The 57,671-nt window shown below is 45.4% G+C and carries 43 protein-coding genes and 2 pseudogenes; 24 read left to right on the top strand and 21 right to left on the bottom strand.

Going from position 1 to position 57,671, the window contains the following annotated elements:
• Positions 1-45 precede the first annotated feature (45 nt).
• On the top strand, positions 46-258 hold the full coding sequence (locus QT984_RS12560; protein ID WP_333044298.1) for a helix-turn-helix transcriptional regulator: 213 nt from the start codon (positions 46-48) through the stop codon (positions 256-258).
• Entirely contained in the window at positions 251-799 is a 549-nt protein-coding gene (locus QT984_RS12555; RefSeq protein ID WP_333374107.1) for a hypothetical protein, read from the top strand. Before QT984_RS12560 ends, QT984_RS12555 begins: the two co-directional genes overlap by 8 nt.
• On the opposite strand, the gene QT984_RS12550 is transcribed toward QT984_RS12555, so the two are convergent.
• Together QT984_RS12550 and QT984_RS12545 are read right to left on the bottom strand one after the other, a co-directional pair.
• Positions 762-1,703, bottom strand: a complete 942-nt coding sequence (locus QT984_RS12550) for a site-specific DNA-methyltransferase (RefSeq protein ID WP_333044300.1) — start codon at positions 1,701-1,703, stop codon at positions 762-764. The genes QT984_RS12555 and QT984_RS12550 overlap by 38 nt on opposite strands.
• Positions 1,704-1,956: 253 nt before the next feature.
• Positions 1,957-4,650, bottom strand: a complete 2,694-nt coding sequence (locus tag QT984_RS12545; protein WP_333374116.1) for an endonuclease MutS2 — start codon at positions 4,648-4,650, stop codon at positions 1,957-1,959.
• 615 nt (positions 4,651-5,265) lie between these two features.
• Between QT984_RS12545 and QT984_RS12540 the strand changes: the two genes are divergently transcribed.
• Entirely contained in the window at positions 5,266-6,513 is a 1,248-nt protein-coding gene (locus tag QT984_RS12540) for a response regulator (RefSeq protein WP_333055705.1), read from the top strand.
• Positions 6,514-6,934: 421 nt separating this feature from the next.
• Here the strand turns inward: QT984_RS12540 and QT984_RS12535 are convergent, their stop codons facing one another.
• From QT984_RS12535 to QT984_RS12520, 4 genes are all read right to left on the bottom strand, one after another.
• The gene (locus QT984_RS12535) at positions 6,935-8,170 is read right to left on the bottom strand and encodes a homoserine kinase (RefSeq protein ID WP_333055704.1); all 1,236 of its coding nucleotides are present in this window, start codon (positions 8,168-8,170) and stop codon (positions 6,935-6,937) included.
• Between the two features lie 90 nt (positions 8,171-8,260).
• Positions 8,261-8,755 carry a tetratricopeptide repeat protein gene (locus QT984_RS12530; protein ID WP_333055703.1) on the bottom strand — a complete coding sequence of 165 codons (495 nt, stop codon included), beginning with the start codon at positions 8,753-8,755 and terminating at the stop codon, positions 8,261-8,263.
• A gap of 3 nt (positions 8,756-8,758) precedes the next feature.
• Entirely contained in the window at positions 8,759-9,325 is a 567-nt protein-coding gene (locus QT984_RS12525) for a Uma2 family endonuclease (protein WP_333055702.1), read from the bottom strand.
• 222 nt (positions 9,326-9,547) lie between these two features.
• Positions 9,548-10,783: a VWA domain-containing protein gene (locus tag QT984_RS12520; protein ID WP_333207677.1), complete on the bottom strand. Its 1,236-nt coding sequence runs from the start codon at positions 10,781-10,783 to the stop codon at positions 9,548-9,550.
• 405 nt (positions 10,784-11,188) lie between these two features.
• Between QT984_RS12520 and QT984_RS12515 the strand changes: the two genes are divergently transcribed.
• The 3 genes from QT984_RS12515 to QT984_RS12505 all read left to right on the top strand — a co-directional run bounded on the left by QT984_RS12515 (position 11,189) and on the right by QT984_RS12505 (position 13,361).
• Complete coding sequence (locus QT984_RS12515) at positions 11,189-11,848, top strand: ATP-dependent Clp protease proteolytic subunit (RefSeq protein ID WP_333055700.1); 660 nt, start codon at positions 11,189-11,191, stop codon at positions 11,846-11,848.
• 161 nt (positions 11,849-12,009) lie between these two features.
• The gene (locus tag QT984_RS12510) at positions 12,010-12,603 is read left to right on the top strand and encodes an ATP-dependent Clp protease proteolytic subunit (protein WP_333055699.1); all 594 of its coding nucleotides are present in this window, start codon (positions 12,010-12,012) and stop codon (positions 12,601-12,603) included.
• 131 nt (positions 12,604-12,734) lie between these two features.
• Entirely contained in the window at positions 12,735-13,361 is a 627-nt protein-coding gene (locus QT984_RS12505; RefSeq protein ID WP_333055698.1) for a DnaJ domain-containing protein, read from the top strand.
• Here QT984_RS12505 and QT984_RS12500 read toward each other — a convergent pair.
• The 4 genes from QT984_RS12500 to QT984_RS12485 all read right to left on the bottom strand — a co-directional run bounded on the left by QT984_RS12500 (position 13,355) and on the right by QT984_RS12485 (position 17,361).
• Positions 13,355-14,284, bottom strand: a complete 930-nt coding sequence (locus tag QT984_RS12500; RefSeq protein ID WP_333055697.1) for a serine/threonine-protein kinase — start codon at positions 14,282-14,284, stop codon at positions 13,355-13,357. The genes QT984_RS12505 and QT984_RS12500 overlap by 7 nt on opposite strands.
• A gap of 115 nt (positions 14,285-14,399) precedes the next feature.
• On the bottom strand, positions 14,400-14,720 hold the full coding sequence (locus tag QT984_RS12495; protein ID WP_333055696.1) for a DUF7873 family protein: 321 nt from the start codon (positions 14,718-14,720) through the stop codon (positions 14,400-14,402).
• 171 nt (positions 14,721-14,891) lie between these two features.
• Positions 14,892-15,845, bottom strand: a complete 954-nt coding sequence (locus tag QT984_RS12490; protein WP_333055695.1) for a hypothetical protein — start codon at positions 15,843-15,845, stop codon at positions 14,892-14,894.
• Between the two features lie 10 nt (positions 15,846-15,855).
• On the bottom strand, positions 15,856-17,361 hold the full coding sequence (locus QT984_RS12485) for an MBOAT family O-acyltransferase (RefSeq protein ID WP_333055694.1): 1,506 nt from the start codon (positions 17,359-17,361) through the stop codon (positions 15,856-15,858).
• A 5-nt stretch (positions 17,362-17,366) separates the two neighbouring features.
• Here QT984_RS12485 and QT984_RS12480 point away from each other — a divergent pair, with 5 nt between their 5' ends.
• Positions 17,367-17,519, top strand: coding sequence for a hypothetical protein (locus QT984_RS12480; RefSeq protein ID WP_333207676.1), 153 nt, complete (start codon positions 17,367-17,369; stop codon positions 17,517-17,519).
• 149 nt (positions 17,520-17,668) lie between these two features.
• Complete coding sequence (locus QT984_RS12475; protein ID WP_333055693.1) at positions 17,669-17,923, top strand: hypothetical protein; 255 nt, start codon at positions 17,669-17,671, stop codon at positions 17,921-17,923.
• A gap of 3 nt (positions 17,924-17,926) precedes the next feature.
• On the opposite strand, the gene QT984_RS12470 is transcribed toward QT984_RS12475, so the two are convergent.
• Positions 17,927-18,820: an EI24 domain-containing protein gene (locus QT984_RS12470; RefSeq protein ID WP_333260707.1), complete on the bottom strand. Its 894-nt coding sequence runs from the start codon at positions 18,818-18,820 to the stop codon at positions 17,927-17,929.
• Between the two features lie 89 nt (positions 18,821-18,909).
• On the opposite strand from QT984_RS12470, the gene QT984_RS12465 reads away from it, so the two are divergent.
• Positions 18,910-19,701, top strand: a complete 792-nt coding sequence (locus tag QT984_RS12465) for a 2-phosphosulfolactate phosphatase family protein (protein ID WP_333055691.1) — start codon at positions 18,910-18,912, stop codon at positions 19,699-19,701.
• 460 nt (positions 19,702-20,161) lie between these two features.
• Here QT984_RS12465 and QT984_RS12460 read toward each other — a convergent pair whose 3' ends face one another.
• Positions 20,162-21,547 carry a lipid-A-disaccharide synthase-related protein gene (locus QT984_RS12460; protein ID WP_333207674.1) on the bottom strand — a complete coding sequence of 462 codons (1,386 nt, stop codon included), beginning with the start codon at positions 21,545-21,547 and terminating at the stop codon, positions 20,162-20,164.
• 163 nt (positions 21,548-21,710) lie between these two features.
• Between QT984_RS12460 and QT984_RS12455 the strand changes: the two are divergent.
• A pseudogene (locus QT984_RS12455) lies at positions 21,711-21,953 on the top strand (Uma2 family endonuclease); the annotation flags it as partial.
• Between the two features lie 169 nt (positions 21,954-22,122).
• A pseudogene (locus tag QT984_RS12450) lies at positions 22,123-22,446 on the top strand (Uma2 family endonuclease); the annotation flags it as partial.
• Between the two features lie 222 nt (positions 22,447-22,668).
• On the opposite strand, the gene QT984_RS12445 reads toward QT984_RS12450, so the two are convergent.
• The 3 genes from QT984_RS12445 to QT984_RS12435 all read right to left on the bottom strand — a co-directional run bounded on the left by QT984_RS12445 (position 22,669) and on the right by QT984_RS12435 (position 32,074).
• A complete protein-coding gene (locus tag QT984_RS12445) occupies positions 22,669-27,864 on the bottom strand; it encodes a PAS domain S-box protein (RefSeq protein ID WP_333233798.1) in 5,196 nt (1,731 codons plus the stop codon).
• Between the two features lie 417 nt (positions 27,865-28,281).
• Positions 28,282-29,574 (bottom strand): ATP-binding protein, encoded by a 1,293-nt coding sequence (locus QT984_RS12440; RefSeq protein ID WP_333055688.1) that lies wholly within the window; start codon positions 29,572-29,574, stop codon positions 28,282-28,284.
• Between the two features lie 181 nt (positions 29,575-29,755).
• A complete protein-coding gene (locus QT984_RS12435; RefSeq protein ID WP_333374103.1) occupies positions 29,756-32,074 on the bottom strand; it encodes a tetratricopeptide repeat protein in 2,319 nt (772 codons plus the stop codon).
• A gap of 160 nt (positions 32,075-32,234) precedes the next feature.
• Here QT984_RS12435 and QT984_RS12430 point away from each other — a divergent pair, with 160 nt between their 5' ends.
• The 3 genes from QT984_RS12430 to QT984_RS12420 all read left to right on the top strand — a co-directional run bounded on the left by QT984_RS12430 (position 32,235) and on the right by QT984_RS12420 (position 39,823).
• A complete protein-coding gene (locus tag QT984_RS12430) occupies positions 32,235-34,778 on the top strand; it encodes a glycosyltransferase (protein WP_333313793.1) in 2,544 nt (847 codons plus the stop codon).
• A gap of 136 nt (positions 34,779-34,914) precedes the next feature.
• Positions 34,915-38,421, top strand: coding sequence for a glycosyltransferase (locus tag QT984_RS12425; RefSeq protein WP_333055685.1), 3,507 nt, complete (start codon positions 34,915-34,917; stop codon positions 38,419-38,421).
• Positions 38,422-38,494: 73 nt separating this feature from the next.
• Entirely contained in the window at positions 38,495-39,823 is a 1,329-nt protein-coding gene (locus tag QT984_RS12420; RefSeq protein ID WP_333055684.1) for a GH39 family glycosyl hydrolase, read from the top strand.
• A gap of 334 nt (positions 39,824-40,157) precedes the next feature.
• On the opposite strand, the gene QT984_RS12415 is transcribed toward QT984_RS12420, so the two are convergent.
• On the bottom strand, positions 40,158-40,457 hold the full coding sequence (locus tag QT984_RS12415) for a contact-dependent growth inhibition system immunity protein (RefSeq protein WP_333055683.1): 300 nt from the start codon (positions 40,455-40,457) through the stop codon (positions 40,158-40,160).
• Positions 40,454-40,993 carry an RNase A-like domain-containing protein gene (locus QT984_RS12410; RefSeq protein WP_333055682.1) on the bottom strand — a complete coding sequence of 180 codons (540 nt, stop codon included), beginning with the start codon at positions 40,991-40,993 and terminating at the stop codon, positions 40,454-40,456. The genes QT984_RS12415 and QT984_RS12410 overlap by 4 nt, the downstream gene beginning before the upstream one ends.
• A gap of 358 nt (positions 40,994-41,351) precedes the next feature.
• Between QT984_RS12410 and rfbF the strand changes: the two genes are divergently transcribed.
• The 5 genes from rfbF (at position 41,352) to QT984_RS12385 (ending at position 46,284) form a co-directional block, all read left to right on the top strand.
• Positions 41,352-42,128, top strand: coding sequence for a glucose-1-phosphate cytidylyltransferase (gene rfbF, locus QT984_RS12405; RefSeq protein WP_333055681.1), 777 nt, complete (start codon positions 41,352-41,354; stop codon positions 42,126-42,128).
• Positions 42,129-42,331: 203 nt separating this feature from the next.
• The gene (locus QT984_RS12400; protein ID WP_333374101.1) at positions 42,332-43,396 is read left to right on the top strand and encodes an acyl-CoA dehydrogenase family protein; all 1,065 of its coding nucleotides are present in this window, start codon (positions 42,332-42,334) and stop codon (positions 43,394-43,396) included.
• A gap of 132 nt (positions 43,397-43,528) precedes the next feature.
• Positions 43,529-44,260: a cyclase family protein gene (locus QT984_RS12395; RefSeq protein WP_333055679.1), complete on the top strand. Its 732-nt coding sequence runs from the start codon at positions 43,529-43,531 to the stop codon at positions 44,258-44,260.
• A 177-nt stretch (positions 44,261-44,437) separates the two neighbouring features.
• On the top strand, positions 44,438-45,184 hold the full coding sequence (locus QT984_RS12390; protein ID WP_333055678.1) for a DUF1995 family protein: 747 nt from the start codon (positions 44,438-44,440) through the stop codon (positions 45,182-45,184).
• Positions 45,185-45,513: 329 nt separating this feature from the next.
• Entirely contained in the window at positions 45,514-46,284 is a 771-nt protein-coding gene (locus tag QT984_RS12385) for a metallophosphoesterase family protein (protein ID WP_333055677.1), read from the top strand.
• A gap of 316 nt (positions 46,285-46,600) precedes the next feature.
• Here QT984_RS12385 and QT984_RS12380 read toward each other — a convergent pair whose 3' ends face one another.
• Positions 46,601-47,452 (bottom strand): M48 family metallopeptidase, encoded by an 852-nt coding sequence (locus QT984_RS12380; RefSeq protein ID WP_333055676.1) that lies wholly within the window; start codon positions 47,450-47,452, stop codon positions 46,601-46,603.
• A gap of 372 nt (positions 47,453-47,824) precedes the next feature.
• On the opposite strand from QT984_RS12380, the gene QT984_RS12375 reads away from it, so the two are divergent.
• Positions 47,825-48,349 carry a DUF4330 domain-containing protein gene (locus tag QT984_RS12375; RefSeq protein WP_333055675.1) on the top strand — a complete coding sequence of 175 codons (525 nt, stop codon included), beginning with the start codon at positions 47,825-47,827 and terminating at the stop codon, positions 48,347-48,349.
• A 320-nt stretch (positions 48,350-48,669) separates the two neighbouring features.
• Here the strand turns inward: QT984_RS12375 and QT984_RS12370 are convergent, their stop codons facing one another.
• The gene (locus QT984_RS12370; RefSeq protein ID WP_333233804.1) at positions 48,670-49,575 is read right to left on the bottom strand and encodes an alpha/beta hydrolase; all 906 of its coding nucleotides are present in this window, start codon (positions 49,573-49,575) and stop codon (positions 48,670-48,672) included.
• Positions 49,576-50,104: 529 nt separating this feature from the next.
• Here QT984_RS12370 and QT984_RS12365 point away from each other — a divergent pair.
• Positions 50,105-50,719, top strand: a complete 615-nt coding sequence (locus QT984_RS12365) for a hypothetical protein (RefSeq protein ID WP_333055673.1) — start codon at positions 50,105-50,107, stop codon at positions 50,717-50,719.
• Between the two features lie 47 nt (positions 50,720-50,766).
• On the opposite strand, the gene QT984_RS12360 is transcribed toward QT984_RS12365, so the two are convergent.
• Together QT984_RS12360 and QT984_RS12355 are read right to left on the bottom strand one after the other, a co-directional pair.
• Positions 50,767-51,933: an RNA-guided endonuclease TnpB family protein gene (locus QT984_RS12360; protein WP_333313803.1), complete on the bottom strand. Its 1,167-nt coding sequence runs from the start codon at positions 51,931-51,933 to the stop codon at positions 50,767-50,769.
• Between the two features lie 47 nt (positions 51,934-51,980).
• Positions 51,981-52,979 carry a hypothetical protein gene (locus QT984_RS12355; RefSeq protein ID WP_333207666.1) on the bottom strand — a complete coding sequence of 333 codons (999 nt, stop codon included), beginning with the start codon at positions 52,977-52,979 and terminating at the stop codon, positions 51,981-51,983.
• 1,106 nt (positions 52,980-54,085) lie between these two features.
• Here QT984_RS12355 and QT984_RS12350 point away from each other — a divergent pair.
• The 3 genes from QT984_RS12350 (at position 54,086) to QT984_RS12340 (ending at position 57,519) form a co-directional block, all read left to right on the top strand.
• On the top strand, positions 54,086-54,988 hold the full coding sequence (locus tag QT984_RS12350; protein ID WP_333057201.1) for an MBL fold metallo-hydrolase: 903 nt from the start codon (positions 54,086-54,088) through the stop codon (positions 54,986-54,988).
• Between the two features lie 229 nt (positions 54,989-55,217).
• On the top strand, positions 55,218-56,432 hold the full coding sequence (locus QT984_RS12345; protein ID WP_333057200.1) for a bifunctional riboflavin kinase/FAD synthetase: 1,215 nt from the start codon (positions 55,218-55,220) through the stop codon (positions 56,430-56,432).
• Positions 56,433-56,610: 178 nt separating this feature from the next.
• On the top strand, positions 56,611-57,519 hold the full coding sequence (locus QT984_RS12340) for a MoxR family ATPase (RefSeq protein WP_333057199.1): 909 nt from the start codon (positions 56,611-56,613) through the stop codon (positions 57,517-57,519).
• Positions 57,520-57,671 lie beyond the last annotated feature (152 nt).

Genomic DNA, 57,671 nt, shown 5'->3' with positions numbered 1-57,671 from the left:
TAGTCTGTCAGATTATAGTTGTCATGGCTTCATCTGGCGCCATCTATGGATATTACGGAGCAATTTGGTAAAAAAGTTAGACATTTCCGAAAGCTCAGAAATCTTTCCCAAGATCAGCTTGCAGAACTATCTGAATTACATCGCACCTATATTGGTTCAGTTGAACGAGGGGAACGGAATATAACGCTGCTTAATGCCAGCAAAATAGCCAAGGCATTATCCGTTAGTCTAGCTGAACTGGTAACTGCTGATGACTGAAAGAAGACTAGAGCAAATTTTAGCAAGATACCAAAAATCATTTACCGAAAAAATTTATGCAGAAGAGAATGAAGAACACGATATTTTAATGGATGTGTTTGGTATTTCTCCAATAATAAAAAAAGAAAATAGGCAATATTGGGGGCGTGAGTTAGGTATGTGTTGGCAATCGTTAGTTACTGAAACGTGTAAAACATATTGCAGTAGCTTTAAGCCAGCATTGAAAGTTGAAAGCGATGAGCCGTGCGATCTGATTGTTGATGGGTACGCAATAGATACAAAATATCGTATTGGCTCAGGAGATTCTGGAACACTGAAAAAGTTCAAATCTTATGGCGAACTACTTCGTAATCTTAATTACGAGCCCGTCTTTTTAATACTTAGACAAGATAATTTGCCCGCAGCTATTACAGCGTGCCAAGTAGGGACTTGGAAAGTTTACACAGGGGACGATTCGTTTGAGTTCATAAAAACAATCAGCGGGTTTGATTTAAAGTCATTTCTTATTGAAAAAGTGGGAGAATTCCCTGTATACCGCTGAAACTATCAAGGCGCTTGTTGATAATCTCTATGTAGTCAGGTACAATTTCAATGCCCACATACCTAATGCCAAATTCTTGCGCCGCCAGCAAAGTAGTTCCAGATCCTGCGAAAGGATCGATTAGAATAGAATTTTCCAAACGCGGTACAAATATTTCGACCAGCTTTCTCATTAGAGCGATTGGTTTAACGGTGCAATGGACGTTAAACTCCTCGGTTTTCTCACGCTGTATACCTTCTAAAATATTTGACTGAAAACCACCGAACTGATCTTTAGTATAAAATAGACCAGTACCATACTCCTGTAGAGTTTCCAAGTAATTATTGACCAGTGGTTTTTGAAGTACGCAGATTGCTTCCCATTCGTTCCTCAGACAACTGTGCCAACCATCCCATTTTTCAGAATTTTCATATCCTTTCTTCTCTAACTGTTGTTTGATATTGACACCCTTAGGGATACCGCTCGATCTTTTATAAACAAGAATATCTCTCGCATAGAAACCAGCACTTTCAAGTGCTACTTGTACGTGAGCAACAGTCCGCGTGCTGTTGAAAACTAAAACTGTCGCACCCGGTTTGCAGATCCGAAAAAGCTGCTCACCCCACTCAAAGCACCACTTTTCATAATCCAGAGTGTTGTTACGATTCCTTTGATACCATTTTTCATTTCTGACTCCACCTGCTAAACCACTGCCATAGGGAATGTTTTTGACAAGGGTTTTATTTCCCTTGCCATTGACTCTTTCAATACGCCTTTGAATTTCTGAGTCATCCCATTTATGACCAATAAATTCATAATTATAAGGTGGGTCAGTGATACAGGCAGAAATATAATTTTCTGGCAAGGTCTTCATCACTTCACGACAGTCGCCCACCAAAACTTCATTTGAGGGAGTTTTTTTCATGAGTCAGGCAGTTACTAAAGTGGGAAAGCAACTCTTAATTATGCCACATTTGCAGTAGATAGTGAATCTAAATGAGTCGTGAAACACTCTTCTCTTTCCAAACTTCGCGTTCTTTGCGTCTTCGCGGTTCGTAAAAAAAAATCACAACTCATTTACACTCCCTATAGGCAGTCTAAATCATAGATTCATTCCAGCTTGTTTTGCTGCATCCAAACATATAATTAGTAATCCACCAGAAATCCCTCAATCCTGACTACTTCAAATAAACCACCGTCACACCTGCACCTCCTTCTTTTTGACTGGCAAGTTCAAAGCGGGAAACCTGCGGGTGATTCGCGAGGAACTCGTGAACGCCGCGCCGCAACTGTCCCGTACCTTTGCCGTGAATTATCCATAGAACTCCGTATTCCACGGCTTTGGAAAGAGCTCTGTCTATTTCGATTTCTGCGTCTGAGACTCTCGCACCCCGTAGGTCGATCGAATTATTAGCAGTGCGAATGGCAATTTCGGGATTGGGTTTTGCAGGTTCCGCCGCTGCTTGCTTGGCTTTAGCCGTAGCGAGTGCTTGGGCTTGGGCTGCAACCTTGGCTAATTGAGCTTTAGTTTCCGGTTTTTGACCGTCGAGGGATTCAATTTCTCCTAGTTTGACAGTCATTTTCATAATCCCAAACCGAACGCTCAACTCTTCGTTAGCATCGGGGCCGCTGAGGACTTCGGCAGTTTGGCCCAAGCTGGGAATGCGGATGCGATCGCCCACTTTCGGCATAAAACTCGGTTTGGGTTTAGCCGGTTGCTGGCGAGAGGGCAGGTGTTTTTCAGAAATTTGATTTAAGGTTTCTGTCGCTTGTTGGGCATTTTGAGCCGTCTGGTTGCCCGACTGCAAGCGACGAATGATTTGAGCAATTTCTGATTTTGCCGACCCTATCGCCTCATTTACTGCAACTTCCTGAGCTATTTTTAGTTCTCGCTCCCGCTCTTGCAAAGCGGCTGCTTTTTGAGAAACTTCTCTGTGCAGTTTTTCGGTTTGATGTAGCAGTTGAGTTGCTTCTCTGGCCTTGGTTTCCTGTTTCCGGCGCTGTGCTTCGAGTCCAGCAATCACTTGATTGACATCTTGAGAGGCTCCCCCGACATAGGTTTGAGCTTCTTCGACTATGGATGCTAGCAAACCGAGTCTTTTGGCAATGGTGAGGGCGTTGGAACGTCCGGGAATTCCCCACAGCAAGCGATAGGTTGGCTGCATGGAATTGTCGTCAAATTCTACTGAGGCATTTTCAAAGCGGGAGTCTTGATATTTGAGGGCTTTGAGTTCGCCAAAGTGGGTAGTTGCAACTGTTAATAGGGAATGTTGGGCGAGGTATTGCAACAGGGCGATCGCCAATGCACTGCCTTCTGAGGGGTCTGTCCCCGCTCCTACTTCGTCTAACAAAACTAAAGATTTGGGAATTGCTAATTGGGAATTAGTATTTGGGATTTGGGGTTGGGGAATTTGTAATTTAGGTTTGAGAATTGGGAGAGCAGAAACAGTGTTCTGTGTATCTGCGACTTCTTCGTCTTGCTGTTGGGAATTAGTAATTGTCAGGTTTGAATTTTCTTCCCCTTCAGCCTGCGATTTATTTTGTAAAACTTCTAAAATGCGGCTGATGCGGCGGATATGGCCAGAGAAAGTAGACAAACTTTGCTGCAAAGATTGTTCGTCACCAATATCGGCCAAAATATTGTCGAACCAAGGCAATTCTACGGGTTCGCGGGCGGCAACAAACATTCCTGCTTTCGCCATTAAAGCTGCCAATCCCAAGGTTTTGAGGGTGACAGTTTTGCCGCCAGTGTTGGGGCCAGTAATGGCGACGACGCGGATGTGCGGCCCGATCGTTAAATCGACCGGCACGACTGGAAACCCTTGCTCGTGCTGTTGCTGCCAAACTAATAACGGATGGCGCAACTGGCGCAGGGTAATTTGCGATCGCAGGTTGCGAATTAATAATTGACTGTTTTCTTCTTTTTCCTCATCTTCTTTTTCCTCATCTTCTTTTTCGGGATTTTTTGGTGCTAATTCTGGCTCTCCCAATTCGATAAATTTCGGCGGATTTGCTTGCAGCCAAAAACTATAACGCGCTTTAGCGACCGCTAAATCTAAAGTTGTAACTACAACCACCAATCTGTCTAAATCGGGTTTTACTGCTGCGACTTGCTCGGTGAGGGCGCGGCGGACTGCTTCTTCTTCGGCTTGTTCTTGCCTGAGAAACTGCCGCATTTGGTTGTTAAGATTGACTGTATTGTGGGGTTCTACGTAGAGTGTCGCGCCACTGGCCGAGGAGTCGTGAACGATGCCCGGTATGGCATCTTTTTGGGGAGCTTTGACGGGAATGACAAAGCGTCCGCTTCTTTGGGTAATTAGCTGTTCTTGTACGGCGTTGGATTGGCGCTGCAAAATCCCCTGCAATATTTGATAAATGCGATCGCGCAACTGTCGCATTTGAACTCTAATTCCTGCTAATTTAGGAGTTGCTCTGTCTGCTACTTGAGCGCGATCGTCTATACAGCGATGGATTTCTTGCTCTAGTTCGGGATAAGTCCGCAATTGGGCTGCTAGTTCTTTGAGCGTCGGCACATCTGCCTGAGAGTCAATTATCCGGCGCAATTGCCTTGCTCCGGCGAGGGTAGTAGCAATTGCCAGCAATTCTTCGCCGCTGAGCAAACCTTGGAGTTCGGCTCGTTGCAGGGAAGTGCCGATGTCTTGGATTCCTTCAAAACTCAAAGCACCGCCAGCGCGGCTCTCTAACTGATAAGCTTCCTGAGTTTGGGCGAGGAGTTCGGCTGTTTGAGCTTGAGTTGCCGGGATTGCGAGGTCAAGGGCGGCGGCGACGCCGAGTTTGGTGGCCGCGAAGGTAGCCAAGTGCTGACACAGGCGCGGCCATTCTAATAGTTCTAGTGTTTCGGCTTGAATCAAAGTTGAGGTGGTGTTGGTAATTGGCATTCTCAGGCGCTGACCGAGAAGGTGAATTTAACGATACTATTAATTAATTTTAAAGTTTTTTATTGTTTCCTGGCGCAATTTGAGAAAGTATCTGCGATCGCCCTCAGCAGTCTTTCGGCCGACAGCTCTGATGTAACATTAATTACGAAGGAGAAAATTTGCATTTTTGCATTACCCGTCTAAAATTATACCTTCTCGTGATACCATTCCCCAAAAAATCTACAACTTTAGGCAAGCTCCCAACTATTATACAGTAAGTCAATCGATTTTAGATTTTAGATTTTAGATTTTAGATTTTAGAATTGAAGCATTGACTTGCGCGAGATAAATACGTTCGGCAAGTTTCTAGGATACAGGTTTTTAATTTCTCCACGGATGAATCACGTGGCGGGTATCCTGGATGTTTTCGGTCATTACCAATTTTTTACTCTAAAATATAAAATCTAAAATGGTATGGGCTATTTTGGGTTTTGAGGGAGCGGGTATGGGCTGTTTTTTGATGTAATTGAACTATTTTGGAATTTTAAATCTGTCAGCGCAATTCTGGCGGTTGTATCCTAAAAAGTAATTTGTGGAGATGATAGAAGTATGGCAAAGATTCTGGCGATCGTCGCGGATACTGTGACTTTTCAAGTTGTGAAAGAGTTACTCAGCCAAGAGGGACATCAGGTGAGAGTCGTTTCCGACGACAAGGAGGGTTTAGACTTGGCGAAGGAATTGTCCCCCGATGCGATAATTTGCGACGGGACTTCGCGTCAAATCAACTTCTTGGAGGTGTGCCGGCTGGTGAAAGCCGAGCGAGAATTGGCGGCAGCCTATTTTATTCTGCTGACAACACCGGAGCAATTTGATGAAGTTCAAGCATTGGATGCGGCCTTTGACGATTTTCTGTTTAAACCGATAGTTAAGCAGGAATTATTGGCGCGGGTGCGCGCGTCTAAGCGATCGCACGAGTTGAGGGCGCGGTTGGAGTTAACCCAGCAAGAATTGGATCTGTCGCGCGATCGAATGCTGCAAAATGAAAAAATGTCTAGTTTGGGCGAATTGGTGTCTGGGATAGCCCACGAAATTAACAACCCCATTACTTTTATTTACAGCAATCTAACTCACGTCCAAAGCTACGCAGCCGATTTAATTGAACTGCTGCGATTGTATCAAAAAGAGCTAGTCAATCCCGGAGCGGAAATTATGCAAAAACAACAAGATATGGATGTGGAATTCGTTCTGGACGATTTATTGAAAATTGTGAGTTCCATGCGTACCGGGAGCGATCGCATCCGCCAAATAATTTTGTCGCTACAGGATTTTTCCCGCAGCGATCGATCGGGCTGGCAGTTATTTGATGTTTCCGACGGTTTAGAAAATACTCTGTTGTTGTTGCAGCACCGCTTGCCGGCTCGCGAGGGAAGGCGAGACATCAAGGTGATCAAACAATTCGGCAATTTGCCACAGATTGAGTGTTATGCAGGTCTGCTAAATCAAGCTTTTCTGAATATCATCAATCACGCGATCGATGCTTTGGAAGAGTCGGCTCAAGAGTTGGAGGAGTTGGAATCAATCAAATTTAAGCCCGTGATTTTGATAACCACTCAGGTAGTCGATGGTCAGCGAATTTCGATTGAGATTGCTGATAACGACATCGCACATAGCAAAGATATCACAGCCCAAATTTCCGATCCATTTTTGGCAGCAAAACCTGCGGAATCACCCATATCATCGGGACTTGCTCTCAGCTATCGGATAATTGTAGAGCAGCACAAAGGAGAGTTCAAGTGTTTTTCCGAACCGGGTAAAGGCACTAAAATTCAGATAGAGATTCCGCTGCGTCACAGTTAATTAGGAATGAGAATTAAATAACTTACAATGCGTGATGGTTCTTGTGGGATGGGCGTCCCGCCCGTCCAGAAAGGGCGAGCTAAGAGTGCCCAACCCCTAGTCCCCACAAACTTGTGTAAATTATTTAATTCGCGATCCTTAATAGTATTTACCGTTGGTGGGGGCGGATTTTTGAGATTGTTGGTTTTAGCCTGAGATTATGGTGAATCCGCCCCTACAATGACTGCTTTTTTTTAAAGGTAAAATTTTGTAGAGGGAATGGCAGAAGTTATCGAGAAGAGACTTGAGTTGATCTTCCAGAGATTTGAAGGAGAGAGGAAGAGAATAGAAATATGAATAATTCCACGGAGAGGGGCAACGACGGGGGGTTGCCCCTACAAAACACGGTTATGTAGATGTTGTGTGTCTAGGAGTGAAATAACTAAAGGGAGACTTGCGCGCCTTGAGTATCGAGGGCGATCGCCCTTACCTCAGCCTTTACCCCAAATTCCATCCAAGCAGCCGCCATCCCTTTCTCAACCGCAACAGCGTTAGCCACATCCGTTAAAGCTAAAAGCGTTGGCCCGGCACCGCTAATTACCATTTCATAGGCCCCTGCATTCAGGGCAGCTTGCTGCACCGCTTCATATCCCTTAATCAGAGATTGCCGGTAAGGTTGGTGAATTTTGTCTTGGAGGGCGCAGCGCAGCCAGTTTTCATTGCCAGTTTCCAAAGCCCGCACTAGCAAACCGAGGTGTGCAGCATTAAAAATCGCGTCAGCCCGACTGTAATCTGCTGGCAAAACTTTGCGGGCTTCGGCTGTAGACAGTTCAAAATCTGGGATGGCTACCACCGGCACAACATTCGGATGCCAGGGAATATCGCAAATCTCCCATGAACCCCCCCCCTGCCCCCCCTTGCTAAGGGGGGGTGATTGTGTGAGCCCCCCCTTAGCAAGGGGGGGTGATGGTAGAATTTCCGCATCTAAGGGTGATTGTTCTGTTAGCCCCGCTTCACGGAGAGAGAATTCTTCTCTTAGCCCCCCCTTACTAAGGGGAAGTTGTTCTCTTAGCCCCCCCTTACTAAGGGGGGGTTGGGGGGGTGCATTGCTAGCAGCTTCGGTAAGTGCGGGTGATTGTTCTGTTAGCCCCGCTTCACGGAGAGGGAATTCTTCTGTTAGCCCCCCCTTACTAAGGGGGGGTTGGGGGGGTGCATTGCTAGCAGCGAGGCGACATCCTCCCAGTAAAGCGGGGACAACGTTGTCGGGATGTCCTTCAAGTTCGATCGCCAATTGCATCACTTCCACCTGACTCAAAGGCGCACCGGCTAACTCATTTGCACCGACTAACCCACCGATAATAGCTGTGGCGGAACTTCCTAAACCTCTAGCCAGCGGCACTTGCATATCTATATGTATGGCTACGGGCGGCGGCGATTGGTTCAGGCGATCGTATAACTTTATAAATGCTTGATAAGCGAGATTGCTGTCATCTGTCTTGACTTTGGCGGCTTCAGAGCCTGTAACAGTAATTTTTAGTTTCTCGGTTGCTGAGGGTTCGAGTCGGGAGAATTGGAAGCGGTTGTAGAGGCTTAAAGCGGCGCCGATGCAGTCGAATCCTGGGCCTAAGTTGGCGGTTGTGGCGGGTACGGTGACGGTGACGGTGGAAGTTTCGAGCATTTTTTGAATAGTTAATTTGGAATGTTTAACCGCCGATGAATGCGGATGAACGCAGAGCGAAGGATATTATACTATGTTTTCAAAAGCACTCTATTTTTGCAGCATTTCAAGATGCTTGATGGCATCTTGATAATCGTTGGTATTGCCATCTTTTTGATATAGTTCGGCTGCTTTCTGATAATCAGCGATCGCCCCGTCTTTGTCTTCTAAGAACTCGCGGACTCTGGCGCGGTTGTAGTAGGCATCGCCGTAGTTGGGGTTGATTTCAATTGCGCGATCGAAATCTGCTTTAGCTGCTGGGTAATCTTTGAGATTGCGGCCGTGGATGATGCCGCGTTTGTTGTGGGCTTTGGCGTAGTTTGGGTTGAGGCGGATGGCTTCGGTGTAATCGGCGATCGCCCCTTGAATGTCTCCCGCCTCTGATTTGGCTAAAGCACTATTGAATAAATCTTCAGCAGGATTTTGAACAATCGTTTTTTGAGCTATTAATATTGCTGAGGATTTAGCAGAGACAGCAAGGGATATATTACCAAAGATAGTAAAGATTACTAGAGTAGCAATTAAATTGTAAAATGATGATTTCATAATTTAGGCAAAAATTTGAGCGACAGAACAACTAAAACCGGGCAACAAAGGCGAAGTTAGTTCATCATTGCTCAACAGCGTAGCAATGAGCCTTAAACTTGCTTGTTCCCTGCGATAAACTTCTATTTGCTGCAATTGCCAATTCACAACCCAGTATTCCTGCACTCCTCGCACTGAATAGAGTCTAAGTTTCAAATCTCGATCGCGTCTCTGATTGTCTGCACCGGGGGATAACACTTCAACAATTAACTCGGGTGCGGCGGTTAAATGGCCGGCTTCGTCTAGCAAGATAGCCAAGCGTTCATTACTCGCCCAAACTACATCAGGAATGACGTTATCAGCGTCCGTGAAAATAAGACCCGGATTGATGGCGGCTCGTCCCAAACCAGTAGACATCGACCAAGTATCAAGGCAAGAAAAAAATCTGCCACAAGTCTGTTGATGCCCCCAATGCGGTGCTCTAGTCATAAATAGCTCCCCATCAATAATTTCATAGCGATCGCCGTTATCGGGCAATAGTTCTAAATCGGCGGTAGTCCAGCGTACTTTATCAGATATTGTCTGGTTCATACAAGCACTCTTGATAGGTGATAGAAACATTCTAAACCATCGAGCTTCTTGTCGCTCCACAGCTTGAAACAATCCGGCTACACTGACTTTCGCTTTTTGCAGGCGAGACTCAGAATATTGAAACCCGCCTGGGCGCGGGTTTCGTTTTTGTAGGGGCGATTTCGCATCGCCAAATTGTCCGATCGCCCAATTTAAAATTATTGAAAATTTAAAATCGCGCGATTACTTCAAAATAGTTTTAGAAGCAATCCGAGTTTTCTTGCGATCGGCTTCACTCAATTGTTCGCCAGACTGCAAGCGAGTAGCAGAGGTTTGGAGCACAGTTGCGGCACTTTTATCGCCCATTTGCAGAGCAGTTTTCGCAGCAGTTTGCAGCATTGTTGCCGCGCCGGCGCGATCGCCCTGTTGCAATCGGGTTTCTGCGAGTTGAGTTTGGCGGTATTTAGCCAAAGCTAAAATGTGCTGCTGTACCATCGGGTTAATGGCCGGCTGATAAACTTTCACGACATTAGCGGAAAGTGCAACAGGATCGGAAAGCAAACCTTGGCCGACACTCGGATCGTCGTAGCGAATTTGCAATTGCCCGATCGCCTGTGTACCTTCGGGCAACTGTCCAATATAAATATTAGCCAAAACTACTCGCTCTATATCCTTCATTAAATCTCCCAGGCGTACCATAAAACGATCGCCCTCTTGCTGTACCGGTAATTCGATCGTATCCGGGGCAACTTGGGCGATCGGTTTGAGTTCGGCTAACCGTACTTTTGGCATCAGTGAAAATAGCAAATAAGCATTAGTCAAACCTACACCTTGGATGCGAGTAAATAGTTTGCTAAACTCGTCAACCGCATCTTCGGGACGCTGAATGTGAGCCAGAGCACCGCCACCAGCATCAGCAATCTTTTCCAAAATATCCTGGTTCCAGTTATCGCCAAATCCTAGAGAATTTAAAGTCATGTTGTAGTCGGCAGCCAATTTAGCCAACTTCAAACAGCGGCTGTCGTCGCCGTGTTCGTTTTCGCCGTCAGTCAGCAGAAACGCCTGAGATATAGCTTCTTTTTTGCCTTTGCCCAACTCTTCAATACCTAACTTAATGCCCTCATCAATTGCTGTGCCACCGGCCGATCGCAATTGCTCAATTTGCCGTTTAATACTGCTGGGGTCTCCCACAATTTGATTGGGGACGAGGACTTTGGCTTTATGATCGAAAGCCACCGCGCAAAAGCGATCCCCGGGCTTCAACCTGTCCAGCAACCGTCCGGCGGCTTGTTTGACTGTTTCCAAGGGGCGTCCGCCCATCGAACCGCTGTGGTCGAGAATCAGGCACAGGTTTAAGGGTACGCTGGAGTCGATCGAGCTTGCCGTCGCAGACACCGAAATCGCTAGCTGGCGCTGCGTTGAGGGCGCAGCAGCGTCAAGGTTAGGGTCGTTTAAAACCGGGAGCAAACTAACTTTCATGCGGGATACCTAAAGATTGCGTTAGTATTTCTTTAAGAATAGCTCCATCAGTTCAGGCAACATTTCGGTTATGTCAGGAACCTCAGCCTAAGTGCATGAGGCTTGTAAGAGATTCTTGCGAGCCGTCCTGACCAGCCTAAGACTTTCGAGGTCTACGTTTTTTGAGTCATGACACCCTGGGATGCGAAGCTAGTCCCCTGCCCTGTCATTTGCAGTTAAACAGTTTTAAGGTCACTGAAACAGTGCTGCAAGTTTAACAAGCTCTAAAAACATTGGCGAAGCTAACTTTACCCGTAAGGGAGTTTTGGAGAAGACCACATCTCCACGGAGGGGCAACCATACCCCTCCACCCCAATCCAATGTAAAGCCGTCCTAGAAGGACGGGGTTTCAGACTCATTTTTCTGATGAACACACCCATTAAAGCAGTGCAATCGCCATACTACGGGGAAGGGAACTCTCGGACGCCACCTCCCGATTTGCCATCCCTGTTGCTGAAGGAGCGGATCGTTTATCTGGGGATGCCTCTGGTGCCTGCGGTAACAGAACTGATTATTGCTGAACTGTTGTTCTTGCAGTACGAAGACCCCGAGAAGCCGATCAAAATCTACATCAACTCGACCGGCACTTCTGGTTACAGTGGCGAACCCGTCGGCTTTGAAACAGAAGCCTTCGCTATCTGCGATACGATCAGGTACATTAAGCCGCCCGTACACACTATTTGCCTCGGTTCGGCAATGGGGATGTCTGCGATGCTGTTAGCGGCTGGTACAAAAGGCTTTCGAGCGAGTTTGCCCCACGCTTCCATTGTGTTGCACCAACCCAAGGCTTACACGCGGGGTCAAGCAAGCGACATTCAAATTCGCGCTAAGGAAGTGCTGGCAAATAAAGCGACGATGCTTGATATTTTTGCAAGCTGTACTGGCCAACCGATCGAAAAGATTACTAAAGATATGGATCGGTTGCTGTACCTGACGCCCCAGGAAGCTAAAGAATACGGTTTGATCGATCGCGTTCTTGAAAGTTCTGAAGAATTGCCGAAACCGCTGCCGGCTGGAGTCCTCTAATTCGGTTAGGGGGTATTAGTTATTAGTTATTAGTTATTGGTTAGGGTTTATTGGTCATTATAACCACAAACTAAAAAACCGGAAATAACAACTAACAAATAACTAATAAACCATAACCAATTGCCCGATCACCAATTACCAACTAAACGGAGTTCCGAATTATGCCTATCGGTGTGCCAAAAGTTCCCTACAAGATGCCGGGGGGTTATGATACTCAGTGGATTAATATCTACGATCGCCTCTACCGGGAACGGATTATTTTCTTGGGCAGGGACGTTGACGATGAAATTGCCAATCAAATCATCGCTGTGATGCTCTATCTTGATTCGGAAGATTCAGGTAAGGATATTATTTTATACATCAATTCCCCAGGCGGGATGGTGTCGGCAGGCATGGCTATTTTTGATACCATGCAGCACATTAAATCAGACGTGGTGACGATTTGTGTGGGCTTGGCTGCTTCGATGGGTTCTTTCCTGTTAGCTGCCGGTGCGAAGGGGAAACGGTTAGCTTTGCCTCACTCGCGCATCATGATTCACCAGCCTTCTGGGGGCACGCGGGGACAAGCAACGGATATTCAGATTGAGGCCAAAGAGATTCTGCGACTGCGCCACCAACTCAACGGTATCTATGCTAAGAATACTGGCAAGCCGATCGAGAAAATCGAGAAGGACATGGATCGCGACTATTTCATGTCCGCTGAGGAAGCCAAGGAATACGGCTTGATTGACAGAGTGATCGAAGATCGTCCGTAAGTTATTTTTGCGCTACCGTAGTGCGGGCAAGCCTCGCACTACAACCCAGTTTTTCGGTAAATTTTGGCAGAATCTTTACATTGAAGGATTCTGCCATATTTAATGGTACTATCAACGCTCATTCATGCTAGATGGATATTGCAGATTATTACCGACAGTTAGGGCTGAGGTTAGGTGCGAGTTTATCGCAAGTTAAGACCTCTTATCGGCAGTTAGCGAGACAGTATCACCCCGATGTGAATCCGGGAAACGAACAGGCTAAAAATAAGTTTATTGCTATTACTGAGGCTTATAAGTTCCTGGTGAATGTTGCCCCCCACCATGTTGCGGAGTCGAAAGTTGCCAATTCCACTGTGCCGCCTAGTTCGACACCGCCGGATCGGGGGGTGAAAGCTCAACCGCAGGCAGTTAAGGTGACTCGAAAAGAGGCTGCGGTTCAATCTCATGCGGATCTGTCGGCGGTGGAACAAAAGTTAAAGCAAGATGCTTATGTTGAGTTGCAGCAGTTGCTGAAATATCACAGGTTCCCGCGGGCGATCGCCTTGATTGAGGGTTTGGCCCAGCGGGTTCCCGAAGATTTGGAGGTGCGTCAGTGGCAGGCGATCGCCTATCAGCGCTGGGGACGGCATTTGATCGGAGAAAAGCAGGTTGATAAGGCGAGAATTTATTTGAAAAAGGCTGTGAAAACTGACCCTCACAATCGGGCTTTGTGGGCGGAAGTTGAGCGGGATTTTCGCAGGTTGGAAGAGATTTATTGAAGCGATGTTGCGTCCCCCTTTTGCAGGGGGTCTGCGTCGTGAATTTTTAATTTTTCTAAAATAACTTGGGTATTTTCAGGTCTGTTTTCTGGTAGCGGTTCCATCAATTCGTCGATCGACTCTAGGAGTAACGGGTCAATATCTACAGCCTGGTTCCTCCAATTAATTTTACCAGTTTTTTCATTAACGGGAAAGTCGATCGGCTCTATGCCTGTTAATAAATGTACAAAAGTACGCCCTAGGGCAAAAAAGTCCGATCGCACGCCTGCTTTACCTAGAATTTGTTCCGGTGCAGCGTATCCAGCAGAACCTATGGGTGCGGTCTCTATCTCTGCTTCTGTGGCGGCGCCGAAGTCAATTAATCTCAATTTTCCATTGGCTTCAACCATCAGGTTGGATGGTTTAATATCCCGATGCACTACATGATATCTGTGGATTTCCTGCAAAATGTGAAGCATTTGTTGCAGCCAATCAAGGGCGAGCTTTTGAGAAACGTAGTGTTTTTTAGTTAATAATTCTGCCAAGTTTTCTCCGCTAATTTTTTCCATCACCAAACAAGACAATTTCTGGAAGTTCTGGGGGATTTTAATTGGGAAATAACCGTCTGGTTCGACTTGGGGAACAGATCCCTTTCCGGCCAGCCAAATCAAAACTCGCGCTTCTTGCTTGAACAAGCGAACTAAATCGGGGTTGTGGGCGTGTTTCAAGACTTTTAAAATTTTGACAGTGCCCCATTCGTTTTCCCCGGTTCCCAAATCTTCAACTTCAAAGATGTCTGTGGGGCGTGCGGGATTGGGCGATCGCACTGGTTTAAGGATGCGATAGCGATCGGCAATTAACAAATCCGTGCCACAAGCTTGACAATTTTGAGCAGCAGCAGGATTTTCGCGTTGTTCGCATTGAGGATTGATGCAGTAAATCATACCATTTTAGATTTTAGATTTTAGATTTTAGATTGGAAATGACGGACGCTGTATCGGTTTAGAGCTTGGTTTTGCATTTTTTTTTTGGGGAAGTCGTATCACTTTGATTGATAAATTACCATAAAACCCAGCAGTTCTGATCGTCTACAGTTATGTCAGCGCGGGCGCTACAATTTGTCCAATCTTTGGTTGCGGTTACGTCGAAGAGTTTGGTCAAAAATTCAGTCATTTTGCGGATAATCTCTTCGGCTTTGACTTCAACTTTTTTGGACTCTGGCGGCAGTTGTTCGCCTTCTTCGTCTTTGGGGCGGTAAGTACGGGAGATTCCAGAAAGCACAGCGGGCTTCTGGAGTGCTTTTTGAGCTTCTGCGAGTTCTTGGACGGATCGGCTTTTGATGCCTTTTTCGATCGCAATAATCTGATTTAAGCGTGGCATTGTTCGATGTTATTGACGCTGAACTCATATCAAGCCGGGTTAATACTGATAATCGAATTGTTTGTCCTGTGGCTTTTAGGGCTTTGAGGACTCTCCCTCCTCAGTACCAACCTCACGATCGTTCTTTAACCAGACTTGATCGTTATGTAGTATGCCACACTTCAAAGTAAATTACAAGCTTTCTTTTCTAGGCGCGGTGCCAACAGAGCCCGTCGCTACCGTACTCAGCAATTTATCTCTCAAAAACTCGGCAAAATCTCTAGCGTCGCTGCGGATCAAGTGGATGCCATCATTGGTACGCCATTCTCGCTCTTTCGGGGGTGGCAGCCACTCAAAACGATCGGACGGAAACAGCTTTTTAGCCAATTCTTGGACTTGTTTTCTCCTGATTGCAGCGTTAACTCGTGACTCTTGCGGTATGTCAAATAAAACTACTTTTGCCCCGCTATTTTTTTGGATTTCTGCGATTTGAATTTTAATAAACTCAGCTTCTTTTTTTATAGCTTCTGCATCTTGTTCAGACAAAGGTTGACTTTGAATATCTACTATCGTTTGGATAGCTTTTTGGGATAAGTCGGGAGTAAGATATCGACCTTCTAATCTGTCTAGAGCCTCTCGCGTCACTTTTTGACTCGGCTTCGATCGACTTTTAAAAACATCCACAAAAATGCTAATCGGACGGTATTCCTCTCTCATCATTGGTAGATACTGGCGTAACCAATAAAAAAGAGGATGATACAAAGAATCCATTAATTCTGTATCTATTTTCCGAACAATAGTATCGTTAATTTCCACCAAAACAATAGGAGGCTTGGTTTTACTTCTTTTAACTATTTCTAAACCTGTTTGGCTCGCTCCTCCCCCCAAGGCTATGCTCTTTACGCCCTCTCCAATGTCTTTAATATTAAGGTTTGCAGCTAGAGAACTACCTACCATTACCATTTTTAGATCGGAATTATCCTGATATACATACCTTTGAGTTTTAACAATATTATTTTGAAGCAGGCTAACTCCATCGGAAGCAGGCAAAACTCCGCCGCTGACGAGCGCTTGATAAAAACTCATTATAAACAGAAAAATTAGTACCGGGCGCAAAATCGGTCGCAACGGGAATTTGACAAACATAGAACACCTTCTAGAATTGGAAATAAATAAATTGTTTCGAGCTGCCACTGTTGAGGAATATCATTGCTAGCATAATTCCTAAAGCTAAATCTTGATAAACGCTCCAGACTTTTTGGCCGTTTTTATTTGAATCCTGTTTCATCAGATTTTGCCAAGTGGGAAAATGGGGAATGTGATAAATCACTACTGGTAGGGAAAAAATTAGCGTCGGAATAATGTGACTCCAACCGGGCTTGATTTTATAGTTGCGAACTAAAGTAACTGCGAAGTCAACCGCTTCTTCAAATCGAGGCAGTTTGAAAAGCAGCCATCCCACGGAAACAAAAGAGAAAATGCCTAAAACGCTAAGGCTGTCCAATAATAATTGCTGCCAGATTGGTTTGGTTTTTGCTTGATTTGGTTCTGGCAATTTGTTTTTGGATTTGTCGAAGCCAAAAAAGCGTTCTACGGCTAAACCCAAGCCGTGATAAATTCCCCAAACTGCATAACTCCAAGCAGCCCCATGCCATAATCCTCCTAAAGTCATTACTATCATTAAGTTAACATAAGTTCTGATTCTGCCTTTGCGGTTTCCGCCGAGGGGAAAGTATAGATAATCTCGGAGCCAAGTTGAGAGGGAAATGTGCCACCTTCTCCAGAATTCGGAGAGGGAACGAGAGATGTAAGGAAAGTCGAAGTTGTCGGGAATTCTGTAACCCAAAGCGGCTGCAAAACCGATCGCAATTAAGGAGTAACCGGCAAAATCGGCGAAAATTTGGATTGAGTAGCCAAACAGCAGTGTCAGGTTGGTAATCGTTCCAAATCCTTGGTAGTAGGGAAAGCTGATCCAGAAGGTATAGTCTTTTAAGTTGTCGGCGATGACCATTTTTAGGAAGTAGCCGACAACGAGCGAGCGAAAAATGAAATTCCAAGGAATATCTTTAAAGTATTTAGGAACAATCTGGGGATAAAAAGTCTTGGATTTTAAAATCGGGCCTGACAGTAAATTGGGGAAAAAGCTAATAAAAAATGAAGTATTTAGCAGGTGTTGGGTGAAGTTGGGCGAGACGTAAGCGTTTGCTTCGGTTTCGCTTTTGTTTTTTTGAGTCAGTACGTCTACGATTAAACTTATGCCTTCAAATGTGTAGAAAGAAATGCCGATAGGCAGAGGCAATTTTAAGAATAAATAAGCAATGCTGCCTTCGGAGCGAGCAATATTAAAAACATCGGTAACAAAGTTAGTTAGCAAACCAGCGTATTTAAACAAGCTCAAAATTAATACATTGAGAACGACTCCCGATAAAGCCCAAAAAAATCGCTGTTTCTTGCCAGAAATCCGGGCAACTTGAAAGCTGACTGTAGCGTTGATAAGAATGGAGAGTAGCAGGATCAGCAACAGTGCGGGGGCGCTCCAACTGTAAAAAATAAAGCTGGCAATTATCAGGATGGGAACCTGCAATTTTTGCAACGGAGGGAAATAATATATGGCGAAAACAATCGCAAAAAATACTAAAAATTCAATACTGTTAAATAACATAATTTGTGATTTCGCTCTTTTACGTAGCCTGTGACCCACTATATCAACCGCCTGGGACTAATGGCAAGACTAGCCCAGAACCCGATCGCGATCGCGCATCCTACCAAAGTGTAGCAAATATCACTCTTTATGAGCGCTGCGACTACCTCTTGAGATAGATGCGGAAATACCTCCCAGGGCGCGTTGTCATTTCGGGAAACATTTCTTAACATATAGATAACAAAGGGAATCCGAGGAGACACCAAAAATCCTTAAGCCCTTGGGGTGCCCCGGTTAATCAAACTTTTCGCAAACAAGGGCTAAATTAATGAACAAGCAGCAAAACTCCGAAGTTTCAGCATTTTTGCCCATGCTCCAAAAAGGCATTTGGCTGTTTGGGATTCTCTCTTGGATATTCGGGCTGACAGATAGAAGTATTGCACTATTATCTGACGGATATTTGTCGGCGATCGATATTGTCCAGCTATTTACAGCATCCTTTTTCTTCATTAGCTGGCTGTTTTTAAGCCCGTTTTTGGCGATTAACTCCCAGAGTCAGCCGAAGGAAGAAGCATCTCCCTAGTTTTTAAGTTGTAATGTTAGTTTCTCGATCGCTCTTTCTTTCTTCGGGAGCAAAGCGGGCCGGCCAAATGCGATCGCAAAAAAACAAAGTTCCCGCCGTCACGCACAGCGGAATTGCCAACAAATTCAACAGCGGAATGCTCACCAAACCCAAACAAACCAAACCAAAACTCCCGCTGGCGGGCAAACTCGCCCAAATTATCTCCAACTTCTCCTGAAAAGGTCGCCTCCGCCTCTCCAAAGGTGCATCTAAAAAGTCCAAACAGACAATAGTCGCGCCCAAAGCTACGCCACCAAAACTGCTAAGAATAGAGCCGACACCAGGAATAAAATTTAGCAGCAGCAGGGGTATACCGACGCTCAACAAAATTTGTAGTTTTCGCAGTTCAAAGGCGATCGCCCTTTGAATATCGCCAAAACTACTCGCCAAATTCATTGGTGCTTCTGCGGGCAATTGACCGTTCCGCAGCAGTTCCAATTGTTCGGAAAGTTTGCCGTACCAGGGCGAACCTAAAATCACGCCAAACTGCACTAACAAAAATCCAATTATCAGCAAAAGTCCTGACACTAGGAGTACGCGCAGCAGCCAGCCGAAAGCAACTGTTAACACACCGAGAAAGCTCAGCCAAGCTGGAAAACTCGCAATTAGAGCATTAAATCGGACGGACAAATCGGCAACTAAAACATCTATCCCAGCCAAACTGGGAAATAGCAAGCTTAAATAAAGACCAATACCAATTATAAAATTTAGCACCACGGGAACTAATACATAAGTCCACAGCTTGGGAGTTTGCAAAATCAGCGTGAAAGCTCGCAAAGGATAGGTGAAACCTGCCAGGAGTCCAATTGGTGCGGTAATGGCGGCGCGGGCGGGGTTTGAATTTAACTGTTTTGACATATTTTCTGCTTTTGAAGACTCGACTCTATTTTCTATTATCCATTTTCCATTATTATGACTGATGAGGATTTATCGCAGGTAGCCCAAAAGTGAAGCTTTTTATTTACCATACCCCGGAACTTACGCCAGCCGACAAAATGCCGGCTTGCGCGATCGCAGTTGATGTGCTGCGGGCGACTACGACAATGGCAACGGCCCTGAATAATGGGGCGGAAGCTGTCCAAGTTTTCAGCGACTTAGATAAGCTAATGGCAAGCAGCGAAAAATGGCCTGCTGATAAGCGGATTCGCGCTGGAGAGCGCGGCGGCGGGAAAGTTGACGGATTTGACATGGGGAATTCTCCTCTCGACTGCACGCCAGAAAAGGTGAGTGGGAAGCGAATTTTTATCAGCACAACTAATGGTACTCGCGCTCTGGAACGAGTGCAAGCTGCTGCAACTGTGTTAACGGCGGCTTTGATTAACCGCAAATCTGTGGTGCAGTTTTTGTTAAGTAAACGGCCGGAAACTATTTGGATTGTGGGTTCTGGTTGGGAAGGAAGTTATTCGTTGGAAGATACGGTTTGTGCTGGTGCGATCGCCCAAAGTCTCCTAGCAGAAAGCGGTATTCCTGCGAGCGATTTTGCTGGTAACGATGAAGTATTTGGGGCTATTGCTCTTTATCTCCACTGGCAAGATAGGTTGCACGAATTGTTGGAAAGAGCCAGTCACGGTCAGCGCCTCCTCGGTTTAGGTGTTATTGAAGATTTAAAATATTGCGCGCAAACGGATACTTTAGATGTGCTGCCGATGCAGCGAGAACCGGGAGTTTTGGTTAAGTCGGATTTTAAAATTCCTCAAGCTAATTTCTGGGATCAATCTTCGGAACAAACGGCGAATTAAATTTTTCTGCCAGTGGTGTAAGCTGTCGCGCATTTAAATTGTATATTCAGGGCGGGCGGGACGCTAGGGCCCCTACTCCCCACAAGACTTTGATTTTTTTTGACATACAATTTAAAGGCCGCAACAGCTTATTAGTAAGGTGCGCGGCCCTGCACACCTACTCGAACAACCACAATAAAATTGGTTTGCAGCATCGGAATGCAAGTCCTCATAAAAATCAGAGGACTTGCATTCCTCACTACAGACAACGGAAGTTAGTAGTTATATCATGTCCGGTCGATTACCCGGATTCCTGTAGGGGCCCGTGAGCCAATAATATTTGCCAAAAACGGACAATCTCACAAACCCGCCCTGGCTTATGTATTATGGGCGATCCATCGGACATGATATTAGCGAACAAGATTTTTTTAAAGAAAGTAGAATTAAAGATATTTGGTAGGGACAAAACAATGTTTTGTCCCTAGTCTATTGCGGGCAATGGAGAATTGCTGAATTCACCGCCGAAGCGCTGAATTAAACACTCGGCAATTCTGGCTGCTGCACCGGGTTCTCCCATGCGGCGCCAGCCATTTTCAGCGATTAGCTGCAACCTGTCGGGGTCGCGGAGCAAAGACTGCACGGCACCGGCAACTTCGGCGGGATGTTTGACTAAAATTAATGACGGCCCTAACAGGCGACTTTGAGCTTCTGCAAAGGCGAAAGTAAATTGCGGGCCGTTTCCGGGAATGGCGATCGCCGGTTTTCCTAAACCTACAAATTGTTCTGTAGCGGTTCCGGCCATTGCTATTGCTAAATCGGCTTCGTACAAACAATCGTTAAAACTTTGCTGAGTCAAAATCATCGTGGCATTTCTCTGCACAAATGTCAGGGGCAATAGCAAATTAGGAGATTCTTTCCGAATTTCTCGAGCGCTGGAAACAGGAGGTCGCAAAATACTTGCTTCTGGCCGCTGCGTTCTAGTTTCCCCGTCTTGTCGCCAGCCGAAAAATTCTAAACTAGGTCGCAAAGCTTCTAAGTTTAACTCTGGAGAAATGGCTCCGAAAAATAACAATTTGCGATCGGCAAACAGCGATAAAATTCCGGCTACAGCCTCTACTATTAGCAGCCAATTAGCATAGGCTTCCGGCGCTCTAGAACCGGGAAGTAAGGTGATGATGAGCGATCGCTCGATTTCCCGAAACTCTGCGTCAGGGCCGTAAAAACCGGCGGGGTTTTCCGGTTCGAGTCCGTCCATCATCGGGTTTCCGAGATCGTAAGCGGGAATGCCCAGCTTTTGTAAGGTCTCGGCGGTGAGCGCGTCCCTGGCAAAAACGGCTCGACAGCGCGATCGAGTCATCAACCAGCGCTCCCAAGGCAAATAAACCGATCGCGACCAATTCCACCCACCGCTTACCCTGGATTTGCGAGCCAGAGGCCCGTCCTCGTCCCGCAAATAATACTCGGACTTGGCAGTACCGACAAAGGCATAGGGCGCGCCGCTGAGCCAAGCAAACAGCAGCGGTACAATATCCCCGCAGGCTAAAATAACGCCGTCTTGATTCCCAGACTGTTTTTGGGTTCGCACCCAAGCGCGGATGGCTTTAAACTGAGCGATGGTCAACTGCAGCAGGCCGCCTTTGACATCGCGCAAAAATTCCCTTCTGTCCATGTAAATAAAGCCGCCCGAAGGCATTCGCTGCACCGGGCCGATGATGCGGGCGTTTTCTAGTTGAGCGAAAGCTTGCCCTTCACCCACTAGCGGAAACACGGCTAATTCTGGCGGATGCGGGTGCTGTTGCAGTTCCTGCAAGATGCGAAGGGCGATCGCGTCTTCTCCGTGGCCGTTACTGAGGCAAAGTAATTTCAATCCCAACTCTCTCAAAAACTGTCTCTGAATATATAGAAGCAAGATTAGCCCCAGGATGCAAGGTGGTAGAGCCGGATGTTGAAGTGAGTGGAGCGCCGATCGCACGAGTCCGGGACTTTTGGGTAAAATAGCAGATGAAACTCTATTTTATAGGTAAAATTGGATGGTAGAAACCCTGCCAAAATCTTTGACACTCCAAGAGTTTCTGAAGTTGCCAGAAACTCAACCAGCCAGCGAGTACATTGACGGTGAAATCATTCAAAAACCGATGCCTCAAGGCCAACATAGTGTCATTCAAGGCGAGTTGACAAGCGCTGCTAATGCTACTCTCAAACCTCAAAAGGTGGCGCGAGCATTTCCAGAACTACGGTGCATTTTTGGCGGTCGAGCGATCGTTCCCGACGTGACAAGCGAATTTCTTCATGTGGTACCCGCCACGTGATTTATCTCGCGCAAGTCAATCCAAAATCTCAAACTTGTGCGCTCGCGAAGTCGAAGTATCTAAAATCCTTGCGTCCCCCGAATTAATCTCGCGCAAGTCAATCCAAAATCTAAAATCTAAAATCTAAAATCGAATGACTGTATTCACTTGGGAACGCATTCCCCGTAAAGAAAATGGTGGTGTGGCAAATGTGTTTGCGATCGCCCCGGATTGGACAATTGAAATCCTCTCCCCCGACCAAAGCCAAACTAAAGTTACTAAAAATATTTTATATTGTCTCAAACATGGAACTCAAATCGGTTGGTTAATCGATCCAGAGGAGCGATCGGTTTTTGTATATCGGCCGACTCAATCAACGGAGGTGTTTGACGAACCGGAACAGTTATTGCCCGTGCCATCTTTTGCCATGGAATTGCAACTGACAGTAGGAGAATTATTTGGTTGGCTATTAGAGTGAGATCGTGTCCGATCGAGCGATCGCACATGATATAACTACTGACCACTGACCACTGACTACTGACCGAAAGCATCCAGGATACCCGCCACGTGATTCATCCGTCCAGAAATAAAAAACCTGTATCCGATAAAGGAGCCGCCGAATTTATCTCGCGCAAGTCAATACTTCAATTCTTTAATCTAAAATCTAAAATCTAAAATCGCGCAATCGATTGACTACTGCCTACTGACCATCGATATATTGCTTTAAAATATTCCGAATTTGTTTGAGCTGAAATCCCTTAGCAAGTTGGCGCAGCTTCGAGACAAACGGCATTAAATTAGGTTCTAAACTCTCCAGCTTAGCACTCTCATCAAAAATTTCTTCAATGTCGCCCATAGCTGCGAGTTTCAAAAGTTTTACTACCGACTCAGAAGCCGCAGGTAACAGAGAAGAATAAGCAGGAAAATCAGAGGCTGGTGACAAACTGGGAGGTTTGCGCTTTTTGTTTTCCGAAGATTCCCCATAAATCCATTCTAGTCCCAAACGCAGGCGCAACTGTTCCAAAAAGTGATTTGCTTCGATCGGTTTGGGAAGAAAAGCATCGTACCCTGCGAGGATGCTATCTTGCTGCGTAGCCTCGAAAACGCTAGCTGACATAGCGATTAACACAACATCTTTTACTTCCGGCAACTGCCGCAGTCTTCTTGCCGTTTCTAAGCCATCCATTACAGGCATCCGCAAGTCCATTAAAATGACATCCGGTTGAAATTCAACTGTTTTGTAGAGGCATTCTTGGCCGTTTTGGGCTTCTGCCACATCAAATCCTAAACGTCGCAGCAGCCTGGACAACAAATCGCGATTCTGTTGATTGTCATCCACTATTAACACCTTCCGCTTGTTGCCGATAAAACCGACCAGCCAGCGTTTTTCCTGCAAAGGAGACACCTCCAAGTACCGTTTAGCTGCTGGCAATTCTAAATCTACCCAAAAAGTGCTGCCTTTTCCCAAAGTGCTGTGGACGCGAATTTCGGCACCCATTAGTTTCGCTAATTTCTGGCTAATCGAGAGTCCGAGACCTGTACCTTCAACAAATGTATTGCCTCCTACTTGGTGGAATGGCAAAAATATTTCTTCTAACTTGCTTTGCTCTATTCCCGTGCCGGTATCCTCGACTTGAAAGCGGATTTTTAAAGCGTGTTTGGCTGCGATCGGATTGTGGGAAAAGCGCATATAATTTTGTTTTAGTTCCGAGCTCAAAGTCGAGAACTCATAATTGTCTCCTTGCCCTCGACTCCAGGCCTCTGTGCCGACATAGCCGACTTTAAAAGTCACACCGCCGCTGTTAGTAAACTTAACCGCATTGCTGAGTAAATTTATGAGAATTTGGCGCAATCTTTTTGGATCTACACGAACGCAGCTAGGGAGGGGAGAGACTTGTTCGTAATGGAATAAAATTTCTTTTTGCGAAGCTCGCATCTGAAAGAGATCTGCAATGTTTTTCGTGAAATTTAGAAAATTCAACTCTTCCGGGTAGAGTTCCATTTTTCTAGCTTCAATTTTGGAAAGATCTAAAACATCGTCGATTAACATCAGCAGGTGTTGACCGCACTGTTGAATATTGCTGAGACTTTCTTGCTGATCTGAGCTTAAGTCTTTGTCGGTTTTGAGGATTTGAGCGTAACCTAAAACGCCGTTTAAAGGCGTGCGTAGTTCGTGGCTCATATTGGCCAGAAATTCGCTTTTGGCGCGGTTGGCGCTTTCAGCAGCTAATGCAGCTTGTTGGAGGGCAGATTCTGCAAGTTTGCGATCGACAATTTCCGTTTGTGCTTGTTGAAATAGCGTCGATTGCTGAATCGCGATCGCCAATTGCACGCACAATTGCCGGAGAGATTCTATTTCTGAGGAATCCCAGGGACGGGGGCCCCTGCAATCCTGGGCTATCAGCAGTCCCCAGAGCTGATTTTCTGCCGTCGGTTGGGTCTGGGAAATGCTTTCTCGTGCTTTTAAAATTGGTACTATTAAGTTAGCTTTTACTTCAATTTTTTCGAGAAATTTCATGTGGCATTCCGTCAAATTTTCCCGGTAAATATCTTCCATTGATCTAATACCGCCTTGCTGATAAACTTCAACAAATTTCTCTTTAAAACAGCCATCAATATTGTTAAAATTTAGCAGCGAAATTCTATCTTTTGCCACGGATTCCACAACAACAAAGCCGCTCCAGTCGGGATTAAAGCGGTAAATAACTGTGCGGTCTGTTTGCAAAAATTGCCGCACTTGTTTGACAGCAGTTGTCAGGACTTCTTCTAAATTTAGGGAGGAGCGAATGCGATCGAGCATAGCAACTACTAGCCGTTCTCGCCTTAATTGCTGCTGCAGTGCCATCTCCGCTTGTTTGCGTTCGGTGATGTCGGTAATTACTCCCACTAACCCGATTAAATGACCAGTTTCATCTTTAATGCCGTCGGCGCGAAATAAAGTTGTTACCAGTTCGTTGTTTTTAGTGTTGATTTTGAGTTCGCCTTGCCAAGATTTGCCTTTACGGAGCGTTTTAAACATTTCTAGCAGCACTTTAGTTTGAGGATAAATTGCTGTTAATCCGCCTGCTGTGTTTAGTTCTTCTGCTGTGTAGCCGTACTGTTGAACAAAGGCTTGATTGTGGTAGAGCGATCGCCCTGTCAAGTCAGCAATGCCGATCGCATCGCTGGTGCTTTCCACCGCTTGAGTAACTCGCAGCAAATCTAATTCTGCTTGTTTGCGATCGCTAATATCAGTAATAGTGCCGATATAGCCTTTAATTTCCTGCTTGTCTCCGATTTCTGCAATTGCCTGACCGATCACCCAAATTACCCGACCGTCTGGACGCTGAAATCGGTATTCTGATTTAAAAGGAATTGTATCAATAATTGAGCTATGCCATTCATTTTTTACCCGATCCACATCATCGGGATGTATGGCATTCATCCAGCCAATTTCTGCTGCTAATTCTGCGTTTAATCCCGTAATTTCGCTCCACCGTTGATTCACATAAAGACAATTTCCAAATGTGTCAGTGTGAAATATGCAAACTGGCGATGCTTCTGCTAAAGTTTGGTAGCGGCGCTGGCTCGATCGCAGGGCTGATTCTACCTGTTTTCTATTAGTTATATCGCGGACTATAGAAATAATTTCGCCACCGACAAGCATTGTCAGCGACAATTCTTGAGGAAACTTAGTACCGTCACTGCGCTGACCGATTGCTTCTATATTGCAGTACCCTTTTTGCAGAAGCATCGGCATTATTTGTAATTCAAAAAATATATTTTCTGCTTTGCTGTAGAGCATTTTCCATTTCTTCCCATACATTTCGCTAGGGCTAGCCAAGCCGTACATTTTGAGATAAGCGTCGTTGGAATAAATACATTCTTTATTATTATTAAAAATCGCGATTCCGTCATAAGCAGCGGCCATTGCTACTGCTTGGCGCTGGAGTTGAGACTCTGCTTGTTTACGAGACGTAATGTCGTGGCCGACTGAGTAGATTAAACCTTCTTCGCTAAATGGCGATGCCGTCCACAGGAAGCATTTGTAAGAACCGTCTTTGCAGATGTAGCGGTTTTCAAAGGAGATACTGGACGTACCTGCTATTAGTTTTGCTCCTTCGGCTGCGGTAGCTTTTCGATCGTCTGGATGAACAAATTCGATCATTGGCTTGGCAAACAATTCACTAATACTGTAGCCTAAAGCTGTTGACCAAGCTGGGTTTAAACGTTTAAAATGACCGTCAAAACCTACAATACAAAGCAAGTCTAAGGAGATAGTGAAAAAACGATCGCGCTCTGTTTGTGCCTGCTTTAATTCAGTGATATCCATCACTAAACCGTCCCAGAGAATATCGCCTTCGCTGCCAGATTTGCTTTCATTAGTGAGCCTTTCTGGTCTCGCAGCTCCTTGCAGCCACTTAACTTTTCCAGATGGCAAAGTCTGTCGCCACTGCTGCTGCCAAGGTTCCAGCGTAGTGGCTGAAATTGCCATTGATGCTTTTAAATCTAAGAGGTCGTCTGGGTGAATTCCATTGGAAATCAGTTCCGCATTTTGCTCTATTGCTTCTGCCTCTAATTCGTAGAGTTGGCTACTGCCTGAAGAAATGTAAGGGAAAGACATTTTTCCAGTTGCTGACATTCGTAATTGATAAATTATTCCCGGCAGGTTAGCTACCAATTTTTGAAAGCGAGCTTCGCTTTGTTCCAGGGCTTTTTGTTGCTGTCTGTATTCGGTAAAATCTCTAATTGTACCCACTATTACTTTACTGCCGTCTGCTATTTGGAAGACGCTTTTTTTGGTAGAAATTATGTGTTCTTTTCCGGCAGAGTCTGTGAAGCTTTCTTCGGTTTCCAAGCAGATACCCGTTGTCAATACTTCTTCATCTTTTGTCCAAAAAACAGCAGCTTCTGATGGGGGGAAAAAGTCATAATCTGATTTGCCGAGCAGTTCTTGCCGCGATTTGCCGACCAACTGACAAAAAGCATCATTTAATATCATCCAGCGGTGTTGCTCGTCTTTGACAAAAATTGGGTCTGGCGTAGCATTTATGGTGTGGTTTAAAAATTCTTCTGATGCTCTCAGTTTGGCTTCGTAGCGGTAGCGATCGCTCACGTCCAACACTACTTCTATTATCCGGTCGATAGACCTGTCCAGGCGGCGGATGCAGCGCAGGGAAACTCGCGTGTGAACTATTTCGCCATTTTTTCTGAGCAACCTTTTGTCTAAGATGTAACCGTCGCTCCTACCTGCTAACATCTGAGAAAAATTTTCACAATTAGCCTCCAAATCTTCTGGATGAGTCAACTCTAGCCAATTATTTTGCACGAGTTCGTAGCGCTCATAGCCCAGCAAATTGCACAGGGCATCGTTAACTTCTATCCAGTGGCAATTTAGAGGAATTTCGCTGTCAATAATTGGAGCGATGATGGCAATGCCGATCAGGGAATTTTCCACCACCGAGCGATATTTTTCTTCACTTTTTCGCAAAGCATCTTGACTGTTTTGGCGTTCTATGGCGTAGCGGAGCGATCGAATTAACAGTTCGCTGTCGATTTTTCTTTTTACCAAATAATCCTGTACGCCGACAGAAATCAACCGCAGGGCAAGTTCTTCGTCGTTTTGGGCGGTCAGAACTACGATCGGCACATTTACCCCGTACTCTTGTACCCGAGCAACCGTCTCGATTCCCCGACTATCTGGCAATGAAAGGTCTAATAAAATTATGTCAAAAGTTTCTTGATTCAATCGCTGCTGCGCTTCGCTGAGGCGCTCTACTTTCGTCAGCACTATACGCTGCGCGCCGCCTATTTCTGACAGCAAATCTTCAATCAGCTCAGCTTCATGAGGGTTGTCTTCTACTAACAGAACTTTAAAGCAGATAGGAGGCAAAGCTAAGTTAAAAACTGCTTTCATAATATTTGTTAATCAAGAAAATATTAAAATAACTGGAATTTTACCTTTTATTTTCCGGGCAGTCATTCAATTCCACGTACACATACATCGATCGTCAGATTCGGGGAGGGTAAGCAATCTTTACAAATAATATGTTTAATAAGTAAAATTATATCACGCACCAACTAGACTGTCAACGGAAAAGAAGTTTTATTCTAAATTGCCATTTATACCAATTAAAACAATGAATGCAACTGTAGCCCATATCCCCACCCCGATACTCACACTCCTTACCAACAATTATTTAATGTTTTTATCTCCCCCTATTATTTTTTTTGATTTCTACATTATATATTCGATGTAACACATTTTAAGAATAGAGAAAGTGATTAATTTTGCCAAGATTATAGCTTATACATTGGCGAAACTATACCTCAATTAAGCGAGAGTAAAGTAAAAAATTGAACCTTGCTCCGGTTCCGATTCCACCCAGATAGATCCGCCGTGAAGTTCCACAATTTTTTGACAAATTGCTAAACCAATACCAGTCCCAGAATATTCTCTTTGAGTGTGCAAGCGCTGAAAAATTTGAAAGATACGTGTTTGATGCTGTGGAGCAATCCCAATTCCATTATCTGAGACAGAAATTAACCAGTTTTCCTCCTGTTTGCAAGCGGTAATATGAACCACAGGCGTTGCATCGTGGCGATATTTAATCGCATTGCTGACTAAATTTTGAAATAGTTGTACGAGTTGAGAAATATCCCCCATTACCGCGGGTAATTCACTGTAGGTGACAACGGCTTTAGTCTCGCGGATCGCCCCTTGCAGGTTCGCGAGTGCTTGCTCGACTGCATGATTGCAATCTGTCAGTTGAAAAGGTTTCCGACTCCTGCCAACGCGGGAATATTCGAGTAAATCGTCAATTAAAGTTTGCATTCTGGTGCAGCCCTGAACGATATTGCCGATAAACTTACTACCTTGGCTGTCGAGTTGGTCTTTGTAGCGTTTTTCTAAAAGTTGAGCGTAACTAGCAATGGTTGCTAAAGGCGCTTGCAAGTCATGAGAAGCCACATAAGCAAATTGTTCTAGTTCTGCATTTGAACGCGCCAATTCTTGGTTAGATTTTAATAGAGCAGATTCGGCGCGCTGGCGGTGGGATATCTCTTGCTGGAGTACCAAATTTTGCTCTTGCAGAGCTTTTTCAACGGCGCGACGGGTGCTGATTTCTTGTTGCAAAATTTGGTTTTTCTCCTGAAGAGTTTTTTCCACTGCTAATCGGCTCGTAATTTCTTCTTGCAGCAGCATATTTTGTTCTTTTAGCTGCTTTTGTAAATTCCGCAGGCTGAGGTGACTTTCGATGCGGGCCAGCACTTCTTCAAACTGAAATGGCTTGCTGATATAGTCAACAGCTCCCACAGCAAATGCGTTTACTTTGTCAAATACTTCATCTTTAGCGCTGATAAAAATTACCGGAATTTCGCGAGTTTTAGGTTCTAATTTCAAATGCTGACAAACTTCGTAACCGTTCATTTCCGGCATCATTATGTCGAGCAAAATCAAATCTGGTGGATTAGAATTGCACGCTCTCAAAGCCATTTTTCCGTTAATCACGCAGCGGGGGGTGTATCCTCTCTGAGTCAACATCGTAGACAACAGACGCAGGTTTTCTGCTGTATCGTCTACTACTAAAATGTTTCCTAGTGGCGTCTCTGGTTGCTGATTGTTCATTGATTATTTCCCTGTTCCTGTTTTCTTCACAAAAATGTGGGCAGCTATTTTATTTAGGATTTACGGAAAACACCCGGTTTCTAGTAGGAATATCGAGAAAGAAAATGAGGAACCCGCTCCTAAACCGGGTGTTTAGCCGTTTGTGCACAAGCAAGTCCTGTTATTGTTCGTTTAGCAATCCTCAAATCCCCAGCAGCAGAGTCAGAGCATTATTGTCCCAAGTCAATCCTTTATCTAAAACCTTAAATCCCGCGACTTCGCACATAGCTTCTAAAGCATTAGCTGTAGGTAGCCACCAGCACGCCGCAAAATTGTCCATGTCAAAAACTGCTTTTTCAGTTATCCCTATAAGTGCGTTGTTGTTGATGTATGGCCGCCAATAAGCTGTTAAAATAGCTCGTTCAGCGTCGTCCAAAGCTGGAATAAACATTACTCCAGAAGGCGGAAGTTCATAGCGTCCTAACTCATTCTCTATAACTTCTTGGGTAATAGCTGAAGTGAAAATTAAATGCTCGCGAGTTATCTGACGCAAGGCAACTAAAATCTGCAACGGATGGGGGTGATGGTACAAAACTCCTGCACAGTGAACTACATCGTAAGGTTCGCCAATGTCTGCAAGTTGAATCTGAGTGATATCTTGATTGATACAGTGATAATTAGCAATATTTAAACTTGTCATGCGATCGTGAAAATCTTGCCACCAGTGGAGGGATGCCGGCATGGCATCAATCATTGTCAGAGAAACTGCACCGTATTTGCTAGCTACAGATACTTTTTCGCTGACAGTTCCCCACAAGCCGCCGACTTCTGCAAAAGTCTTGCCTTTGACTACTCGGGCAATGTAGCGATCGCGAATATCCTTAGCCTCTAACTCTAATAATAGAGTAGATTCCCCTGTTTGACGCTGTTTTTCTAAAATCTCCTCTAATTTTTGGGATATTTCTGGATCTTTGGGTCTAATTTCTAATGCCATCAAGTACAACATTATGGCTTCGTTAAGCCGATCGCTCTCAGCAAACTTTTGGGCTATTTCGCAGTAAAATTCAGGAGCGTGCAGCGGCTGCATTTCGTGGTGATAGTAGCTAGTTGCTACATCTGAATCTACCGGAGTTCTTTTAGTTAGAGCCTCACCTAATTTTATGTAAATTTTCGGGAGGGACGGCTCGATTTGAAGCGCACAAAGGTAGGCGGAAACAGCATCGTTCCATGCGTGATTTCCACTCAAAGCATCGCCTAAATTGTAATAAGACCAAGAAATAGTGGGATTAAGTTCAATAGCACGTTGGTAAGCGGTAGCTGCGGCTTTCCACTGTTGGGTTTTTAACAGCGCTGCTCCTAAATTGTGGTAAGTCCAAGAGAATTCTGGATTGAGTGCGATCGCCCGCCGATAAGCGAGTGTTGCGGCTTCAAACTTTTGAAGTTGAACTAAAGTCAAAGCTAAGTTATAATGAGACCAAAATAAATCCGCATTTAGTGCGATCGCCTGTTCGTATGCAGCCTCAGCTTCCGACAATTTTTCTAGTTTAACAAGAGCATCTCCTAACTGGTGAAAAGCTGCAAAAAAATTCGGATCTAATTCAGTAGCGCGCTGGTAAGCTGCGGCGGATTCCGACCATTCTTCTAATCGATCGCAAGCTACACCGATGCTGTAGTAAGACCAAGAATAATCCGGGTTAATTTCCACCGCCGTGCGGTAGGCGATCGCAGCTTCTTGCCATTTTTCTAAATTGAGCAGCACGCTGCCTAAGTTGTAGTATGACAAAAAAGAATTGGGATTTAAATCAATACTTTTTCGGTAGGCTGCCTCCGCTTCGCGCCAGAGTTCCTTAGCTTGCAAAACATTGCCTAATTTGTAATGAAAATCAGAAATCTCCGGCTGGAGTTGAATAGCTTTGCGGTAGTTAACAATAGCTTCGTCCCACTGCTTTAGCTCGCTAGCAGCTTCTGCTAATTGGCAGTAAGCTTCGCAAAAGCTGGGGTTTAAATAAATCGTGCGGTGGTAACAAGTCAGCGCTTTTTCTGGCTTGTTTTGCGCCAACAAAGTATTACCTAAATCGAGATATTCTTCTGCTATCTCTATCGGTTCCACCATGAGTGCTTGATACCAACAATCTGCTGCTTCTTCAGCTTGACCGACTTGGGTAAATATCCGGCTCAAATTACGGTATAATCCTGCAAAGTTTGGTTGCAGGGAGATGGCTTTTTGGTAACAGGCGATCGCCTCTTGCCACTGTTCCCAAGTAGCACAGAGAGTGCCTAGGTTAGCAAAAGCTTCGGCAAAATCGGGTTGCAGGGCGATCGCAACTTTATACCAATACCTTGCGTCTTCTAGTTTACCCTGAGCTTGCAGCGCCTTTCCCAAGGTCTTGCAAGTCTCTGCTGAATTGGGTTCAGATGCCAAAATTTGTTGGCAAAGTGCGATCGCCCGATCGAAGTTCCCTGTAGCCAAATAAATTTCTGCCTGCTGCTGGAAATTCACTTGCACTGTTTCTGAATTCATTTTTTATTTTCCTTTTGAGTTGTCATTCCATGTAAAATTATATGCTACACTTTGCCAAAATTCAAGTTTTTGTAATTAGATCAACCGAACACAGAATAATGATGAAAATCCGCCAAATTAATCTAAACTATATAATCATAGGTTAACAGCGAGCTAAATAATGTCAACAGCTACTCAAACACCGCAAGTAAGCGTAATTATACCTGTATATAATGGATCTCGCTACATCGTACAAGCCGTGGAAAGCGCCCTAGGTCAAACTTTTACTAATTTGGAGATTATAGTTGTAGATGACGGTTCGACAGATAGCACGCAGCAAGTATTGCAGCCTTATTGTGACAGAATTCGCTACATATACCAGGAAAATCAAGGAGTAGCAGCAGCCAGAAATATTGCTTGCCAACTAGCGCAAGGCGAGTTTTTAGCCTTTCTCGATGCCGATGACTATTTCCTACCATCCAAGCTAGAGAAACAACTAGCTTGCTTTGACGCTAACCCCACCTTAGATATGGTGCAAACAGGTTGGGTAATCGTCGATGAAACCGGGCGAGAGATTTCTGCTGTCAAGCCTTGGCAACAAGCGTCTAAATTAAATTTAGAAAGCTTTATTCTATATAAATGCGTGCGACCCAGTGCGATGATGCTGCGCCGAAACTGGTGGGAAAAATTGGCCGGTTTCGATTCTCAGTTGCCACTAGCAGAAGATTTAGACTTTGCCTTGCGTTTAGCTTTAAAAGGGTGCAAAGCAGTTTGGTTAGAAGAAAAACTTACCTGTTATCGCCAGCACAATTCTAATCTCATGTCAATCGGTTTTCGCGTAATGAAGAATATAGAAATTGTGATGAAAAAATTCTTCGCTCGACCCGATTTGCCCCAGTCAATCCGGCAGTTAAAAAACCCAGAACGCTATCAATGCTTAAAGTGGCTGGCATGGCGGATGTATCGCGACGGCCATCTAACAGAGATGGCCCAGTGTTTAGAAGAGTCATTGCAATATACGCCTTTTTCGCCCACACAAACAGTGTTGAATTGGCTGGAAAGTTTTCAGATGGCTTCTGAAGAATATGGTGAAAATTTTGACGCTTATTCGCTGAGTAAGTTAGCCCAATGGCAAGAGATAATTCAGATGGTGATGACTAATCCACCCCAATCTCAACAGAGTTCTATTCCCACACCTTCAAAAGCGCAAGCCCACATTCTACTCTACAACACGGACGATCCGGGCGTGGGAGGATTAGCGCAGTACAATCATGCCATTCTCTGTGAGTTAGCCTTGTTAGGCTATCGAGTCACCTGCGTGCAAACCAAACATTCTAGCCCCTTGCTTGAGCGAGAACGAGAGTTAGGTATAGAACACTTGTGGCTGGATTTTAGCGGGCATAAAGATTTACAGCGGGTGTTAAGAAATACTCAGGATGCACGAGAGCTTTTTGCTAGCAATCAACCGGATATGATTATTTTTAGCGATGGTTGGCCATTTTCCAATTTTGCAGCTAAACAGGTAGTGATGCAAATGGGAATACCATACATGATGGTGATTGGGTTAGTTATGCCAGAACACGCCACTTTTGCCTGCGGAGATGTAGTGCCTTATGTAGAAGGAGTGCTCTACCACTGCCTGCAAGCTAGAGCCTTGATTGTTGGCGCTTACGAACATTTGAATTTATTGTGCCAACATTTCAAGTTGCCAAAAGAGCGAGGACAAGTGATTTACTTGGGGCGTTCTTCTGAATATTTTGCACATCCTAATGCTGCAGCTCGTCAACGCCTGCGGCAAGAAATAGGAATTCCTGAAGAGGCGATTGTCTGTTTCACATCTGCTCGATTGGCATCGATTAAAGGGCATCAATATCAGATTGAAGCAATCAAGCAGTTGCAGCAGTCTCCTGTGTGGTCTAAACTGTATTTTGTGTGGGCAGGAACGGGTGAGGGAAGCGCTGATAATGTAGAAATAGAATTGAGGGAAACTATTAAAGAGTTAGGCGTGAGCGATCGCGTGAAGGCGATCGGACAACGCTGGGATATCCTAGATTGGCTGGATGCTAGCGACATATTCATTTTGACTTCTGTGGCAGATGCAGCGCCTTCTCTTGCAGTTATGGAAGCGATGGCTAAGGGATTGCCGGTAGTTGCAACGGCTGTGGGCGGGATTCCTGAAGGGCTTGGCGATACTGGGAAATTGTTGCCCGATCCGAATACCGATCCAGAGGGAACCGCGAGGGAATTGGCGGAAACTGTAGAAGCTTGGGCGATGAATCCAGAATTGCGACATCAAATCGGTCAAGCTTGCAAGCAGCGGGCCGAGAAAGTGTTTAAAGAGGAACGGATGTTGGCAGAGTCGATGGAGGCGATCGAAAAAGCTTTACTTTGCGATCGTCAAACAGATCCATTTGTTACTCAAAAAAAGGTGCAGAGGTCAATGGCGAAAATAGAAAGCCTGGTCAACTACAGCTCTTTAGTATGGAATGCTTGGCAGGCTTACTGTCAAGAAGATCTAAGCGGAATGCAGAAGTGGCTTCAAGAATCTTTGAAGTACACACCTTTTTTGAGTACAGAAACGCTGTTAAACTGGGTAGAATATTTTGGCAATTTTTCGTCAGCTAAAGGGCATAGTTTAGATACATATTCTCTAATTAATTCAGTAGAATGGCAACAATTAGTCGAGGAAGTACAGGGTATTGAATCTGTATTTTATGCACGTTAAAATACCAAATTTACATTTCAAATTCGGATTGCTCTCAACAGTAGAATTGCATCTGCCTTCTGCCTGACATCCGTTACATCCGTTACATCCGTTACAGAATCCGTTGCCGAACCCTTCCTTATCACCGATAAAATTCATGTCAATAGCAAATCCGACACCGCGAGTAAGTGTAATTATTCCAGCATATAATGGATCTCGCTACATCGCGCAAGCGGTAGAAAGCGTCATCAGCCAAACCTATAAAAACTGGGAAATTATCGTCGTAGACGACGGCTCAACCGACGAAACCCGCCAAGCATTGCAGCCTTATGTTGAAAAAATTCGCTATGTTTATCAGGAAAACCAAGGAGTAGCTGCCGCCCGCAACCGAGGAATTCAGGAATCCCGATGTGAATTAATTGCTTTTTTAGATCAAGATGATTTTTTCTTGTCCGATAAGTTGGCTGGGCAAGTTGCGTTATTTGACGCTCAGCCATCACTAGGAATTGTTAATAGTGGCTGGCGAATTGTTAAAGAGCAAGGCGAAAGTATTTGCGATATAAAACCCTGGGAATACTTTCCTCAGCTCGACTTAAAAACCTGGATTGTTTATATGCCCCTACTTCCCAGCGCCATGATGTTTTCGCGGGCGTGGCTGGAACGAGTCGGTGGCTTTGATTCTCAGTATGATTCAGTAGATGATGCCGACTTAATTGTGCGTTTATCACTATCTGGGTGCGAAGCTGTTTGGTTGCCTCAAGTGACAGTATGCTACCGCCAGCACGGGCAAAATGTGTCCATCCAGAGAGCGATAAAACAGGCAAACCTTTGTATTAAATTAAAGCAAAATTTCTTCAGTAGAGCCGACTTACCAGAGGATATCCGCCAATTAGAAAAGCTTGCTTTTTATGAGGCTCTGACATGGATGGCGTGGCAACTGTACTACAGTGGCCATCCGGCAGAAATGACTGACTATTTGCAAAAATCTTTGGATTATACCCCGTACTCCCTGACAGCAACTATAGCAGATTGGGTAAAGCGCATCACCGGAATTGCTAAGACCTACGGCTGCAAAATCGATGCCATTGCTATGGGAAACTTACCAGAATGGAAACAGTTAATAGCTAGTATCATCACTCCCAAAAAAGTACGCGTCAGTGTCATTATCCCGGCTTATAACTGCGAGCGCTACATTCTAAAAGCCGTAGAGAGCGTTCTCAGTCAGAGTTATGAAAACTGGGAAATTATCGTCGTAGATGACGGTTCAACAGACAATACCAGCCAAGTTTTAGCACCTTACTTCGATTTAATTCAATACATCTATCAAGAGAACCAAGGAGCAGCCCTGGCCCGAAATCGTGCTTGTAAGTTAGCACGAGGGGAATTTTTAGCTTTCTTAGATGCTGACGACTTCTTCTTACCAGAAAAACTAGAAAAACAAGTAGCTTGCTTTGACGCTGACCCCACATTAGATATGGTGCAAACAGGTTGGGTTATCGTTGGCAAAAACGACGAAGGCATCTATGGAGTACAGCCTTGGGAAGAAGAACCAAAATTAGATTTAGAAGCCTTTGTTTTCTACAAATCAGTGCGTCCCAGCGCCATGATGCTGCGGCGAGAGTGGTGGGAACGCTTGGGGGGTTTCGATCATCGCTTGCCGCCAACCGAAGATTTAGATTTTGTCCTACGTTTAGCTTTAAAAGGCTGCAAGTCAGTTTGGTTAAAAGAGATATTAACCTGCTATCGTCAGCATGACAACAATCTGATGTCCAACGGCTCCAAATTAATGAAAAATATGGAAATTTTGATGGATAATTTTTTCGCACGGCCAGATTTACCTCAGCACATTCACGACTTAAAGCCCGCGGAACGTTACAAGTCTTTCGTATGGATAGCATCACGGATGTACCGCGACGGATATTTGCCAGAGATGGTCGAATGTCTGGAAAAATCTCTGTATTACACTAATCTGACAGGCACTGAAACTGTTTTTAATTGGCTGGAAACTTTTAAGGGGGTTTCAGAACAGTACGGCTACAACTTTGATGCCTATGCCTTAACCAATTTACAGGAGTGGCAAGACATAGTGGCGATCGCAGCTAACAATCCTTATCAGTTTAAACCCGAGCCCAGTTCGACTTCTCGGCAGCCAAGACAGCACGTACTCCTGTACACAGAAGACTCAGGAGTCGGCGGATTGGCTCAGTTCAACCACTCGCTGATGTGTAAATTAGCGGCGGATGGCTACCGAGTAACCAGCGTTCAAAGTCAAGCTTCTAATCCTTTAATTACCGAACAAAAACAGCTAGGTATCGAACATATTTGGCTAGAGTTCGACACGATGAAAGAGTTTTTGCGAATAGCTTACAATTTGGATGATGCTCAAAAGATTTACGCCCAAGCTAGACCGGATTTAATTATATTTAGTGACGGCTGGCCGATGGCTAACTTTGCAGCTAAACAAGTTGCGATCGAGCAAAATATACCGTACATCATCAGTCTGGGTTATATCAATCGCAATTATGAAACCTTCGATCGCGGCGATCAAATTCCCTATTTCGATGCAGTTGCCTATCAGTACATTGTAGCCAAAGCAGCAGTAGCAGTTTCCCACGAGAATTTAAACTTGTTCCAAAGTCTATTTAAAGCGCGTCTAGAACGGGGAAAAGTAATCTATTATGGCAGACCAAATAGTTATTTTGAGTCACCGAATCTTTCCACTCGCCAACGCCTGCGTCAAGAACAAGGAATCCCTGAAAATGCTGTCGTTTGTTTTACAGCGGCAAGATTGACTCCAATTAAAGGATATCAGTATCAATTGCAGGCGATCGCCCAATTGAAAAATCGTCCAATTTGGCCCCAAATTTACTTTGTTTGGGCCGGGCCGGGGTCTACTACTCACGACAATATGGAACCTGAATTAAGAGCAACTGTGAGCAAATTGGGAGTAGAAGAACAGGTTAAATTTTTAGGACAGCGCTGGGATATTGCCGATTGGCTCGACGCCAGCGACATCTTTATTTTATCTTCCCAAGCAGAAGGAATGCCGCTAGCAATTATGGAAGCAATGGCAAAAGGATTGCCCGTAATTGCCACAGCAGTCAGCGGGATTCCTGAAGAATTGGGAGATACGGGAAAGTTGCTGCCCGATCCTACAATCGACCCAGAAGGAACAGTAAAAGAGTTGGTAGAAACGGTGGAAATATGGGCAGAAAATCCCGAATCGCGTAGACTTGCAGGACAAGCGTGCAAAGCGCGAGCCGAAGAACTATTCCAAGAAGAACGGATGCTTCGGGAATATGGAGAAATAATTGAACAGGCATTGGTAAGTGACGATGAGAGCGACAGTTTCTCTATTAGTCCGAAACTCAAAAAGCAGCTACAGCAAGTGGATAGCCTGCTGAAATACTATTATTTAGTGTGGAAAGCTTGGGAGGCTTACGATCGGGGAGATATGTCCGAGATGGTGAATAATTTGCAATCTGCTTGGGCCTGCACACCTTATTTTACCACGGAAACTATCTTTGATTGGGTGAAAAACTTTGGTATTTTCGCAGCCGAAAAAGGCGTTACGTTCGATACCCACGAGCTGATCAACTCCCGGTCGTGGCAACAAGTGATAGAATCAATACAGGGTTTTGAAGTGTTTTCATCGGTTCGTTAAAACAGAGCTCTTGTAGCATTCTTAGGAACGGGATATCCGGCCCATTCCACAAAACATCAACCAAAGAAAAGATATGCAATTTACATTCAAGTTCCCACGGATTAATAAACTGCTGCCAATTTGTTTAGCTATTGTCACTGTTCTGTTAATAGCCTATTTGGGACAGCAACCAACTGTTGCCCAACTGCGATCGAACGTTACAGTAGATTTTGGACAGCCAGCCACCGGTACAATTTCCATGAGTGGCATCCTGCACGGAATTGATACTAGCCAGCCGCCGGATAGTTCTATTAAACCCTTGCAGCCCAAACTTTGGCGGGCGGGGAGACTCGATATTTACGATCGCATAATCGCCAGCGGAGCCGAGTTTCAGTTAGTAGTCAGCGACTTGTGGGGCTACGGTAGCAATCCCAATGGCTGGCCCTATCAAAACTACCCCGCGTGGGAAGCATTCGTGCGGCAATTAGCCCAGCAAAATAAAGGCAAAAAAATTATTTGGGATGTATGGAATGAGCCAGATTGGAAAGATCCATTTTGGAACGGAAGCAGAGAACAATTCTTTGAAACTTACAAAAGAGCTTACAAAATTTTGCGGGAAGAATTGGGGCCGTCAGCAATGATTGGCGGGCCCAGCCTCGGCCGCTACAGCAAAGAATATCTCGCCGCTTTTTTGGATTACTGCAAGGCTAACAAACTTGAAGTAAATTTCCTCTCGTGGCACGAACTTAACGACACGATGATCTTATTTGTTGACGATCACGTAATTGAGGCTAAACGCAATTTTCAGCAAAGTCCCTCTTACAAGGAACTGAAATTGCAAAAAATTTACGTCAACGAAATTGTCGGCAACTTAGCGCAGTACCAGCCGGGGGAAATCTTAGGTTATTTGTATAACTTAGAGTATGCAAAAGCTGACGGTGCTTGCAGAGCTTGTTGGGATACTAAAGGGCCAAATAAAGTTAGCAATTGCTTCAACAATACGCTGAGTGGGATGGTCACGCCTAATACTTTTGAGCCGAGAGCTGCTTGGTGGACTTACAAAGCTTATGCTGACGGAGTTAATTCGCGGGTGCGGAGTTGGTCAAATAACAATCGCCTTGTCGCTTTAGCCAGCAAGTCCAATCCTGAAGGTAAAGCACAGATACTTTTAGGTTATTTCGACCCCAATTTTTCCTCAGCAACAACGGTAACATTAACCATCGGCAATTTGGAGCAGCTAGGTATTCAAAGGGGTCAGAAAATCACTCTAAAATTAGAAAAGATTCCCAACAATCAAGAAGGAGCCGTGCCACAGCTTGTCACAGTTAAAGAAGAAAGTTTTTCGGTTGGTAGCGGCAGCTTGGCTTATGTTATCCCTAATTTCAACGTCCACGAAGGCTACTTATTGACGGTTAGCAAGTGAGCTAGCTATCCTATTAGATTGTGAACAAATTGTAGGGACACGGCACTGCCTTTCGTCCTGTCAACTTAACGTTAAACCGATAGTCCGACAGGGGTTGAAACCCCTGCCTCAAAGCTGAAGTCCTCTAAAAGAGGACTAATGAATTATTCAGTCCTCTTTTAGAGGACTTTGACTATTAGACAGGGAATTCATTCCCTGGCGGACTGGCGGGTAGGCGCGAGGACTAGCGGACGAAAAGCTTAATTTGACACGCATTGGGCACTGCCGTGTCCTTACAAATATATAGACAAATTGTGGGACAGGGCACTGCCGCGTCCTTACAAATATATAAAGTTTAGCTGGGATTATTCAAAGATTTTTGCACAGATTCCAACCATTCTCTGACTGTTTGATTTTCGGATTGGGGGTCGTAGTAACACCCTAATTCATCGAGGATGAATGCTTCTAAATCGGCTGGGGCGATCGGCATTTCGAGCAGTTTGCTGAGCTCTTGCGATGCAGCTTCAACACTTGCGGGCGGTTCGCTGCTGCGGTAGTTGTTCACTACATCGCTGGGAGTGTCAGCTTCTAACTGCCAGTCTTGGTGAAAGTAGGAACTGAAAAATTGGGTTAAATGAGGAAATTGATCGATCATTGGGGATAGGCTGTGAGAATAAAGTATCCGGGAGGTAATTTGGCGCTGCGCTGGAGGACGATTCTCAGGCGAGATGTTGAAGTTGCTTTGGATGCGCGGCGACGCAGAGTAATACCAATGATTCTGTTGGCATTGTAGTCGATCGTATAACGATTGCCGCGACTTTTCACCCAGGAGTCGATCGCACTTTGATTTCTGTTCATTGCTTCTGCAATAGCCGCTTCGGCGACGGAACGATCGATAAAAGAAGATGCAGCAGAAATTCTCGTTTCGCTTGCGAGTCGCTGTGCTAGTTGTGCTTCTGTTTTACCAACGTGTCTCTCTAAAGTGTGTCCTCCTGCTGATTCGTGAAATTCTAATCCCCCGCCCGGTATGTTGGGTACAAAAGCTACGGTGGTTTCTGGTATGGTTGAGATTTTCGGTGCAACAACCGTGGCGTAAACACCAGGTATAGCCCATTGGAATAATATAATTATGGAGGCGATCGCACAGAGGATACCTAAAAAATTTTTTAGGCGATCGAGTTGATTTTTCATTGCTGCTTAATCTCTTTCTTATATTTAGTATAGGTGTTTGCTGTTTTTTTGTCTATTTCCTAATCTACCATTCCTAAGTTAGAAATTGCGCGCTGTATTCAAATATACTGTCCGCAGTACCCACCCTACTGTTAGTTAGAAATTGCGCGCAGCATTTAAATACATGGTGTGCACGGAACACCCTAGGATTATTACTAAATACACGGTGTCCACGGATCACCCTACGATTATTTATAATAATTCGTGATTTCTGGGGTTGACAAAGCTTCACTCACTATGAGAAAAAGTTAATAATTCTTTGAATAAATCCCTGATTATTGATGATAAATTAATTGATCATCTTTTAAAAATAAAAAAAATGCAAGTAGTTATCCTAGCAGGTGGTCTCGGTACTCGTCTCAGAGAAGAAACAGAATTTCGTCCCAAACCCTTAGTGGAGGTGGGGGGACATCCAATTATTTGGCACATCATGAAGATATATGCACACTTCGGTTTCCAAAACTTTATTGTGTGCTTGGGCTATCGCGGCAACATGATTAAAGAATATTTCCTTAATTATGAAGCCATGAACAATGACTTTACTATCTGTCTGGGACGGCAAAATACGATCACTTATCACGAGGAACATCTCGAACAAGATTTTCAGGTGACACTGGCTGAAACTGGCGCGGAAAGCATGACAGGAGGGCGGGTCAAACGGATAGAAAAATATATAGATCGCGAGAATTTCATGGTGACATACGGCGATGGAGTAGCTGATGTCAATATTGAGGCTTTAGTCGATTTCCACAAGTCTCATGGTAAGCTGGCAACTGTCACCACATTCCGTCCGATTTCTCGCTTTGGAATTTTGGATGTAGACAGCGATAGCCGCGTAGTACAGTTTTCTGAAAAACCTCAAATAGATGGCTGGATCAGTGTTGGATATATGATATTTAACCGCCGGGTATTTGAGTATTTGGGGGGAGATGATTGTATTTTAGAACAGGAGCCGATGCAGCGTTTAGCAGCAGACGGACAGTTGATGGCTTACCGTCATGATGGCTTCTTCTTTGCGATGGATACTTATCGAGAATACAAGTATTTAAACGAACTTTGGGATGAAGGAAAGGCTCCTTGGAAAATGTGGAAATAAATTAGTTTTGGGTATTCTCAGTAAGCCTTTTATGAACGGGCTATCCTGCCCGTTCCACAACAAATTTACTTTTTGTGGAACAGGCCGGAGAGCCTGTTCTAGAGACTGGTGCAAAATGTGAGTAAATAAGTTAGTTTGAGGGCAGATTTTTAGGCTGGTTCACAATGATTTAGAGAAAAACAGCTATAAAATAATTATATAAAATGGATTCCCCATATATTCTCAACAGCACAGAAAGTTACCTGCAAAAGTGCGTTTCACCCCACGCGGAAATTATCGACAGCGACTCGGAAGCGCTAGAAACAGCATTTGCGGGATTGGAAGATCGATCGCTCTTAGCATTGCGAGTTCCCCAAAAATGGGGCGGCGCCGAAATTGCACTCCCGATTTTTTACCAATATCAGGAATTGACGGCTCGATATTCCGGCGCATTGTCTTTCCTGCAAACTCAGCACCACAGCGCCACTGCGATGATTGCCAACAGCGACAATGAAATGCTAAAAAGCAGATACTTGCCCGCGATCGCCCAAAAAGAGTTACGCTTGGGTATTGGGTTTTCGCATTTAAGGCGATCGGGCAATCCTGCCGTCACCGCAACTCCCACAAAAGCGGGCTATTTACTGTCAGGAAAAGTTCCTTGGGTAACAGGTTTTCGCTTGTTTCAAAAGTTTATTGTAGCGGCGGTACTTCCTGACGAACGCGCTGTTTTCGGTTTAGTGCCTTTTGCCAATATTGAAGGCGAATATGGTAAAATAGCTTGTAGCGAAATCATGCAGTTAATCGCCATGAACTCGACTAATACTGTGACAGCAACTCTCGATAATTGGTTGCTGCATGAATCGGAAATAATTTCAATTAAACCTGTCGGCTGGATTGCGGAAAACGACACCAAAAATATACTGAATTTTGTTCCGGCTACTTTTGGCTGTATTCGAGCAGCATTGGATGTAATTGCAGCCGCCGGGGCTGCTAAGAATTCACCTTTTATAGCGGCGGCTTACCAAAAACTAGAGCAAAAGCTCGATCGGCTAAAACAGAATTTCCCACAATCTCAACATAGCTCGAAAGCAGAACAATTAGCGCTGCGAGCTCAAGCCATTGATTTAGCCGTGCGTTGCGGACACGCTGCGGTAGCAGTTTCTAGCGGTGCTGCTAACGGTGCGGTACACCCGGCGGGGAGAGTTTATCGAGAAGCTTTGGTGTATACTGTTTCCGGGCAAACAAAGGATGTGATGGAAGCAACCCTCGATCGACTAATCGAATTTTAGATTTTAGATTTTAGATTTTAGATTGAGAGTGCAGACGGTCAATCGATTTTAGATTTTAGATTTTAGATTTTAGATTTTAGATTTTAGAATTGAATAAACTGTGTTTAATAAATAATAGATATATTTTACCTGATGACAGACCAATTAAACTCCAATAATCTCAAAACGATCGCCTATAGCACAATTGTAGACTTAACCCATTCAATTCACCCAAATATTCCCATTTGGCCAGGAGATCCAGCGACAGAAATTGCCACAGTATCTCAAATAGAAACAGACGGGTATTTCCTGCGAAAATTTTCGATGGGCGAACACAGCGGCACTCACATTAACGCACCCAACAGCTTTTATGCAGGAGGCGCCAGCATTGATAATTATTCCCCGCAGTCGCTCGTTGTGCCGGCAATTGCGATCGACATCCGAGAGCAAAGTCTTGCCAATCCCGACTACACTTTAACAATTGATGATATATTGACTTGGGAACGGCAGCACAAACTTATAGAACCGGGAAATCTAGTTTTATTGTATACTGGCTGGCAAGAAAAATGGGATGACGAGAAAGCATTTTTCAACCGAGACGATCGCGGAATTTGCCACTTTCCGGGATTTGGCAAAGCAGCAACTCAATTTTTGCTAGAAGAACGCTCTATCGCGGGAATTGGCACCGACACCCACGGAGTCGATACCGGGCGAGATGAAAGTTTTGCGGTTAACAAATTGGTATTGGAAAAGCAACGAATAGTGCTGGAAAATCTAGCAAATCTCGACTTGTTACCTGCGGCTGAAATCACTTTAGTTATCGGAATATTGCGTCTTTTGGGAGGTTCCGGTTCGCCTGTATCGGTGTTAGCTTTTGTTGCTTAATGCGGTAAAACTTACATCTTGTACTATGCTCAAGAACGGGCAAGATGCCCGTTCCACAAGAAAATTCACTCTTTGTGGAACAGGCCGAAAAGCCTGTTCCTAAACAAGTAATTGAAAATGGTGCAATATCTCAGGTAAAATTAGATTGAGAGAAGTCGAGTAAAAACAATTAAATTAATGACAGAACTGCCCAAGGATCTCAACGAGGCGATCGCCCAATCCCGCATTGCCACCGCCGCTGCCCTCTCGGACGGCAAAACTCTACTGCAAGTCGAATTAGTATTTCCAGAAATCGCCCTGCAAGCACAGTCTATCACCCTACAATTTCTCCCAGAATTTGAGGAAATATACCCCGGAGTAAAAGTCTTTTTTCCCGACACCGGTGCGGCAGCCCTCGCGCGCCGCGACTGGGGAGAAACACCGTTTAAAGTCACTGATTTGGGTAGCAGTCGCACCCCTGTTGAAGATAAAATATCACCGGAAGATCAACTTTTCATTTTGATCAATCCAGCAGCCGTAGAAGTTGCCCAAGTCGAAAAAATTTATATAGCTGCGGCCGGTCGCCCCGTAATTCTACTCAACCCGCGTCTGGAAGATGTTGCCACCATAGGTATAGGCTATGCGGGCCGCCAATTGCGCGATCGATTCCTCAGCAAAATTGAATCCTGCTACTATATCAGACCCCTCGACACTGCTGCTTTATTCCGCTGCTACCCCCAATCGTGGCAAGTCTGGCTGGAAACAAACGACGAATACCAACTAATTTCTGAAACCGCCCAAAAACCTGTCGGAGACGATTTAGAGCGGATTTTAGCCGGTTCTCTCCCAAGCGCCGATCCTGATTCCACCGCACCTGCCAAACCCTTAAAAAAGAAAGGTTTTTTGGCAGAACTCCAGACATTCCTCAAAGCTTTGACTCAGTGACAATCGTTAAGGCTCGATCGTATTTTACGGTGTGTCAGCTAGGATTATTTTCGACTTAATCCGTCGGCTAATCGCTGATGCACCCTAAAGCGTGAAATAACTCAAAGCTTTGCCTCAGTAACAGCAGTTGCAGAAGCAGAATTAGCAGCTTGCCTGTGTTTATATCAGTAGCTACGCAAACAGGTACTGGTGAGCTTTACAGAATCTTTATAAAAAGCACTATAATGGGTGACACCCCTCCACCGTAAAAGAGGGGAGGCAAATAACAGCAAAATCAGATGCTATAAGCTAGAGATGGGGCTTTTGAGTCAGGGAAGCGGATAAACACAATGGAGCATCGGCGCATTGTTATCGGGGACGTACACGGGCATTACGACGGGTTAATGACCCTGCTAGAGGCACTTGCCCCCGGCTTGGACGATCGCGTCTATTTTTTAGGAGACTTAATCGATCGTGGCCCCAAAAGCGCTCAGGTATTAGATTTTGTGCAGCAAAGCCCCTACCACACTCTGTTGGGCAACCACGAACAACTGATGCTGGAGGCTTTGTCGGGGACGCCGATGGATATGCGAGCGTGGCAATCTTGGCTCTACAGTGGTGGCGATGCGACAGTAGCGAGCTACAGAGATACAGGGATGATGCCGTATAAACACTTAGAGTGGCTGCGATCGCTCCCCACGCACCTGGACTTAGGGGACATCTGGCTGGTTCACGCCGGCGTTGACCCCCATCTGTCGCTCGATGAACAGTCGATCGAACAACTGTGTTGGATTCGCAGGGAATTTCACACCATGTCGAAACCCTATTTTCCCAATAAATTAATTATCACCGGTCACACGATCACCTTTACCTTTCATGGGGTCAGACCGGGCGAATTAGTCAGGGGCGAAGGGTGGTTGGATATTGACACGGGTGCTTATCATCCCAAAAGCGGCTGGCTGACAGGATTTGACCTCAGCTACCGCAGAGTTTATCAAGTAAATGTATTTAACAATCAAGTCCGAATTTTGCCCTTTGACGAAGTTGTCCGGCAATTGAAGCCGCAGCCGATTCCACCCCCCCAAGCTGCGATCGATTATGTTGTTCCACAGGAGTGTTAAATCAATTTGTAGTTTTAGGGTGCGTCAGTTTAAGTTCGATCAATTAAATCGAAATTAACCTGCTTCTGACGTACCCTAGTAATATCATGTCCGGTGGAGGAACCGCGATTTTTGTAGGGGCCCGTGAGCCAACAATACGTGCCAATAATTGACAATCTCAAAAACCCGCCCCGACCGGGCTATTATGGTTAATCCATGGGACATGATATAACTGGATTTATTTTTTAACGAACCGCGAAGGCGCGAAGAGCGCGAAGTAAGAAAAGAGAAGAAAAGAGAAGAGAAAACAATAGAGCCCCTGACAGATTGAGAATTTCTACGAACCTAAAAGCCTGCGGATTTCTAGCCTGTAATCCTCATTATTCAAACCTTCACCGCTAGCAAGATCCGGATCTATCGCCTGTGAAATAGCAGCAATACGATCGCCAGTTGCCGGGTGAGTGCTCAAAATGCTAGGAGGAGAAGGCTTGTTGAGCAACTTTTTCATAAAATCAACCATCCCAGATTGAGCGTAGCCTGCTCGCCCCATAGTTTGCAATCCCAACTGATCGGCTTCATACTCAGCTTGGCGACTGTGGGGACGGCGCAAAGCCAATTCCACCCCAATCTGAACCGCCTGAGATCGATCGAGCCCAGTGGCGGAAGCTACGCCTGAAGCGATGGCCATTTGACGCATTTGTTGAATCGCGTGGCGAGCATTAATGTGAGCGATTTCGTGGGCGATCACACTTGCCAATTCTGCCTCATTGTCCGCCGCTGTCATCAAGCCTTTATTCACATAAACAAAACCGCCCATAGTTGCAAAAGCATTAATCGCGTCGTCGTCAATCACTTGAAAAGTATAAGGAATATTGGGGCGAGTGCTTTCTTGAGCGAGTCGTTGACCGATACGGTTAATATATTCTGTAGTGTCCCGATCGCGGTCAATCTTAAACTGGCTCCTGGTTAACTGCTGATTAATTTGTCGGCCAATAGTCACCTCTTGGCGATCGGACATATTCGACAATTGAATAACTTGAATGCCTCGAAAAATAAGTTCGGGCAAAGAAAATGCTTGAGTCGGTTCCGGGGAAACCACCCAGATACCCGCAGCCACCATCAGGGACAGAAACAGATAAATCCCCCGGCCACAAGTACGCCGGCAAGTCAACCAAAAACTTTTTAACATGATTGATACGTGGGAGAAGTTAGATAAAATTTGAGGAAAAACTCGAAAAGTCACTCAATAGGCAGACGTAATTTGAGGCTGCTTAGTTGCTATTCTAGCTTTTTGTCAATTTTTAACCGCGCCACCAGCTTCTGGGCGATCGACCCACGGCCAACCAACCGCCGTCAACGGCCTTCCGGGTTAAGTGGCCCAGTCATGCGGATTTGGGGCGATCGTTGTGGTAATATCTTTTAGCTTCAGGACTTACGCATCAATAAAGTATGTCATTGCCAGCGGTAGCCAAGCAATCACAGCATCTGTTTTTCATCGATTTCTGTGTAAGTCCTGAGCTTGTAAACATACTCCTGTCGCTATCAGTATAATAGGCGATTTATGAAAATTTTAGATTCTCAAGGCCGACTGTTCGGCAAACTCAGCATTCTAGACGTAGCTGCCGCTCTGATCGTACTGCTAGTTGCAGTCGGAATCTTTTTCTTTCCCGGCACTTCTGGCGGTTCCGTCGCCCAAGTCGGCACCAGTATCAAACCTGTAGAGATTGATGCAATTGCGATCGGTCTCAAAGGAACAAACGTTCCAGAGTTGTTCAAAACAGGTGATAAAATCAATGTGGTGATCCGCAATCAACCGTCCGGTCAGATTACCATCAAATCGGTCAAAACTCTCACCAGAACCCTAGCAGTTCCTCAGCCCAACGGCACTCTGAAAGCTCTCCCCGATCCCAGAGAAGAAGAAGCCTTCAGCAGAAATATGATGTTTACCTTAGAGGGAAAAGGTCAACTTACTGAAAATGGCCCGGTTTTAGGTAATACGAAAGTCAAAATTGGCACTACGCTAGAGCTTGAAGGCAACAAGTACATTTTCAACGCCAGCGTTATCGACGTGCGAGTAAAAGAATAATTAGTAGTCAGTAGTCATTAGTCATTAGTCATTGGTGTCAAATTCAGACTAAAATTCATGAGAAATCTCGCTTCTAGCAGAGTATAGATCCCCCCTAGCCCCCCTTAAGAAAGGGGGGGGCAAGATTATTGTCAAAGTCCCCCTTATTAAGGGGGATTTAGGGGGATCTAGACTTGGATATAAACGAGAGATACAGCCGTCTTTAGGATTAAGTTGACATCTATGGGTTGTGGGGAATTAATCTTCCTTCTTCCCTCGATCCAGGAACCTCTATCCGTGACATCCGTTACATCCGTTACAAAATCCGTTGCCGAACTTCTTTACCCTTCCGAAAGCAATTTTAAGTATTGCCTAATTAAGCCAATCGTGACAGCGGGAATTTCTAACTGCGGAGTCAAACCTACGTTTTCCAGAGGTTGAAAAACTTTGATTGCTTCGGGGTTGAGGTTTGCCAACCGCTGGCCGATATCGGGCCCGGTAAACTGCGATTTTTCTCCCCAAATAATCGCTGTCGGCGTTGTTAGCTGAGTGATGTACAGCGACAAGTCAAAGCACAAATCTCCCCGCACAAAAGACAGGGCTGCATATTCTGCATTTGGTTCCAAAGCAGATTGGAGGTAAGCATCAACAATTTCTTGGTAAACGCGACGCGAATCTGCAAATTGGCGCTGTTCTAGGAAGTTACGGATGCCGCCGTCTGTGGCGATTCCGGTACTGTAGAGCAAGCGATCTAAAATCGGCGTGTTGACTAGCTTAGCGAAGAAACTGCTGCCGTAGTCTTGTCCGAAGTCCGACAAACCGCTGGGTATGGTCAAAATTAGGGATTTGAAGAGATCCGGCCGTGCGATCGCAGCTCGAATCGCGATCGCCCCTGTTAGCGAAGAAGCAATCACCTCTGTCGGACTGCCGCAAGTTTTTTCGAGAAATTCGATCAAAGTTGTGATATAATCTTCCACCTGATAATTTCTTGCCGGATGTTCCGATCGCCCCCAACCGATTAAATCCGGTGCTAAAATTCGATATTCTGCGGCAAAAGCCGGATAAACTTTTGACCATTCGTAGGCACTCGACCCGCCGCCAAAACCGTGAAAAAATACTAAGTTCGGCTTATTTTCCGAAGTTGAGGTCGGCAACCCCATCCAAGGCATTTTTTCAGCAGTGTAGTAAACCATTCTGCCGAGAGAAGTAACTATTGATCGCTGACCGAAGCCGAGGGGTACAAGCATAAACTAACCTTAATCGCTGTTATATTTTAGATTCTTTTCCGTCGCCCCGTCTTTGTTTAAAAAACTTGCAAAGCTGGTGGCGTTTTTGTAAAGATTGAGTAATGATTTAAATCTATTTTAGTACAGGTGAAGCGTGAAACTACAGACAGCAAGTAAGTTTTGCGATTTGGGCAATTCGGCTGTGTAGTTATCCTTACCCTTGCAAACTACCGCCGATCGGAGATAATAGCAAAATGATGGGTAAGACCCCTCAACAAAATAGAGTCGGTTCGCCAACCCCGAAAGCAGGCGCTCGGAAAGGAGGAGTATTAGAACTCGCTTTCAGGCAGGCGGCAGGTTGGCGGAGGCTCGCCAATCACGAATCATTAATCACGATATTTTGCGGAGCAGTGGCTTTTGAGGTCGAAAGTCTTTGTTGGAGGGCGGGCGATGGGGTTTCGATTCCTAATTCCAGGTTTGGCAATCACGGGCCTCGCCGTTATCAATTCCAAAACACAAGAAACAACTAATCTCAGGGAGGTTTACTAAAATGCAACTGCTCAGAAAAAGGGATCGCGAGGGTTTTATGGTTGATGCGAAAAGTCTTCAATCAGACGGGTTTGCAGAATTTGATACAGCCTATCGAAGCATGGATTTAAACGGCAAAAAGTCTGTTGTCGCCACTCCAGAACGCTCAGGCGCAGGGTCAGAGGTGCGATCGCGCGCCACGGTACCTGCGATCGTCCGGGTAGCTTTAGAAGACTTGAAATGCTTTGAAGTAGTAGAACACCAGTTTGCACATTGGGGGGTGACTTTTAGCAATGCCGTCGCCATCCAACCTTCAAACCCAGCATTTTTCACAGGTTCTGGGGCAACAGTGTTAATGGGGGCCCCCAAAAGCGGACTGATAGAAGTAACTTTTAAGTATCCAGTTCGCTGGGTGTCAGGGCTTGTCACCAGTTCGCGACGAACTGTTTTATCTGCTTGTGACATTGACGGCAACCCAATAGTTCAGGATGAAATGCCGGCGCCCAATCTGGTGGGGTCTAATTCTCCGATCGACCCTAGGACTCCCCTGCGCGTAAAAGCTCCGAATATTCATAAAATTACTTTTTACGCTTTTGACGGTCAGCTAATAGTCGATGACTTGATGTTTGGATTGTGAACTACCAGACGCTGACCACTTAAGGGGTACAGCGCTGGCTTCCTGATTCAACGGGGCGGGGCGTCCAATAAAACCGAAGTTTTACCAGATCGACTTACATCCTCTCCACAGGCAGAAGCGCTAGTTCCTAACGCCAAAATCCGCAAGGCTTCATTTCTAATATTGATTGCTGCGTTTACATCACGGTCATGGTGAGTACCACAACGCTGACAACTCCATGCTCTAACATCAAGAGTGAGATTATCAACTCGATTTAGGCATACATGGCAAGTCTTAGAGCTAGGAAACCATCGATCAATCTCGACATATTGTTTTCCTTCACTCTCGGACTTGTACTTAAGCATCGTGCAGAACATACCCCAGCCAACATCACTAATTGATGAAGCTAAATTATGATTCTTGACCATGCCTTTGATATTGAGATTTTCCACTGCAATAACTTGGTTTTCGTTAACTATCTTGCGGGATAGCTTCTGTAGAAAATCTTCACGGCATCTAGCAATTTTGGAGTGAACTTTTGCCACTACCAGTCTTGCCTTTTTTCGGTTTTGACTACCTTTCTTTTTGCGATAAAGCTTTTGCTGCTTACGTTTTAGGTTGCGTTGACGCTTGATAAAATGTTTGGGATTGCCAAACTTAGAACCATCACTGGTGATCGCAAAATGAGTTAACCCTACATCAATGCCAATAGCTTTATCTGCTGGGACTAACTCAGGCTTTTCTTTCCCATCGTCAATCAAAACAGAAATAAAATGTTTGCCGTCCGGGTTGCGAGACACAGTAACGGTCTTGATGTCGCCCTCAAAATCACGATGTCGCCGACAGAAAACTAAACCAATCTTAGGTAGGTTGATATAGTCACCGTCGAATTTGACATTTTGAGGGTAGCCGATCGACTGCCTGCCGTGCTTTGACTTGAATTTGGGCAGCATCGCCCTCTTGTCAAAGAAGTTTTTGTAGGCAGTAGATAGATTCAATGCCACCACCTGCAAGCATTGAGAATAGGGTTCTTTTAGCCATTCGTATTCTTTTTTGAGTGGAGGGAGCAAGCCTTGTATGTATGCCCTAGATAGTCCTTTGCCAGTATTTTTGTAAGTTTCTTGACATAGATTTAAAGCATAGTTCCAAAACCATCTCGCACAACCAAAAGACTTTGCAAGCAAGGTTTCTTGCTCACTTGTGGGATAGATTCTGTACTTGTAGGCTTTATACATTTATCAAGATTGCAGAATACCGATAAGATGAGCGTAGCACACAAAAACTATATTGATTCGCTGTCGCTCAATTTATTTTCACCGCGAGCTTTCATCCCGACGCTCACCTTCGGTAGAGCGCGGGACTTCCCATTCGCATTAGTTAAAGCCATGCCATAAGTAGCGTCCCAAGTCTGCAAACCTTCGAGAAGGGCATTGCGGACTAAAGCTTCTGGTTCCCGACTCAGCATCAGGCGAAAGCACTCGGCAGCGCGGGAACGGGCGATGGAACTTTTGACAGAGCTCACAGGGCCAAACCCACCCTGATTCACCAAATCGGTCATTTGCCGCACAGCAATCAAACGCTTCACGGGGTCAGCATCAGTCAAATCCGCCAAGATGCGATCGATCGCATCTTCATCTTTTGCTGCCCCCAGACTCAACCCTTGCCGCAGCAACACCCCTGCAATCGCGATCGTACCCAAATTCTGCAAAATTAGGCTCAAAGCCATCCAGTGGCTCTCAGAGTCCGCCCAAATCGCCAAACTCATGTAAGCGCCCAAGGTAGCAATGCCGCCGGTGCCGACGGCTAAAACGAATCGGCGGTTCGGGCCCTCCCAAAATTGCTCGCCTTTTGCCCGCAGCAATTGCCAGTCCCACGACTGCCCTCGGTAAACCACCATCATCGCTGCTATCCCCAGGCCTGTGGAAAACAGTAATTCACTGTTCCACCACCCCCAAACTGCTGCCAGGGTGATAACTGCCAGCCAACCTTTGGATCGAGTCAAACTCTCTAGCAGCCATTTGAGAAACGCAGTAGAAACCACAGGCGATCGGGCCCAGGAGGTCTTACCATCTACCCTCCGGCGTCTTGTTTCGGCAGTCCGGCCTGTGGCTGTTGGGGTTGCCGACGGGCGATCGTCCGAACTCAATTCTCTCAAAGCTTGACCATCAGTTATTTCTAAAGACAGGTCGCTCAAGGGAAGATTACCGAGTTCCAAAGTGCGATCGGACACTTTCACCGGCGATCTATTCAGCTTGGTTGTAGTTTTTTTAACTTGATTCATACTGACTTTTTTGAAAAATAACTTAAAGTTATCCAGGCTTTTTTAGCACTGATTTAGATTCTCGGCAAATAAGACTCTAAGCTTCTATGATACCGGAAATTCAAACCCGTGGCGAGTACCGCAAATGCGCCGAATTCCGAGAAATCCTTACCAAAAATAGAGCGATTGAAGATTGTTGAGAAAAGCACCACAGGTTAACAGGGAATATTTCTGCATCGCTCTTGAGACAGAATGGCGATCGGAGTTGGCATGATAGCCAAAAAGCGAAATTTTTTAATTTCCGAAAATAGGGGAATTTTGAGTGATTCAATTCGTCCGCCAAGAAATGCACGACGAAAATTTAGCCTTTTGCCCGCAGGCCCGGACTCTCGCTGCTACCCGGTGTCAGATGAGGCTGGGTTCAGCTTGACCGCTAGCGGGACGAACCGCAGCGGGCCGAGCATCCAGACAGTATTGGTTGATAATTAATAGCAGGAGCATTCCTAAACTGCTAAGATTTTTGAATTAATGGGAGTTGAGTTAATTAAACCGGGTTCTGCTAAAAAGGAGTCCCGGATGCTCATGGGCAGGGGTTAAATGGCGGGAGCATCTCAAGTCGGGTAAATTAACCGTCATTCTTGTAGCGGCGCGTTCACGCCCGATCGCCAATATCGGCCAGATATCGGCGTAAAACAGCCCCGCCACCTGCATATTATGGTCGATCGACCGGACTAGATAGCAGGAAAGCCATCATCCGGGTTCAAACCGGTAAAGCAGCAAGGCAAGCAACCGACCGCGCAATCCGGTTCGGCAATTGCAGAGGCTGGAGAAACAGCGGCTTTTGACCAAACTCAGACAGAACTACTGCCCCAAAGTGTGTCTGCGGAGGTTAGGCTAGTGAAGAGACGAAAAGAATAGTTACGATCGAGACTTCCAACGTCTACTTTGTAATTTATTGCTCAGTTGTCAAGCCCAACAGTTTTGCATTCTCGCGATGAGCGAGACTCTTGGCAGTTCCCACAAGTGGGGAACTCGACCGTCAAAGAACTTGGGTTTGATGGTAAAGCCCTTAGTAATATGTAAACACCTTATCGATAACTCGCCGGAACAATCTTGCAAGAAAACCCATGTCTAGTATGCACAACCAATTCACGGTTCACTTCTGGGGCGTTAGAGGTAGCATAGCGTCTCCCGGGGCAGAAACAGTACGTTACGGGGGCAACACGCCCTGTGTAGAAATGCGAGTGGGTGAGAGTCGCCTAATTTTCGATGGCGGTACTGGATTGCGGGTTTTGGGACAAACTCTCCTGTCCCAGATGCCCGTAAAAGCTCATATGTTTTTTACTCACTCTCACTGGGATCACATTCAAGGATTCCCATTTTTTGTCCCAGCTTTTATTCCTGGGAACTGCTTTCACATCTATGGGGCTATTGCTCCTAATAAGGCTACTATCCAGCAGCGCCTCCACGACCAGATGCTGCACCCCAATTTTCCGGTACCCCTGCAAATTATGGGGGCAGACCTGAAATTTAACGATATAGAAGTGGGCAAACCGCTGGAAATCGGAGAGATTAAGGTGGAAACTGCTTTGCTGAACCATCCGGGCGAAGCTATAGGCTACCGCGTAAACTGGCGGGGGTATTCGGCTGCTTACGTGACTGATACCGAACATTTTCCCGATCGTTTAGACGAAAATGTGCTGTATTTGGCTCAGGATGCTGAGGTGCTGATCTACGACGCTACTTATACCGATGAGGAGTATTATGCGGAGAAAAGCAGCAAGGTCGGCTGGGGACATTCGACTTGGCAGGAAGCGGTGAAGGTGGCAAAGGCTGCTAATGTCAAAAAGTTGGTGATTTTTCACCACGACCCGCTGCACAATGACGAGTTTTTAGACAAGGTGGGAGAACAAGTGGCTCAAAGATTCCCGAACAGTTTGATGGCCCGGGAAGGTTTGTCGTTACAATTGCTGCCTCCTGATAACAATTTGTCTGAAGTGTCGGTGCAAGCGCCTCAAGTGCCTGTCTGATGGATTTGAGATTGCCCGATGGTTCTGAAATCTTGAGGTCAGAAATCTCAAATTTAAGTTAGGGCTGACCTCAGAGACGGATACAAGCCCCCGGCTTAAGTGGTGGAAAACCAAAAAGTTTAGACCAAAGTTCAACCTTCCAGATTTATCTGTGGAGTAAAATCTAAAATCTAAAATCTAAAATCTAAAATCGACTGGCGATCGCACTAAGTATGTCAAAATTTTAAGCGTGTGGGTAACTTCTTCTTCTACCGCTGCTCTGACTCCAACTTCTGTTGCCTTGGGAAACTTTGATGGTTTGCACCTAGGGCATCGACAAGTCGTGCAGCCAATTTTAAATCGATCGCCTGGGCAAAATTCTGCCAGGGTGATTGCGTCGGGGCAAAACTTGCGCTCAAACGTTGGCACAGATCAAAATTGGGAAACAGAACATCCGGCGACCTGCGAAAATGACTCAGCAGCACCGCCGGATCGAGCCGACAGCCGCCATAAGTTCGAGGGTTTGATAGGCGCTCGGGCCGACGGCAACAGCCTTTCTGGAATCGATTCTGATGGGGTCGATCGACTTTACAGCACTGTGGTGACATTCGATCCGCACCCGCAAGAATTTTTTACGGGTCAACCGAAAAAACTGCTGACACCTCTGGCAGAAAAGGTAGAATTGCTCGCAGCCATGGGCGTCGAGCAACTTGTGCTGCTGCCGTTCGATCGAGAATTAGCGGCTTTGACTGCTTGTGAGTTTGTCGAGGAAATTTTGGTGCGGCAACTAAAAGCGAGTCGAATTAGTGTGGGGGTTGATTTTCGGTTTGGGCGGGGACGCGCTGGGACGGCTGTGGATTTGCAGTCGATCGCCTCTGGTTACGGTATTGATGTTGCTCTTGTACCGCTGCACAATTGCGGTGAGGGCGATCGGATCAGCAGTTCTGCAATCCGCGAAGGTCTGGCATCCGGCGACCTCAGAAGAGCGAATCAGTTGCTGGGGCGACCTTACAGTTTAGTCGGAACTGTGGTTGGGGGACAGCGGCTGGGTAGGACGATCGGATTTCCTACTGCTAATATCGAACTGCCGCCGGAAAAATTTTTGCCACGTTTTGGCGTGTATGCAGTGCGAGTCTCGCTGAAGCATGGATGGGAAAATATGAAAGAGGAAAGTTCTTCCTATCAGCGGGAAAACCCCAAATCTGTAATCCCCGGCACAGCATCCAATTTATCTTTTGTCAATGGGGTGATGAATGTTGGCTGCCGCCCGACGGTAGACGGTCTGCAACCCACTGTGGAAGTTCACCTGTTAGATTGGTCTGGGGATTTGTACGGTCAAACCTTGAGTGCGAGTTTGGTAGAGTTTTTGCGACCCGAACAAAAATTCGCTTCTCTGGATGCTCTCAAAACTCAAATTCAGGCAGATTGCGATATTGCTAGAAGCCTCTTAACTGCTAAAGTCTAATAATTATGTGATCTAGAACAGGCGATCGCTTTTAAAAATGGTGCAAGATGAGTCAGACTAAATTCTAGTTGTACAAATACGAAGTCCGCAAGGCAAAGACTCAAGAATTTGGCAATCTTGATATCTTTTCAACAATTAGCAATTAGCAATTCGCAATTAACAATTAGAAATCAGGGATATGAGACAACATATTGAGCGGCTCAAACAAAATCTAGGCAAAACTATGGTTGGCAAAGCGGATGCTATTCGCTTGGTGCTGGTAGCCGTGTTTTCGGGCGGACACGCGCTGCTGGAAGACGTGCCTGGTGTGGGAAAAACGCTGCTGGCGAAGTCTTTGGCGCGATCGATCGATGGGAAGTTTCAGCGGATTCAGTGCACTCCCGATTTGTTACCGACGGATGTCACCGGTACTAATATTTGGAATCCGCGCAGCGGAGAGTTTGAGTTTTTGCCCGGCCCAGTTTTTGCTAATGTTTTGCTTGCTGATGAAATCAATCGGGCGACGCCGCGAACTCAGTCAGCTTTGCTGGAAGTGATGGAAGAAAAGCAGGTGACAGTAGACGGAGTTTCTCGAAATGTTCCGACGCCGTTTTTTGTGATTGCGACTCAGAACCCGATCGAATATCAAGGCACTTTTCCGTTACCGGAAGCGCAAATGGATCGGTTTACTTTGTCTTTGACTTTGGGCTATCCCGCTGCGTTGGAAGAGTTGCAAATGTTGGAACGGCTTTCTGATAGTTTTGCTGTTGAAGATTTGCAGCCTTGTATTTCTTTGGCAGAAGTGCAGGAATTGCGTCGTTTGTGCGCTGGTGTGAAGGTGGAAGGCTCTTTGAAACAGTATATTGTAGATTTGGTGCGATCGACGCGGGAGGATGAGGAGATTACTCTGGGGGTGAGTCCCCGGGGCGCGGTGGCTTTGCACCGGGCGTCGCAGGCTTTGGCGTTTATTTCGGGGCGGGATTTTGCTACCCCGGATGATGTGAAGGATTTGGCGCCGCACGTACTGTCTCACCGGTTGATTCCGGCGGGGGGAAGAAGGGCTAAGACGATTGTTGACAAGTTGTTGCGGTCTGTTCCTATTCCTTAAAAAGTTTGTAAGTAGGTTGCTTTAATTATAGGAACAGGCAAGATGCCTGTTCCACAAAGAATTACAGCTTAATTAAAGGAACAGGCAAGATGCCTGTTCCACAAACAATAAAGAATTACAGCTTAATTCAAGGAACAGGCAAGATGCCTGTT

Origin of the sequence: Microcoleus sp. Z1_B2, assembly GCF_036700325.1 — a bacterium.
Classification (GTDB): domain Bacteria; phylum Cyanobacteriota; class Cyanobacteriia; order Cyanobacteriales; family Microcoleaceae; genus Microcoleus.
Note: the sequence above shows the minus strand (reverse complement) of the source record. Positions and strands in the feature narration are given on the sequence as shown.

Coding starts and splice junctions, on each gene's coding strand:
- QT984_RS12475 (WP_333055693.1), top strand. CDS start 17,669: ATGAACAAGCAGCAAAACTCCGAAGTTTCAGCATTTTTGCCCATGCTC.
- QT984_RS12385 (WP_333055677.1), top strand. CDS start 45,514: ATGGAGCATCGGCGCATTGTTATCGGGGACGTACACGGGCATTACGAC.
- QT984_RS12540 (WP_333055705.1), top strand. CDS start 5,266: ATGGCAAAGATTCTGGCGATCGTCGCGGATACTGTGACTTTTCAAGTT.
- QT984_RS12360 (WP_333313803.1), bottom strand. CDS start 51,933: ATGTATAAAGCCTACAAGTACAGAATCTATCCCACAAGTGAGCAAGAA.
- QT984_RS12375 (WP_333055675.1), top strand. CDS start 47,825: ATGAAAATTTTAGATTCTCAAGGCCGACTGTTCGGCAAACTCAGCATT.
- QT984_RS12430 (WP_333313793.1), top strand. CDS start 32,235: ATGTCAACAGCTACTCAAACACCGCAAGTAAGCGTAATTATACCTGTA.
- QT984_RS12525 (WP_333055702.1), bottom strand. CDS start 9,325: ATGAACCAGACAATATCTGATAAAGTACGCTGGACTACCGCCGATTTA.
- QT984_RS12550 (WP_333044300.1), bottom strand. CDS start 1,703: ATGAAAAAAACTCCCTCAAATGAAGTTTTGGTGGGCGACTGTCGTGAA.
- QT984_RS12415 (WP_333055683.1), bottom strand. CDS start 40,457: ATGATCGATCAATTTCCTCATTTAACCCAATTTTTCAGTTCCTACTTT.
- QT984_RS12470 (WP_333260707.1), bottom strand. CDS start 18,820: ATGTCAAAACAGTTAAATTCAAACCCCGCCCGCGCCGCCATTACCGCA.
- QT984_RS12485 (WP_333055694.1), bottom strand. CDS start 17,361: ATGTTATTTAACAGTATTGAATTTTTAGTATTTTTTGCGATTGTTTTC.
- QT984_RS12535 (WP_333055704.1), bottom strand. CDS start 8,170: ATGCTCGAAACTTCCACCGTCACCGTCACCGTACCCGCCACAACCGCC.
- QT984_RS12370 (WP_333233804.1), bottom strand. CDS start 49,575: ATGCTTGTACCCCTCGGCTTCGGTCAGCGATCAATAGTTACTTCTCTC.
- QT984_RS12410 (WP_333055682.1), bottom strand. CDS start 40,993: ATGAAAAATCAACTCGATCGCCTAAAAAATTTTTTAGGTATCCTCTGT.
- QT984_RS12500 (WP_333055697.1), bottom strand. CDS start 14,284: ATGATTTACTGCATCAATCCTCAATGCGAACAACGCGAAAATCCTGCT.
- rfbF (WP_333055681.1), top strand. CDS start 41,352: ATGCAAGTAGTTATCCTAGCAGGTGGTCTCGGTACTCGTCTCAGAGAA.
- QT984_RS12495 (WP_333055696.1), bottom strand. CDS start 14,720: ATGCCACGCTTAAATCAGATTATTGCGATCGAAAAAGGCATCAAAAGC.
- QT984_RS12350 (WP_333057201.1), top strand. CDS start 54,086: ATGTCTAGTATGCACAACCAATTCACGGTTCACTTCTGGGGCGTTAGA.
- QT984_RS12435 (WP_333374103.1), bottom strand. CDS start 32,074: ATGAATTCAGAAACAGTGCAAGTGAATTTCCAGCAGCAGGCAGAAATT.
- QT984_RS12530 (WP_333055703.1), bottom strand. CDS start 8,755: ATGAAATCATCATTTTACAATTTAATTGCTACTCTAGTAATCTTTACT.
- QT984_RS12505 (WP_333055698.1), top strand. CDS start 12,735: ATGGATATTGCAGATTATTACCGACAGTTAGGGCTGAGGTTAGGTGCG.
- QT984_RS12490 (WP_333055695.1), bottom strand. CDS start 15,845: ATGTTTGTCAAATTCCCGTTGCGACCGATTTTGCGCCCGGTACTAATT.
- QT984_RS12440 (WP_333055688.1), bottom strand. CDS start 29,574: ATGAACAATCAGCAACCAGAGACGCCACTAGGAAACATTTTAGTAGTA.
- QT984_RS12555 (WP_333374107.1), top strand. CDS start 251: ATGACTGAAAGAAGACTAGAGCAAATTTTAGCAAGATACCAAAAATCA.
- QT984_RS12400 (WP_333374101.1), top strand. CDS start 42,332: ATGGATTCCCCATATATTCTCAACAGCACAGAAAGTTACCTGCAAAAG.
- QT984_RS12515 (WP_333055700.1), top strand. CDS start 11,189: ATGAACACACCCATTAAAGCAGTGCAATCGCCATACTACGGGGAAGGG.
- QT984_RS12355 (WP_333207666.1), bottom strand. CDS start 52,979: ATGAATCAAGTTAAAAAAACTACAACCAAGCTGAATAGATCGCCGGTG.
- QT984_RS12520 (WP_333207677.1), bottom strand. CDS start 10,783: ATGAAAGTTAGTTTGCTCCCGGTTTTAAACGACCCTAACCTTGACGCT.
- QT984_RS12380 (WP_333055676.1), bottom strand. CDS start 47,452: ATGTTAAAAAGTTTTTGGTTGACTTGCCGGCGTACTTGTGGCCGGGGG.
- QT984_RS12560 (WP_333044298.1), top strand. CDS start 46: ATGGATATTACGGAGCAATTTGGTAAAAAAGTTAGACATTTCCGAAAG.
- QT984_RS12390 (WP_333055678.1), top strand. CDS start 44,438: ATGACAGAACTGCCCAAGGATCTCAACGAGGCGATCGCCCAATCCCGC.
- QT984_RS12365 (WP_333055673.1), top strand. CDS start 50,105: ATGCAACTGCTCAGAAAAAGGGATCGCGAGGGTTTTATGGTTGATGCG.
- QT984_RS12340 (WP_333057199.1), top strand. CDS start 56,611: ATGAGACAACATATTGAGCGGCTCAAACAAAATCTAGGCAAAACTATG.
- QT984_RS12510 (WP_333055699.1), top strand. CDS start 12,010: ATGCCTATCGGTGTGCCAAAAGTTCCCTACAAGATGCCGGGGGGTTAT.
- QT984_RS12445 (WP_333233798.1), bottom strand. CDS start 27,864: ATGAAAGCAGTTTTTAACTTAGCTTTGCCTCCTATCTGCTTTAAAGTT.
- QT984_RS12425 (WP_333055685.1), top strand. CDS start 34,915: ATGTCAATAGCAAATCCGACACCGCGAGTAAGTGTAATTATTCCAGCA.
- QT984_RS12395 (WP_333055679.1), top strand. CDS start 43,529: ATGACAGACCAATTAAACTCCAATAATCTCAAAACGATCGCCTATAGC.
- QT984_RS12420 (WP_333055684.1), top strand. CDS start 38,495: ATGCAATTTACATTCAAGTTCCCACGGATTAATAAACTGCTGCCAATT.